This window comes from Sinorhizobium medicae (genome assembly GCF_007827695.1).
GTDB classification, from domain to species: Bacteria; Pseudomonadota; Alphaproteobacteria; order Rhizobiales; family Rhizobiaceae; genus Sinorhizobium; species Sinorhizobium medicae.
Window position 1 is genome coordinate 113,664 of sequence record NZ_VITA01000004.1, and the last position, 56,592, is coordinate 170,255.

At 62.0% G+C, this 56,592-nt stretch carries 54 protein-coding genes, 2 tRNA genes, 3 pseudogenes and 1 riboswitch (2 of these 60 running past the window's edge); of the genes and pseudogenes, 37 read left to right on the forward strand and 22 right to left on the reverse strand.

Annotated features, from left to right (window positions below):
* From FB009_RS08230 to FB009_RS08245, 3 genes and pseudogenes are all read left to right on the forward strand, one after another.
* On the forward strand, positions 1-1,598 hold the 3' portion of the coding sequence (locus FB009_RS08230) for a mechanosensitive ion channel family protein (RefSeq protein ID WP_018012758.1). Its footprint begins 484 nt before the window's first position; only the last 1,598 of its 2,082 coding nucleotides appear in the window; its start codon lies beyond the left edge, outside the window; the stop codon is at positions 1,596-1,598.
* Between the two features lie 307 nt (positions 1,599-1,905).
* Positions 1,906-3,162 (forward strand): threonine/serine exporter family protein, encoded by a 1,257-nt coding sequence (locus FB009_RS08235; protein WP_012067212.1) that lies wholly within the window; start codon positions 1,906-1,908, stop codon positions 3,160-3,162.
* A gap of 376 nt (positions 3,163-3,538) precedes the next feature.
* Positions 3,539-3,820: pseudogene (locus FB009_RS08245) on the forward strand (M48 metallopeptidase family protein); the annotation flags it as partial.
* Positions 3,821-4,124: 304 nt separating this feature from the next.
* Here the strand turns inward: FB009_RS08245 and FB009_RS08250 are convergent.
* Positions 4,125-4,214 (reverse strand) — tRNA-Ser (locus tag FB009_RS08250).
* A gap of 302 nt (positions 4,215-4,516) precedes the next feature.
* On the opposite strand from FB009_RS08250, the pseudogene rplU reads away from it, so the two are divergent.
* The 14 genes and pseudogenes from rplU to FB009_RS08330 form a co-directional block, all read left to right on the forward strand.
* Positions 4,517-4,828, forward strand: a pseudogene (gene rplU / locus FB009_RS08260) (50S ribosomal protein L21); the annotation flags it as partial.
* A gap of 96 nt (positions 4,829-4,924) precedes the next feature.
* On the forward strand, positions 4,925-5,194 hold the full coding sequence (gene rpmA / locus FB009_RS08265) for a 50S ribosomal protein L27 (protein ID WP_012067214.1): 270 nt from the start codon (positions 4,925-4,927) through the stop codon (positions 5,192-5,194).
* Between the two features lie 129 nt (positions 5,195-5,323).
* The gene (locus FB009_RS08270) at positions 5,324-5,971 is read left to right on the forward strand and encodes a GNAT family N-acetyltransferase (RefSeq protein ID WP_024310872.1); all 648 of its coding nucleotides are present in this window, start codon (positions 5,324-5,326) and stop codon (positions 5,969-5,971) included.
* A pseudogene (locus FB009_RS08275) lies at positions 5,968-6,562 on the forward strand (GNAT family N-acetyltransferase). Before FB009_RS08270 ends, FB009_RS08275 begins: the two are co-directional and overlap by 4 nt.
* Positions 6,563-6,679: 117 nt before the next feature.
* Positions 6,680-7,690: a GTPase ObgE gene (gene obgE, locus FB009_RS08280; protein ID WP_012067217.1), complete on the forward strand. Its 1,011-nt coding sequence runs from the start codon at positions 6,680-6,682 to the stop codon at positions 7,688-7,690.
* A gap of 2 nt (positions 7,691-7,692) precedes the next feature.
* The gene (gene proB, locus FB009_RS08285) at positions 7,693-8,874 is read left to right on the forward strand and encodes a glutamate 5-kinase (protein ID WP_012067218.1); all 1,182 of its coding nucleotides are present in this window, start codon (positions 7,693-7,695) and stop codon (positions 8,872-8,874) included.
* Complete coding sequence (locus tag FB009_RS08290; protein WP_012067219.1) at positions 8,867-10,150, forward strand: glutamate-5-semialdehyde dehydrogenase; 1,284 nt, start codon at positions 8,867-8,869, stop codon at positions 10,148-10,150. The genes proB and FB009_RS08290 overlap by 8 nt, the downstream gene beginning before the upstream one ends.
* Before the next feature lie 56 nt (positions 10,151-10,206).
* On the forward strand, positions 10,207-10,773 hold the full coding sequence (locus FB009_RS08295; RefSeq protein ID WP_234705084.1) for a nicotinate-nucleotide adenylyltransferase: 567 nt from the start codon (positions 10,207-10,209) through the stop codon (positions 10,771-10,773).
* 110 nt (positions 10,774-10,883) lie between these two features.
* Positions 10,884-11,375: a ribosome silencing factor gene (rsfS, locus tag FB009_RS08300; protein WP_186447663.1), complete on the forward strand. Its 492-nt coding sequence runs from the start codon at positions 10,884-10,886 to the stop codon at positions 11,373-11,375.
* Between the two features lie 158 nt (positions 11,376-11,533).
* Complete coding sequence (gene rlmH, locus FB009_RS08305; RefSeq protein ID WP_018012766.1) at positions 11,534-12,016, forward strand: 23S rRNA (pseudouridine(1915)-N(3))-methyltransferase RlmH; 483 nt, start codon at positions 11,534-11,536, stop codon at positions 12,014-12,016.
* Positions 12,017-12,242: 226 nt separating this feature from the next.
* Positions 12,243-13,679, forward strand: a complete 1,437-nt coding sequence (locus tag FB009_RS08310) for a murein hydrolase activator EnvC family protein (RefSeq protein ID WP_127580589.1) — start codon at positions 12,243-12,245, stop codon at positions 13,677-13,679.
* Positions 13,669-14,991 (forward strand): S41 family peptidase, encoded by a 1,323-nt coding sequence (locus FB009_RS08315; protein WP_012067224.1) that lies wholly within the window; start codon positions 13,669-13,671, stop codon positions 14,989-14,991. Before FB009_RS08310 ends, FB009_RS08315 begins: the two co-directional genes overlap by 11 nt.
* Positions 14,992-15,153: 162 nt before the next feature.
* Positions 15,154-16,353: a divergent polysaccharide deacetylase family protein gene (locus tag FB009_RS08320; RefSeq protein ID WP_102045038.1), complete on the forward strand. Its 1,200-nt coding sequence runs from the start codon at positions 15,154-15,156 to the stop codon at positions 16,351-16,353.
* A 342-nt stretch (positions 16,354-16,695) separates the two neighbouring features.
* Positions 16,696-17,223 (forward strand): RNA pyrophosphohydrolase, encoded by a 528-nt coding sequence (locus FB009_RS08330; RefSeq protein WP_012067226.1) that lies wholly within the window; start codon positions 16,696-16,698, stop codon positions 17,221-17,223.
* A 141-nt stretch (positions 17,224-17,364) separates the two neighbouring features.
* On the opposite strand, the gene bfr is transcribed toward FB009_RS08330, so the two are convergent.
* The 5 genes from bfr to FB009_RS32675 all read right to left on the reverse strand — a co-directional run bounded on the left by bfr (position 17,365) and on the right by FB009_RS32675 (position 24,131).
* Positions 17,365-17,850, reverse strand: coding sequence for a bacterioferritin (bfr, locus tag FB009_RS08335; RefSeq protein WP_012067227.1), 486 nt, complete (start codon positions 17,848-17,850; stop codon positions 17,365-17,367).
* Complete coding sequence (locus FB009_RS08340; RefSeq protein ID WP_012067228.1) at positions 17,816-18,127, reverse strand: (2Fe-2S)-binding protein; 312 nt, start codon at positions 18,125-18,127, stop codon at positions 17,816-17,818. Before FB009_RS08340 ends, bfr begins: the two co-directional genes overlap by 35 nt.
* 244 nt (positions 18,128-18,371) lie before the next feature.
* Complete coding sequence (locus FB009_RS08345) at positions 18,372-21,722, reverse strand: error-prone DNA polymerase (protein ID WP_102045037.1); 3,351 nt, start codon at positions 21,720-21,722, stop codon at positions 18,372-18,374.
* Positions 21,719-23,275, reverse strand: a complete 1,557-nt coding sequence (locus FB009_RS08350; RefSeq protein ID WP_018209278.1) for a Y-family DNA polymerase — start codon at positions 23,273-23,275, stop codon at positions 21,719-21,721. The genes FB009_RS08345 and FB009_RS08350 overlap by 4 nt, the downstream gene beginning before the upstream one ends.
* Positions 23,175-24,131 (reverse strand): ImuA family protein, encoded by a 957-nt coding sequence (locus tag FB009_RS32675; protein WP_012067231.1) that lies wholly within the window; start codon positions 24,129-24,131, stop codon positions 23,175-23,177. Before FB009_RS32675 ends, FB009_RS08350 begins: the two co-directional genes overlap by 101 nt.
* Positions 24,132-24,298: 167 nt before the next feature.
* Between FB009_RS32675 and FB009_RS08355 the strand changes: the two genes are divergently transcribed.
* A complete protein-coding gene (locus FB009_RS08355; RefSeq protein WP_012067232.1) occupies positions 24,299-24,733 on the forward strand; it encodes a metallopeptidase family protein in 435 nt (144 codons plus the stop codon).
* A gap of 188 nt (positions 24,734-24,921) precedes the next feature.
* Here FB009_RS08355 and FB009_RS08360 read toward each other — a convergent pair whose 3' ends face one another.
* Positions 24,922-25,128, reverse strand: coding sequence for a DUF1737 domain-containing protein (locus FB009_RS08360; protein WP_012067233.1), 207 nt, complete (start codon positions 25,126-25,128; stop codon positions 24,922-24,924).
* Entirely contained in the window at positions 25,125-26,045 is a 921-nt protein-coding gene (locus tag FB009_RS08365; protein ID WP_018209276.1) for an HpcH/HpaI aldolase/citrate lyase family protein, read from the reverse strand. Before FB009_RS08365 ends, FB009_RS08360 begins: the two co-directional genes overlap by 4 nt.
* A gap of 127 nt (positions 26,046-26,172) precedes the next feature.
* Here FB009_RS08365 and FB009_RS08370 point away from each other — a divergent pair, with 127 nt between their 5' ends.
* The 6 genes from FB009_RS08370 (at position 26,173) to FB009_RS08395 (ending at position 31,005) form a co-directional block, all read left to right on the forward strand.
* On the forward strand, positions 26,173-26,427 hold the full coding sequence (locus FB009_RS08370; protein ID WP_012067235.1) for a hypothetical protein: 255 nt from the start codon (positions 26,173-26,175) through the stop codon (positions 26,425-26,427).
* 150 nt (positions 26,428-26,577) lie between these two features.
* Positions 26,578-27,183 carry a 3-isopropylmalate dehydratase small subunit gene (gene leuD / locus FB009_RS08375; protein ID WP_012067236.1) on the forward strand — a complete coding sequence of 202 codons (606 nt, stop codon included), beginning with the start codon at positions 26,578-26,580 and terminating at the stop codon, positions 27,181-27,183.
* A gap of 8 nt (positions 27,184-27,191) precedes the next feature.
* Complete coding sequence (locus FB009_RS08380; RefSeq protein WP_012067237.1) at positions 27,192-27,572, forward strand: RidA family protein; 381 nt, start codon at positions 27,192-27,194, stop codon at positions 27,570-27,572.
* Positions 27,573-27,655: 83 nt separating this feature from the next.
* Positions 27,656-27,733, forward strand: a riboswitch (SAM riboswitch).
* A 64-nt stretch (positions 27,734-27,797) separates the two neighbouring features.
* Positions 27,798-28,724, forward strand: coding sequence for a homoserine O-acetyltransferase MetA (gene metA, locus FB009_RS08385; protein ID WP_024324237.1), 927 nt, complete (start codon positions 27,798-27,800; stop codon positions 28,722-28,724).
* An 82-nt stretch (positions 28,725-28,806) separates the two neighbouring features.
* Entirely contained in the window at positions 28,807-29,823 is a 1,017-nt protein-coding gene (locus FB009_RS08390) for an aldose epimerase family protein (RefSeq protein WP_012067239.1), read from the forward strand.
* A 192-nt stretch (positions 29,824-30,015) separates the two neighbouring features.
* Positions 30,016-31,005 (forward strand): CobW family GTP-binding protein, encoded by a 990-nt coding sequence (locus FB009_RS08395; RefSeq protein WP_024310876.1) that lies wholly within the window; start codon positions 30,016-30,018, stop codon positions 31,003-31,005.
* Between the two features lie 62 nt (positions 31,006-31,067).
* Here FB009_RS08395 and FB009_RS08400 read toward each other — a convergent pair whose 3' ends face one another.
* From FB009_RS08400 to FB009_RS08445, 10 genes are read right to left on the reverse strand one after another with little or no spacing between them, the layout of a single operon-like run.
* Positions 31,068-31,823: an SDR family NAD(P)-dependent oxidoreductase gene (locus FB009_RS08400; protein ID WP_012067240.1), complete on the reverse strand. Its 756-nt coding sequence runs from the start codon at positions 31,821-31,823 to the stop codon at positions 31,068-31,070.
* A 13-nt stretch (positions 31,824-31,836) separates the two neighbouring features.
* A complete protein-coding gene (locus FB009_RS08405) occupies positions 31,837-32,607 on the reverse strand; it encodes an SDR family NAD(P)-dependent oxidoreductase (RefSeq protein WP_012067241.1) in 771 nt (256 codons plus the stop codon).
* Positions 32,604-34,112, reverse strand: coding sequence for an FGGY-family carbohydrate kinase (locus tag FB009_RS08410; protein WP_012067242.1), 1,509 nt, complete (start codon positions 34,110-34,112; stop codon positions 32,604-32,606). Before FB009_RS08410 ends, FB009_RS08405 begins: the two co-directional genes overlap by 4 nt.
* A 35-nt stretch (positions 34,113-34,147) precedes the next feature.
* On the reverse strand, positions 34,148-34,483 hold the full coding sequence (locus FB009_RS08415; RefSeq protein WP_012067243.1) for a carboxymuconolactone decarboxylase family protein: 336 nt from the start codon (positions 34,481-34,483) through the stop codon (positions 34,148-34,150).
* The gene (locus FB009_RS08420; protein ID WP_012067244.1) at positions 34,480-35,793 is read right to left on the reverse strand and encodes an acetoin dehydrogenase dihydrolipoyllysine-residue acetyltransferase subunit; all 1,314 of its coding nucleotides are present in this window, start codon (positions 35,791-35,793) and stop codon (positions 34,480-34,482) included. Before FB009_RS08420 ends, FB009_RS08415 begins: the two co-directional genes overlap by 4 nt.
* A complete protein-coding gene (locus tag FB009_RS08425) occupies positions 35,790-36,755 on the reverse strand; it encodes an alpha-ketoacid dehydrogenase subunit beta (RefSeq protein WP_234705060.1) in 966 nt (321 codons plus the stop codon). The genes FB009_RS08420 and FB009_RS08425 overlap by 4 nt, the downstream gene beginning before the upstream one ends.
* An 8-nt stretch (positions 36,756-36,763) precedes the next feature.
* Entirely contained in the window at positions 36,764-37,792 is a 1,029-nt protein-coding gene (locus FB009_RS08430) for a thiamine pyrophosphate-dependent dehydrogenase E1 component subunit alpha (RefSeq protein WP_012067246.1), read from the reverse strand.
* A gap of 40 nt (positions 37,793-37,832) precedes the next feature.
* Positions 37,833-38,825, reverse strand: a complete 993-nt coding sequence (locus tag FB009_RS08435; protein WP_018010064.1) for an ABC transporter permease — start codon at positions 38,823-38,825, stop codon at positions 37,833-37,835.
* Entirely contained in the window at positions 38,822-40,393 is a 1,572-nt protein-coding gene (locus FB009_RS08440) for a sugar ABC transporter ATP-binding protein (RefSeq protein WP_018209268.1), read from the reverse strand. Before FB009_RS08440 ends, FB009_RS08435 begins: the two co-directional genes overlap by 4 nt.
* Before the next feature lie 42 nt (positions 40,394-40,435).
* Positions 40,436-41,383, reverse strand: coding sequence for a sugar ABC transporter substrate-binding protein (locus tag FB009_RS08445; protein WP_012067249.1), 948 nt, complete (start codon positions 41,381-41,383; stop codon positions 40,436-40,438).
* Between the two features lie 127 nt (positions 41,384-41,510).
* Here FB009_RS08445 and FB009_RS08450 point away from each other — a divergent pair, with 127 nt between their 5' ends.
* Positions 41,511-42,488, forward strand: a complete 978-nt coding sequence (locus tag FB009_RS08450) for a sugar-binding transcriptional regulator (protein ID WP_012067250.1) — start codon at positions 41,511-41,513, stop codon at positions 42,486-42,488.
* 25 nt (positions 42,489-42,513) lie between these two features.
* The gene (locus FB009_RS32680; RefSeq protein ID WP_018209266.1) at positions 42,514-42,654 is read left to right on the forward strand and encodes a hypothetical protein; all 141 of its coding nucleotides are present in this window, start codon (positions 42,514-42,516) and stop codon (positions 42,652-42,654) included.
* A 63-nt stretch (positions 42,655-42,717) separates the two neighbouring features.
* Here the strand turns inward: FB009_RS32680 and FB009_RS08455 are convergent.
* A tRNA-Gly gene (locus FB009_RS08455) sits at positions 42,718-42,792 on the reverse strand.
* Between the two features lie 250 nt (positions 42,793-43,042).
* Here FB009_RS08455 and FB009_RS08460 point away from each other — a divergent pair.
* The 4 genes from FB009_RS08460 (at position 43,043) to FB009_RS08475 (ending at position 45,623) form a co-directional block, all read left to right on the forward strand.
* Complete coding sequence (locus tag FB009_RS08460) at positions 43,043-43,552, forward strand: prolyl-tRNA synthetase associated domain-containing protein (protein WP_012067251.1); 510 nt, start codon at positions 43,043-43,045, stop codon at positions 43,550-43,552.
* A gap of 60 nt (positions 43,553-43,612) precedes the next feature.
* The gene (gene trxA, locus FB009_RS08465; protein WP_012067252.1) at positions 43,613-44,605 is read left to right on the forward strand and encodes a thioredoxin; all 993 of its coding nucleotides are present in this window, start codon (positions 43,613-43,615) and stop codon (positions 44,603-44,605) included.
* A 141-nt stretch (positions 44,606-44,746) separates the two neighbouring features.
* Complete coding sequence (locus FB009_RS08470) at positions 44,747-45,427, forward strand: LON peptidase substrate-binding domain-containing protein (protein ID WP_012067253.1); 681 nt, start codon at positions 44,747-44,749, stop codon at positions 45,425-45,427.
* Between the two features lie 7 nt (positions 45,428-45,434).
* Positions 45,435-45,623, forward strand: a complete 189-nt coding sequence (locus FB009_RS08475; protein WP_012067254.1) for a Trm112 family protein — start codon at positions 45,435-45,437, stop codon at positions 45,621-45,623.
* Between the two features lie 47 nt (positions 45,624-45,670).
* Here FB009_RS08475 and FB009_RS08480 read toward each other — a convergent pair whose 3' ends face one another.
* Positions 45,671-46,885, reverse strand: a complete 1,215-nt coding sequence (locus FB009_RS08480; protein ID WP_012067255.1) for a ubiquinone biosynthesis hydroxylase — start codon at positions 46,883-46,885, stop codon at positions 45,671-45,673.
* A gap of 84 nt (positions 46,886-46,969) precedes the next feature.
* Here FB009_RS08480 and tesB point away from each other — a divergent pair, with 84 nt between their 5' ends.
* The 6 genes from tesB to FB009_RS08510 all read left to right on the forward strand — a co-directional run bounded on the left by tesB (position 46,970) and on the right by FB009_RS08510 (position 54,607).
* Positions 46,970-47,854 (forward strand): acyl-CoA thioesterase II, encoded by an 885-nt coding sequence (gene tesB / locus FB009_RS08485; RefSeq protein ID WP_012067256.1) that lies wholly within the window; start codon positions 46,970-46,972, stop codon positions 47,852-47,854.
* A gap of 236 nt (positions 47,855-48,090) precedes the next feature.
* Positions 48,091-48,429 carry a P-II family nitrogen regulator gene (locus tag FB009_RS08490; RefSeq protein ID WP_012067257.1) on the forward strand — a complete coding sequence of 113 codons (339 nt, stop codon included), beginning with the start codon at positions 48,091-48,093 and terminating at the stop codon, positions 48,427-48,429.
* A 27-nt stretch (positions 48,430-48,456) separates the two neighbouring features.
* On the forward strand, positions 48,457-49,812 hold the full coding sequence (locus FB009_RS08495; protein ID WP_012067258.1) for an ammonium transporter: 1,356 nt from the start codon (positions 48,457-48,459) through the stop codon (positions 49,810-49,812).
* Between the two features lie 341 nt (positions 49,813-50,153).
* A complete protein-coding gene (locus FB009_RS08500) occupies positions 50,154-52,826 on the forward strand; it encodes a DNA translocase FtsK (RefSeq protein ID WP_012067259.1) in 2,673 nt (890 codons plus the stop codon).
* Between the two features lie 115 nt (positions 52,827-52,941).
* A complete protein-coding gene (locus tag FB009_RS08505; protein ID WP_012067260.1) occupies positions 52,942-53,604 on the forward strand; it encodes an outer membrane lipoprotein carrier protein LolA in 663 nt (220 codons plus the stop codon).
* 196 nt (positions 53,605-53,800) lie between these two features.
* Complete coding sequence (locus FB009_RS08510) at positions 53,801-54,607, forward strand: exodeoxyribonuclease III (RefSeq protein ID WP_012067261.1); 807 nt, start codon at positions 53,801-53,803, stop codon at positions 54,605-54,607.
* A gap of 32 nt (positions 54,608-54,639) precedes the next feature.
* Here the strand turns inward: FB009_RS08510 and FB009_RS08515 are convergent, their stop codons facing one another.
* Positions 54,640-55,095 (reverse strand): cyclic nucleotide-binding domain-containing protein, encoded by a 456-nt coding sequence (locus FB009_RS08515; protein ID WP_012067262.1) that lies wholly within the window; start codon positions 55,093-55,095, stop codon positions 54,640-54,642.
* A gap of 37 nt (positions 55,096-55,132) precedes the next feature.
* Positions 55,133-55,816 (reverse strand): response regulator transcription factor, encoded by a 684-nt coding sequence (locus FB009_RS08520; protein WP_024310886.1) that lies wholly within the window; start codon positions 55,814-55,816, stop codon positions 55,133-55,135.
* 245 nt (positions 55,817-56,061) lie between these two features.
* Between FB009_RS08520 and FB009_RS08525 the strand changes: the two genes are divergently transcribed.
* On the forward strand, positions 56,062-56,592 hold the 5' portion of the coding sequence (locus tag FB009_RS08525; RefSeq protein WP_012067264.1) for a L,D-transpeptidase family protein. The gene runs 18 nt beyond the window's last position; 531 of the gene's 549 nt are visible here — the first part of the coding sequence; its start codon is at positions 56,062-56,064; its stop codon lies beyond the right edge, outside the window.

Sequence of the window (56,592 nt, forward strand, 5' to 3'; positions counted from 1 at the left end):
CGGAGGTCGCTGCCTTGCTGACGTTTGCCTTGGCCAGCATCGGTTCGTTCCTGGTATTCGAATGGCCGCCCTTGCTGCGTAAGATCATCCTTACGCTGCTTGTAGCCTTAATCGTGTTTCGGGCCGTTCGGGCGATCAGCAAATTTCTGTTTGCCGTGAGCGGCTCCAACGGCATTGCCGATCAGCCGATGTCAGCTTTGGCAAGCGATGCGGCACCTCGTTTCTGGCTTTGGCGGATCAGCCTTGTTGCCGGCTTTCTGCTGTTCGGTTGGGCCATCGTCAGCCTCATGCCGGAGCTGGGTTTTTCCATCGAGGTGGTTCGGCTCACCGCGTTTCTGGTCGGGTTGGGCATTCTGGCAACCGCGGTCGAAGTCGTCTGGCGGCGCCCCGACAAGCCGGCTTCACTTGTCGTCAAGTCACTGCTTACCCTCTATCTCGTCGTGCTTTGGTCGGCTTGGGTCATGGGATTGCTGGGAGTGCTGTGGCTCGGGATCTATTCGCTGCTGTTGCCGGCTCTGGTGCGGGGCGTTGGCGATGTGGCGCAGGCCTTAGCAACCAGAGCACAGCGCACCGGGGCCCCCGGCATCGTACTGGGCGTGCTCATCGTCAGGGGTGCCAGGGCAGCGGTGATCGCCGCCGCGGTCGCATGGCTCGCCTACATCTGGCGCATCAGAGCTGCAGCCCTCGCCGGCAGCGAACCCGGCGCGATCGTGATACCTGGATTGCTCAACGGTATTATCGCCCTCTTGGTCGCCGACCTGCTTTGGCAGATGTCAAAGGCATTGATCGCCTATCGCATGGGACTTGGGCCGAAGGACGGTTCCAACGCCGATGAACTCGCCCGCAGTGGCCGCTTACGGACGCTCTTGCCGATATTCCGCAACGTGCTCGCTGTCTTCATCGGCGCCGTCACCGTGCTGACGATCCTGTCCGGGCTGGGCGTACAGATAGCACCCTTGATCGCGGGGGCGGGTATTTTCGGCGTTGCCATCGGATTCGGATCGCAGACGCTGGTCAAGGACGTACTCAGCGGCGTTTTCTACATGCTCGACGATGCCTTCCGTGTCGGTGAATACATCCAGAGCGGCAGCTACAAAGGCACGGTCGAATCGTTCAGCCTGAGGTCGGTCAGGCTTCGGCATCACCGCGGCCCGATCTTCACGGTGCCGTTCGGGGAGTTGGGAGCCGTTCAGAACATGAGCCGCGACTGGGTGATCGACAAGATGACGCTCAACGTCACTTACGATGCCGACGTAGACCTCGCACGGAAGCTCATCAAGAAGGTCGGTCAGGAGCTGGCTGCGGATCCGGAGTTCGCGGCAGACACGATTGAGCCCTTGAAAATGCAGGGTGTCGACAGCTTCGGCGACTTTGCGATCGTGCTCAGGATGAAGCTGATGACCAAACCGGGCGCGCAGTTCACTATGAAACGGCGGGCTTTCATGATGATCAAGAAGGCCTTCGATGAGAACGGCATCAGGATCGCGGTTCCAACCGTTCATGTTTCTGGAGGAAGCGACAACGCCGCCGCCGCGCAGCAAGCGCTGAACATGAGCAAGGCCGCCGAGCTGGCGGCCAAGGCACCTGTCGCCCCCTAAAGCGTAAAAACGGTGGACTCTCGTAAGTTCGGGAGGGGGCTGGTCCCGCGGCAGCAAGGATCGCGCCTGCGACTTGCGCGATGGCGTAGGCGACCACGCTTCGGCGACGTATACCAAGTGCAATATGGTATGCTCCGCCTGGATCCCGCGGCTTGAGAGCTCTTCCAGGTAAGACGGCGTCTTACCTCGTCGACCATCGACCATCACGCAAGGCCGGGAGGTGTCGGTTAACCGCAGAACAATGTGCAGATTTTCGAATATCGCATGGAATAAAATCTGGGCGTTTGGATAGCTGAAAGGGTGGGGTGTGACGCAGTCCGATAATAAAAGGCCCGAACCCGGCGTGCCGGACGACTCGATCGACATGCTGCTGCGGTTTGCCGCTATGATGTTTCGTTCCGGGGGCACCGCCACCCGTACCCGCGAACTTGTGGGGGCGATGGCGCACCGCCTCAACCTGGAAACGCCATCGGTGAGTCTCACGCTCGAATCCGTCACCCTCAGTGTTTATCGCGGCAGCGAACAGTTCGTAGCGATACGCGAGATCGGTCCGCCCGGAATCGACTTCAGGCGCCTCGGTGAGTTGGAGCGGCTTGCGAACGCGCCAGAGGCAACGGCACCGCCACACCGGATCGCGACAGAACTTGCTGAAATCGAATCGCGCGCGCCTCGATATTCCGGGTGGCAGATGGCGATCGCGATCGGCCTGGCCAGCGGAGGGTTTGCGTTCCTCAACGGAGCGGCCCTGCCGGAAATGGCCACCGCCGCGATCGGTGGCGGCACAGGTCAAGGATTGCGTTGGTGGTTGACCCGCCGCCAATTGACCGACTTCGGCACGGCGGCATTGGCTGCTGTAACCGCTGCCGGAACTTACGTTCTGGTGGCGGCGCTGGCGCACCGTGCAGGGATTGCGTTCTCGCACTATGCCGCGGGCTTCATCTCCACCATACTATTTCTCATCCCGGGCGTTTCGCTGATTGCAGGATTGTTCGACCTGTTGCAGCATCAGACGGTGGCTGCCTTAAGCCGGCTGGCACATGGCGCGTTGATCCTGTTCATCGTCGCTTCGGGGCTGAGCATCGTGATGACTGTTGCGAGCATCGAGCTGTTGCCGCGCTCTGCGCCGGCCGAGCTTGCCTATCCGTTGCGCCTTTCGCTTCGCGCCGTCGCGAGCTTCGTCGCTGGCTGCGGCTTCGCCATGCTGTTCAACAGCGCGCCATTTTTGGTGGTCGTCGCGGGCATCGTGGCGCTGGCGGCGAATAGCGTGCGCCTCGTCCTGATCGACATGGGAATGCTGCTGGCGCCGGCGGCGTTCATCGCCGCGTTTTCGATAGGAATCATCGCCGTTCTTGCGAGCCGGCGGTTGGACGCAGAGCTCATGGCCATTGTTACCCCGCCAGTCGTCATCATGATTCCGGGTCTCTACGCATTCGAGATGCTTGTTCTGTTCAACCGGGGGCAGATGCTCGAGGCCATGCAGGCCTCGGGGGCAGGCATCTTCGTGATCAGCGCGCTGGCGATGGGGTTGAGCGTGGCGCGCCTTGCAGTCCCGTGGGAACGATAGTCGATACTTGAAAGCTGTTCTACCGTGTAGTATCCGCCGTCAATGAAGAACGTATCACCGCGCGGCCTCTTGGCCGGAAGTAGCGCGGATGGAGAATACGTCTGTCTCGTTTTCCGGGCTGGCTCAAATGAGAGCAGGCATTGGCGGCCAGCGGCTGTAAGCCTCTCTCCATCGACCACGGCATGCCTGGATCCAACATTGATCGGCCTGGACTCGCCGATGCCCTCGAGGAGGTTCGACCAGGGGATATGCTTGGGTGGATCGAGGACTACAACGAAATCCATCCCCATTCCGCGCCCATGATGGCTTCCCCCAGGCATTTCATCAGGGCTAAATCAACCTAGCCGATCTGTCTGGTGAAACGGGGAGCACTCCACGCATGGTTGCGGAGATGCTTGGAATTCCGACGTCGACGGTCAATGTGGTTGACCAATCTAAGCGCTGGGGAAGTTGTGATGCTCGGGGACGCATCCGCTTAAACTGGCGCTTGATCATGGCACCTATGCCATTGGTCGATTACGTTATTGCCCATGAGGCTTGCCACGTCCTTAAGCACAATCATTCGGGGCGATTTTGGCGCTCGTTGGAAACGATCATGCCGGACGATGAGGATCGTTTAAGAAGGTTGGACAAGATGGGGCATTTATTCGTCTGGTGACGCGTGCAGCGAGAAATAGCGCAGGCAAAGCGCAGTGCATCACTGGTTACGATAAAAACAAAGCTTTACAACTATAGCCTTCCAATTCCGATGTCAGAAGTGGCCGGTCACTTTGCAGCGGGCTTTAAAGCTTTTTAGCAACCTCGCCTGACGCGGTGCGCTCGGGGCAGTTATGCCGAAGAGACGTTGTCCAGCCGTGTGCGAACGGAACCGATGAAATACGAACCAAAATGTGGGGCAAGGCGTGGGTATTCAGCCAACCTCGTCAAAAATCCAAGCAATTTCAGCTGGTTTTGAAGGCAACTGGCGGAGAGGGGGGGATTCGAACCCCCGATGGGCTTGCACCCATGCCGCATTTCGAGTGCGGTGCATTCAACCACTCTGCCACCTCTCCGCGGGGCCGGTTGGCGCTTTGAAGCGCGGCCGGTTCATAGCGGCAGTTTCTGCCGCTGGCAAGGGCTGCCGGGAAGAATATCTGCGATATGGTGGCTTTCGCCTTGACAAGCAAGGGGCGTTCCCGTAATCCGCGCCGTGAGGTGGTGTGGGCTCAGCCTGTGCCGCGCCGGGTAAGTGTTTGTGCCCGTTCACTGGCGAAGGTCAAGGATTTTCCAAGGCGCTTCGCTTCATTTAGCGACTGACAAAAAGACGGCCTTGCCTTTGAGGCGAAGAGCCGGAACGAACATGAAAGGACAAAATATGTTCGCAGTCATCAAGACCGGCGGTAAGCAGTACCGCGTGGCGGCCAATGACGTCATCACCATCGAAAAGCTGGATGGCGCTGCTGGCGACAAGATCGAATTCACCGAGATCCTGATGGTCGGCGCCGGGGCCGACGCCACCATCGGTGCTCCGTTCGTAGAAGGTGCCGTCGTCAGCGCCGAGGTTGTGGATCATGGCCGCGCCAAGAAGGTCATCGCCTTCAAGAAGCGCCGCCGCCAGAACTCCAAGCGCACGCGCGGCCATCGCCAGCATCACACGATCGTCCGTATTCTGGACATCGCTGCCGCTGGCGGCAAGGCGAAGAAGGCTTCGAAGAAGGCTGAAGCCGCCGCCGAAGAAGCTGCAAACTGAGTTCCGGGATCGAAGGTTTAAAGGAGAACACCAATGGCACACAAAAAAGCTGGCGGTTCGTCGCGTAACGGTCGCGATTCTGAGTCCAAGCGCCTTGGCGTGAAGAAGTTCGGTGGCGAGAACGTCATCGCGGGCAACATCATCGTGCGCCAGCGCGGCACGAAGTGGCATCCGGGCGCCAATGTCGGCCTCGGCAAGGACCATACGATTTTTGCGCTTACGGCAGGCAATGTGGACTTCCGCAAGAAGGCCAACGGTCGCGTGTACGTGTCTGTAATGCCGAAAGCGGAAGCAGCGGAATAAGCCGGTAGCGCTCTAAAACAGCCGGCGTCTCATCGACCCGGCTGACGCACCGCAAGGTTCAAAGCCAGACTTCAAAGGGGAGATGGGGCGATACCCAACTCCCCTTTTCGCATGTCTGGAGGAAGAACCATGCAAACCGAGCTCGCCAGGGAAGACCAATCACGGTCTCCCGAACAGAGGCTGAGGCCTCAGCGGTCAAGGACCGATTGCCCGATATTGTTATCGCCCAGGCTCGTTATGCGCGCGCCCCATGAAGACGATATCGACGCCCTTGCCCATCTTGCCAACAATGCCAACATTGCCACCATGGTCTCGCGCATGCCGCATCCCTACACCACGGCGGATGCGGCCGACTTCGTGCGACGCGCGAAAGCCGGCACGAACGGCCCCGGCACGATTGGCAAGTGCGTCTACGCGATCACGAAAGCGGACAATGGCGCATTTCTCGGTTGCTGCGGGGTGGAGCCGCATGCCGACGGCAAGACGGTCGAACTCGGCTACTGGCTGGGCGAGCCTTACTGGAATCAGGGCTATGCCACCGAGGCGGCACAGGCTTTGACCGACATGGCCTTCCGTACCCGCGACATCGACCAGATCGATGCGCGCTGCCGGGTCATGAACATCCCTTCCCGCCGGGTCATCCAGAAGTGCGGCTTTCAGTTCCAGGGTTCGGGCATGGTCGGGAGCCTGGCGCTTGGCGGCATGGTCCCCGTCGAATGGTACCGGCTCGACCGGAAGACCTGGGTCTCGTTGAGAAGCTGGGGAGGTGCCCGATGAACGCACTGGTCACAGCGCGGCCGGCAACGGTCGCCCGCCCCGGCCCCGGCCCGGCACCGGTCATCGAAACGGCGCGGCTGCGGCTCCGTCCGCACCGGCTTTCCGATGCGGCGGCAATCGCCGACTCGCTCAACGACTTCCAGGTAGCGCGGATGCTCTCTCGGGTGCCCGCGCCCTACGATCAGCAGGACGCGTTCGACTGGCTGAACCGGCAGACGGCCAACATGCTGACGGCCGATGTCATGCCGGATTGGACGCTCGCCATCACCACCCAGGGTGACGACGTCCATATCGGCTGCATCGGCATCGAGCTCAGAAACGGCCAATGGCATGTCGGCTACTGGCTGAACCGGTTCTATTGGGGCAAGGGGCTCATGAGCGAGGCGGTTCATGCCGCGATCGAACGGTTCTTCCGCCGCATGCCGGAAACGGTGCTGCATTCGGGCGTCTTCGCCGACAACCCGGCTTCGCTCAGGGTGCAGGAAAAGCTCGGTCACCGGCTGCAGCCAGATCTACGCGCTCGCGCGCAATGCGATGATGGCGCACATCGAGACCCGGCTTGCGGCTGAGGACCTGCGCCGGCCGGGCTGACTTGCAGAAAGAACCCCGCCGGGCACGACCTGGGCGGGGTTTGTCATACGATAATCTTTGACCTCTGCGGGAACGGCCTATATCGATGGCGACCTAAAGAAAACAGATGGCGATCCGATGAAATTCCTCGACGAAACGAAAGTCTATATCCGGTCCGGAGACGGCGGCGCGGGCGCCGTGTCCTTCCGCCGCGAGAAGTTCATCGAGTTCGGTGGCCCGGATGGCGGCGACGGCGGCCGTGGCGGCGATGTCTGGGTGGAGGCCGTCAATGGCCTCAATACCCTCATCGACTTCCGGTATCAGCAGCATTTCAAGGCCAAGACCGGCACGCACGGCATGGGCCGCAACCGCACCGGCGCCAAAGGCGCCGACGTGACCCTGAAAGTGCCGGTCGGCACGCAGATCTTCGAGGAGGACAGCGAAACGCTGATCGTCGACATGGTGGCGGAAGGGCAGCGCTACCGGCTTGCCGCCGGCGGCAATGGCGGCTTCGGAAACGCGCATTTCAAGTCCTCGACCAACCAGGCACCCAATTGGGCCAATCCCGGGCTCGAGGGCGAGGAGAAAACCATCTGGCTGCGGCTGAAGCTGATTGCCGATGCCGGCCTCGTCGGTCTGCCCAATGCCGGCAAATCGACTTTTCTCGCCGCCTGCACCCGCGCCCGGCCGAAAATCGCCAACTATCCTTTCACGACGCTGCACCCCAATCTCGGCGTCGCGACCGTCGACGAGAAGGAATTCATCATCGCCGACATTCCCGGGCTGATCGAAGGGGCGCATGAGGGCGTGGGTATCGGCGACCGCTTTCTCGGCCATGTCGAGCGCACCCGCGTGCTGCTGCACCTCGTCTCCGCGCAGGAGGAGGATGTCGCCAAGGCCTACAAGACGGTGAAGCACGAGCTCGAGGCCTATGGCGGGGGGCTCGAGGAAAAGCCGCAGATCGTGGCTCTGTCGCAGATCGACGTGCTCGACGAAGCCGAGTTGAAGGCGAAGAGCAAGGCGCTCGGCAAAGCCTGCGGCACGCCGCCGCTGCTTATCTCCGCCGTCACCAACAAGGGCATGACGGAAACACTGAGAGCATTGCGCAGCGTCATCGACGCGGCCAAGGCGGGCGAGGAGGACGCCTGAGCATGACCAAGGCCCGCAAAGCGCTCGATAAATACCGCCGGGTCGTGATCAAGATAGGCTCGGCGCTGCTCGTCGACCGCAAGACGGGTTTGAAGAAGAGCTGGCTCGACGCCATGTGCGCCGATATCGCGGCCCTCAGGGCCAAGGGCGTGGAGGTGCTCGTCGTCTCCTCCGGGGCGATCGCGCTCGGACGCACGGTGCTCGACCTTTCCGCGGGTGCCTTGAAGCTCGAAGAGAGCCAGGCGGCCGCCGCCGTCGGCCAGATCGTGCTGGCGCGTGCCTGGTCGGAGAGCCTCTCCACCCATGCGATCGTCGCCGGCCAGATCCTTCTGACGCTCGGCGACACCGAGGAGCGCCGGCGCTACCTCAATGCCCGCGCGACGATCGGCCAGCTTCTGAGGCTTGGCTCCGTGCCGATCATCAACGAGAATGACACGGTCGCCACGACCGAAATCCGCTATGGCGACAACGATCGGCTCGCAGCGCGGGTCGCGACCATGGTCGGCGCCGATCTTCTGGTCCTGCTTTCGGATATAGACGGGCTCTATACGGCACCGCCGCATCTCGATCCGAATGCCCGCCTTCTTGAAACCGTCGCCGAAATCACGCCCGACATAGAGGCAATGGCAGGCGGCGCAGCCTCGGAACTCTCGCGCGGCGGAATGCGCACCAAGATCGACGCCGGCAAGATCGCCACCACGGCCGGCTGCGCGATGATCATCGCCTCCGGCAAGCCAGAGCATCCGCTGGCAGCGGTGGAAGCAGGTGGGCGCTCCTCCTGGTTCGCCCCCGCCGGCTCTCCAGTAACGGCCCGAAAAACCTGGATCGCAGGGCAGCTTCTGCCGGCCGGTTCGCTCTCGATCGACGCCGGGGCGGAAACGGCGCTCAGATCCGGCAAGAGCCTGCTGCCGGCCGGTGTCCGGCAGGTGACGGGAAGCTTCGGCCGCGGCGATACCATTGCCATAATCGGCGCCTCAGGGCGCGAGATCGCCCGCGGGCTCGCCGGCTACGACGCCGAGGAGGCGCGCCAGATCGCCGGCAAAAAATCGGCTGAGATCGCCGTCATTCTCGGCTATGCCGGCCGCGCGGCCATGGTGCACCGCGACGATCTGGTCATGACGGCTCCATCGGGTGGGCGCCTGGCGGAGGAAAGCGACGAGGGAAAGGGCAAGCTCCATGCTTGAAACGGTCGAGAACGGCGATGACGTTAAGGCGATTATGCTGGAGATCGGGCGCCGCGCCAAAGCGGCCGCTCGGCCGCTCGCCGTTGCAAGCGCCGAGCGCAAGCATGCGGCACTTGTCGCCGTGGCGGGCGCTCTTGGCGCACGGGCGGCGGAAATTCTCGCCGCCAACGCGCTCGACCTCGAAAACGCGCGGGAAAGCGGCGTCGCAAACGCCTTCATCGACCGGCTTACGCTGACGGAAAGCCGTATCCGCGACATGGCGGACGGTATTCGCGCGATCGCCGAACTCAAGGATCCCGTCGGCGAGGTGATCGCCGAATGGGATCGCCCGAACGGGCTCCACATCGAGCGGGTGCGTACGCCGCTCGGCGTCATCGGCGTCATTTATGAGAGCCGGCCGAACGTTACGGCCGATGCGGGCGCGCTCTGCCTCAAAGCGGGAAATGCAGTGATCCTGCGTGGCGGGTCCGACAGTTTCCACTCGTCGCGGGCCATCCACGCCTGCCTTGTCGAGGGCCTGAAGGCCGCCGGCCTGCCGGCCGACGCTATCCAGATGGTGCCGGTCGCCGACCGCGCCGCCGTCGGCGCCATGCTCACCGGTTTGAATGGCGCGGTCGACGTGATCGTGCCGCGCGGCGGCAAGAGCCTGGTTGCGCGCGTCCAGAACGAGGCGCGGGTGCCGGTCTTCGCGCATCTCGAAGGCCTCTGCCACATCTATGTCGATGCGTCGGCCGATCTCGCCATGGCAACGCAGATCGTCGTCAATGCCAAGATGCGCCGTACCGGCATCTGCGGCGCCGCCGAAACGCTGCTGATCGACCGCAACGCCGCAGAAAAGCTCGCAAGGCCACTGATCGAAGCGCTCGTTGAGGCGGGCTGCGAGGTGCGCGCCGAGAGTAGCCTCTCAAGCGTCATGCCTGGCCTGAAATCCGCCACCGACGAAGACTGGGCGACCGAATATCTGGACGCGATCATTTCGGTGAAACTGGTCGACGGCATCTCCGGCGCGATCGAGCACATCAATATCTGGTCCTCGGCCCATACGGAGGCCATAATCGCGGAAGAGCCGAGGGTGGTGGAGCGCTTCTTCTCCGAGATCGACTCGGCGATCCTCCTGCACAATGCTTCGACGCAGTTCGCCGATGGCGGCGAGTTCGGCATGGGCGGCGAGATCGGCATCGCCACCGGCAAGATGCATGCGCGCGGACCCGTCGGCGTGGAGCAGCTCACCTCGTTCAAGTATCGTGTGCGCGGCACGGGACAGGTGCGGCCCTGACGACACCGAGCCAAGTGAATGCGCGCTATCTGAAGATGCCGCATGTCGAGTCCGGAATGACGGTCGGCCTGTTCGGCGGGTCCTTCAATCCGCCGCATGAGGGGCATGCGCTGGTAGCCGAGACCGCCTTGCGGAGACTGGGGCTCGATCAGCTCTGGTGGATGGTGACGCCGGGCAATCCGCTGAAGGACCGCAACAATCTGGCGCCGCTTGGCGAGCGTATCGCCAGGAGCGAGAAGATCGCTCGCAATCCACGCATCAAGGTGACCGCTTTCGAGCAGGCGCTTGGCCAAAGCTATACGGCCCGTACGCTCGAGGTGATCCAGGCCCGCAATCGCGATGTGCGTTTCGTCTGGGTCATGGGCGCGGACAATCTCAAGAATTTCCACCGCTGGCAGGACTGGCGCAGGATCGTCGCCACCTTCCCGATCGCCGTCATCGACCGGCCGGGGTCGACCCTTGCCTATCTCTCCTCGCCGATGGCGAGGGCTTTCAGCCAGGCTCGCGTCGACGAAGATCGCGCGGGCAGCCTGGCGTTGCGCCGCGCGCCCGCCTGGACTTTCATTCACGGACCCCGTTCGGGCCTGAGCTCGACGGCACTTCGTTCCGCTAATTCCGGGTGAATTTCCGTTCCAGAAAGGCTCTAACCCATTGGAATCGGCCAGATTCATAATATCGGGGAGAGCCGACCTGAAATGATCGTTATCTCATGTCTTGAAACCGTATGGGTTTGATGCCTACATTTAGGTACGGTTCGAAGAAATATTTCGAATCGAACGTGCCTGTTCTGTTCACTTGGAAAGGAAAAACCCTGACAACAGCACACGCCAAGGGATATGCGGTCTCCGCGATCCCGCGCAGCACGGAATCGAGCGACGAAGCCGCTGTCCGTGCGCTTCAACTGGTCCTCGAAAGCCTAGAGGACTCGAAGGCAGAAAATATCGTCACCATCGACATTGCCGGGAAATCGGCGCTGGGAGACTTCATGGTCGTTGTCTCCGGGCGATCGAACAGGCATGTGATAGCCATTGCCGATCACCTGATCACGGACCTGAAGGACGACGGCCTCGGCAGGGCTCGCGTCGAGGGACTTGAGAGCGGTGACTGGGTACTGATCGACGCCGGCGACGTGATCGTTCATATCTTCCGGCCGGAGATCCGGGAGTTCTACAACATCGAAAAGATGTGGGCGGCTCCCGACGTCGAAGACGGTACCCTGCACTGAGAAGCACCGCCCGATCCTGACCATCGTCTCAGGACGGAGCGACCGCCGGTGCCAATCGTGAAATAAGGCTGCCACCGCCGATGAGGCGGATGGCGGCAAGAGTTGTTTTTGCCGGTTGAATTTGGCGTCGGCCGGCGCCGGCTGGGACGGATCGGGTCATGCGCATCGGACTTTTCGCAGTGGGCCGCCTCAAGGCGGGCCCGGAGAAGGATCTTGCCGTCCGCTATCTCGACCGGTTCGCCAAGACGGGGCCGGCGGTCGGCCTCGAGCTGGCCCGCGTCGCCGAGACGGTTGAGAGCCGCGCTGCCAACGCCGAGACGCGCAAACGCGAGGAGGCCGTTCAGCTCGAAAAGGCACTCGTCGACGGCAGCCTTCTCGTGTTGCTCGACGAGCGCGGCAAAGCGCTCGACTCGGAAGCCTTCGCGAACCTGCTCGCTACTTTCAGGGACAGCGGCAAACGCGATCTCATGATCGCGATCGGCGGCGCAGACGGCCTCGACCCGGCGCTCCACGCACGGGCGGACGCCGTGCTGTGCCTCGGCAAGATGACCTGGCCGCACCAGCTCGTTCGGATCCTTATCGCCGAGCAGCTCTACCGGGCCGTGACGATCCTCTCGGGGCACCCCTATCATCGGGCGTGATCAAGCGGAGAGCTTGCCACTCATCCCGCTGCCGCGACCGTTCTCCCCGTTTTGACGGGAAGAAGGGCAAGCCGAGAGCGCCCGCTTCAAAACGGAGCAAGACAGCGGCCGCGGGTCCTGATCTCTACGAACACCGACATCACCTCACCCCCCAATAACGCGATTATGTATTGGTGTGCCCGGCAAATCAGAATAGGGTCCCCTGACTTTGGACTTACGTGACTGGATGAGACCTCCAACGAATAGAGCCGATCTGATATCCTATGCGCGCCGGATCGGCCGCGGCATTGCGGTCGCGTCGCTTTTGCTGTCGATGATCGGCCCGGCTGCGGCTCAAAACGCGCCAGCCGATGTGTTTGCCGATGCGCCCGCGGGCAGGAATGCCGCCGGGCAGACGCCGCCGGACCCGGCAGCCGATCTTGCGGTTCGTCGCGACAGTACCGCTAGCGAACTCGAGGCGTTGTCCAGGACGATCACGCTTTCGCGGGAGCGCTCCCAATCGCTCGAAAAGACGATCGCCGAGATCGACAAGAACAACGAGGCCCTTCGTGACGCCCTCGTCTCTTCGGCAGCCAAGCGGCAGGAACTGGAACGCAAGATCGTCGACGGGGAGAAGAAGCTTGGTGATTTGCGCGTCAAGGAGGATGTGGTGCGGCGTTCGTTGCGCGCCCGTCGCGGTCTTCTTGCCGAAGTACTCGCCGCCCTTCAACGCATGGGCCGCAATCCGCCCCCGGCAATCCTCGTGACGCCGGAGGATGCACTCGGCTCGGTGCGCAGCGCCATCCTGCTCGGCGCCGTCGTACCTGAAATCCGCGAACAGACCGAAAGCCTCATCGCCGACCTGAAGGCGCTCGCGGACATCCGCGTCGGCATCGCCAGGGAACGCGAGGAACTGACCGCGGCAATGACCGCCAGGCTCGAGGAAGAGCGGCGTATGTCGATGCTCGTCGCCGAGAAGGAGAAGCTGAGGCAACGGAATGCGGCAGACCTGGCGGCCGAACAGCGCAAGGCCGAGGAACTCGCTTTGCAGGCAACCAACCTCGAAGGACTGATCGCATCGATCGAAAACGAGATCTCCTCCGTACGCGAGGCGGCTGCCGCCGCCCGTGCCGAGGAGGAGGAACGCCGCCGCATGAGCGAGGCTGAACGCGAGGCTGCGCGGGAGCTCGCGAGGAGTGCGGTGCCCGACAAAAACCGCATTGCCCCGGCATATGTCTTTTCCGAGTTGCGGGAGCGGCTGGTTTATCCCGTCGCGGGTTCGCTTGTGCGCCGTTTTGGCGACGCGGACGGAACAGGGCATTCGCTGCAGGGGATCATGCTTGAGACCAATGCAGACGCGCTGGTGACCACGCCGGCGGACGGGTGGATTGTCTATGCCGGGAGTTTCCGCAGCTACGGGCAGATGATCATTCTCAACGCCGGTGACGGGTATCACATCGTGCTCGCCGGCATGGAGAACGTCACTGTCCGGCCTGGGCAGTTCGTGGTGGCCGGAGAGCCGGTGGGGACGATGGGTGCAAAAAGAGTGGCGAGTGCGGCAGCCTTGGCGCTGGAAACCGACAGGCCAACGCTTTACATTGAGTTCAGAAAAGACGGGAAACCGGTTGATTCCCGACCGTGGTGGACCGCAGCAGAGGTTGGAAGGGCGCGAAATGATACGTAGAGCTTCACTTGTCCTGGTCGGGGCGCTGATGGGCGCGACGGCGATGGGCGTCGTCTATTCGGCAACGATGCCGGCCGTGGCCGCGAATTCGTCGACATACCGCGAACTCGCCATCTTCGGCGACGTCTTCGAGCGCGTGCGTGCGCAGTATGTGACGCCGCCCCAGGACGACAAGCTGATCGAGAACGCGATCAATGGCATGCTCACCTCGCTCGACCCGCATTCGAGCTACATGAACTCGGCCGATGCCGAAGACATGCGCACCCAGACGCGCGGCGAGTTCGGCGGCCTCGGCATCGAGGTCACCATGGAGGAAGACCTCGTCAAGGTAACGAGCCCGATCGACGACACGCCCGCCGCCCGCGCCGGCGTGCTGGCAGGCGATTTCATTTCGAAGATCGACGGCCAGGACGTCCGCGGCCTGAAACTCGAAGAGGCGGTCGACAAGATGCGCGGCGCCGTCGGCACGCCGATCAAGCTGACGATCCTTCGCAAGGGAGCCGAAAAACCGATCGAGCTGACGATCGTACGCGACGTGATCGCCGTACGCGCGGTGAAGGTGCGTGTCGAAGGCGATGTCGGCTATCTCAGGGTTATCTCGTTTACGGAAAAGACCTTCGAAGACCTGAAGAAGGGCATTGAAAAGATTCAGGCGGAAGTTCCGGTGGACAAGCTCAAGGGCTATGTTCTCGATCTGCGCCTCAACCCGGGCGGCCTGCTCGATCAGGCGATCAATGTTTCGGACGCGTTTCTGGAGCGTGGCGAGGTCGTTTCGACCCGCGGCCGCAATCCGGACGAAACCCGCCGTTTCAATGCGACCCCCGGCGATCTCGCCGACGGCAAGCCCGTCGTCGTGCTCGTCAACGGCGGCTCGGCATCCGCTTCGGAAATCGTGGCCGGAGCGCTGCAGGACCTGAAGCGGGCGACCGTTCTCGGCACGCGCTCCTTCGGCAAGGGCTCGGTGCAGACGATCATCCCGCTCGGCGAGGCCGGCGCACTGCGCCTGACGACGGCGCTCTATTACACGCCGTCCGGCAAGTCGATCCAGGGCACCGGCATCACGCCGGACATCAAGGTCGAGCAGCCGCTGCCCCCCGAACTTCTGGGCAAGGTGGAAGCGCAGGGCGAATCCGATCTCAGAGGCCACATTCCGGGCCAGGAAGAGACCGAAGAAGGCTCCGGTTCCGTTGCCTACGTGCCACCGGAGACCAAGGACGACATTCAGCTCAACTATGCGTTCGACCTCTTGCGCGGCAAGAAGACGGATCCGTCCTTCCCGGCCAATCCGCAGCAGGCGCAGCTGAAAGAATAGGGCCTCGACAGGGCCGACAAAGAGGCGCCGGGCTGTTCAACCCGGCGCCTTTATATTATCCGTCGCATGTAGTCGGATGTGCGGTGATTCTGATCCCCTTCGAATTCATCGTCATGCCGGCCGCGATATGAGCCCAGGATCGAAGCTCTGCCGAGGCCCCGTTTGGCAACTGATCTCAACGCCCCCCTTGGACAGAACCGCAAGGAGAGACGCGCGCATAAGCGCGATCTTCGTCGCCTCCTGCGCTATTCGGGCCTCAGTCTTGCAGCCGTCGCCATCATGGGGCTTTCGGCGAGGAGCGCCCTTTTTCCCGTTCCCCTGACGCGCTCCCCGGCAGCACCGACCGTGGCCGAAGCGAACCCTGTTGCCGAGGCATCGTCCTCCGGCGCGCCCGTAACATCGCCCTCGCCGCTGAAGCGCAGCGGCGCTCTCTCCGGCGCCGATGTCGAGGAGGTTCTGACCGACCACGGTGCGACGGTCCGGAAATACACGCCCCGTCCACGCGAAACCGGCGGTCCCGCCTTTATCGATGTCGGGTCGACGCGCGGCCAGGACCCTCGCATGGCAGCGCTTCCGAATGAAAGCCTGCTGGAGGATCGTCCCGAAGGCAGGCTGCCGATCATCGGCCCGGACGGCCTGAGACCTATGGAGCAATATGCGCGTCCCTGGTCCGGCGCGCGCGGAACGCGGATCGCCATCGTCGTCGGCGGCCTCGGCCTCAGTCAGACGGGAACTCAGCGCGCCATCCGCGATCTGCCGCCGGAAGTGACGCTCGCCTTCGCGGCGGCCGGTAACAGCCTCCAGCGCTGGATGCAGGAGGCGAGGCGCGACGGCCACGAAATCCTGCTGCAGGTACCGATGGAACCATTCGACGCCCCCGACAACGATCCGGGGCCACCTGCGCTCAGGGTTTCCGCGGATGCGCGGGAGAATCTTGCGCAATTGCATAGGAGCATGGGGCAGATCACCAACTATACCGGGGTCATGAACTATCTCGGCGGGCGGTTCCTTTCCAATGCGGATGCGCTCGAGCCGGTCATGCGCGATCTCGGCAAGAGGGGTCTTCTCTTCCTGGACGATGGCACGTCGGCACAATCCCTGTCCGGCACACTCGCCGGCGCCTTCGACGTGCCGCACGGCTTCGCCGATGTCGTTCTCGACAGCGAACTCAGCCGCAGTACCATTCTGCGCAGGCTTGACGATTTGGAGCGCATCGCGCGCAAGGGCGGTACGGCAATCGGCGTGGCCTCCGCCTTCGACGAAAGCGTCACGTCCATTGCGGAATGGATCGAGGAAGCCGGCGGACGGGGCATCGAGGTTGTCGGCGTTGCCGCGCTCGTCAAAGATCCGAAACACAATTGATTTAGAGCCTTTCCTGCTAAATGGAACCATTCTGGCGGAGCAGGTTTTCGTCAGGGCAGCGGCGATTGGCGAAGGTCGTACCCCAAGGTACGGCCGAGACGATCGCCGCTGTTCCTGGCGGAAAGATTCCCGGCCCTTCGGGTTGGCTGAAGCGGGCGGCCTGTTTGCTCGGCTGGCTTGGCCGTATGCTTGGGCTACGACGCGCGCCAGCCGAGCAAGCATTCCACTCCGCTCGAGCCAACAGAATCGTTTCCATTTAACCAGGAAAGGCTCTAAGCAGCGGCCTTGCGCGCCTGATGAGGCGCCGCAGCAGACGAACATGCAAAGGAAGGATGACACGACATGGGCAACGAAAAGGGGCGCGTCATGAAGGCAGAGGACCTGCCCTACCGGCCATGCGTGGGCGCCATGGTTCTCAACCAGCAGGGACTGGTCTGGGTCGGGCATCGGCTCGCCGTCGGCAATTCGGAATATGACGGGTCGCCGCAGCTCTGGCAGATGCCGCAAGGGGGCATCGACGAGGGAGAGGACCCGCTCGAGGCCGCCTACCGCGAACTTTACGAAGAGACCGGCATCCGCTCGGTTTCGCTCATCGCCGAGGCGCCGGACTGGATCAATTACGACCTTCCTTCGCACCTGATCGGGATCGGACTCAAGGGCAAGTATCGCGGGCAGAGGCAGCGCTGGTACGCCTTCCGCTTCGAGGGCGACGAAAGCGAGATCGCCATCAACCCGCCGCCCGGCGGTCATGAGCCGGAATTCGACGCCTGGGAATGGAAGCCCATGCATGCGCTGCCAGGTTTGATCGTTCCCTTCAAACGCAAAGCCTATGAAGAGATCGTCGCGACGTTCTCGCATCTGGTGCGTTGAGAAGAAAAGGGCGGCACGGGCCCCTCATCCGGCCACCGGCCACCTTCTTCCCTCAAGGCGGTTCCTTCTCCCCGTATAACGGGGGAGAAGGTGGCGGCAGCCGGATGAGGGGCCGCCCTTGAGATTTGATGATACCGGAGCTTACTCGGCTTCGTCGGCGGAAGCGGCGTTGAGCTGGCCGTATTTCTCATCACCGATCTTGTCGAGCAGGTCGAGCTGGGTTTCCAGGAAGTCGATATGGCCTTCCTCGTCTGCGAGGAGTTCCTCGAAGAGCTTCATCGATACGTAATCGCCGGCCGCGTGACAGATGTCGCGGGAGTTCTTGTAGGCGGTGCGGGCATCGTATTCGCCGGCAAGGTCGGCCTTCAGCACTTCCCTGACGTTCTGCCCGATGCGCAACGGTGCAACCGTCTGCAGGTTCGGATGACCTTCAAGGAAGAGGATTCGCGCAACGAGCTTGTCGGCGTGATGCATTTCCTCGATCGATTCGGCCCGCTCCTTCTTGGCAAGCAGCGTGTAGCCCCAATCTTCGAGAAGGCGGTAATGCAGCCAGTACTGGTTTACGGCACCTAGTTCGAGATAGAGCGCTTCGTTAAGCTGCTCGATGACCTTTGCGTCGCCTTTCAAGATCCGCCCTCCGGTTTTCTTCATGGAATTGTCTGAGGCGGGTCATGAAATCAAATATATCGCCGTCCGTCGAGTCGCGGCGGGCGTGATATTGTTCGGTGGTGCGGATGATGATGTCGATGACGTTGGGAAAACAGCCGCAGCAACGGCCGCGTTTTTCCATCGCATGATAGACTTTCGCCGGCACGATCAGCTGCCAACAGTCCTCATCGAGGAGGCTGACGATCGTGTCCTCGATCTCTTTCTCGGTGATGAAATTGCAACTGCAAACCAGCATTTCGTCTTGCCTGCCATACGCAACGCTCTGATTTTGCGATAAAGCAAAAGAGGATATTTGCCGTCAAGTAAAAACTCCTCTCCATAAGGTTGAAGGATTAATTAGAGCGATTCTAAACTTGACGGAAATCATCGTATTATCATCACATTAGTCGATTCTAAGGGGCAGATTTTTCTTCCTTAACTTGCAATTTCGGCAGAGCGGCCTGCGACATTTTTACACAGGCCGATCTCGCTTGGGGTGTCTAATGAAAATTGCGCCCTTTCGGCATGGCCTCGGCCACCTGAGCGGCTGCCTCGCCCTCGGGCTCTGCCCCGCCGGGCAGGCCGAGGCGCAATTGCCGGAGCTTTCTCTTTTCGCGAGCGTCCCCGCTCGGCCGCAAGGCTCCATCCGCGCGGTCGTTGGCGCCGAAACGCCGCGCCTCACGGCGCAGGAGGCCGAGCATCGGCGTTATATCCTCCAGATGATCGGCGACCACGTGAATGACGCCGCTCTGGTTCTGCAAGCGTCCACGTATTTTCACGAGCCGCGATCCCATGACCTGAGGCCGGTATTTCCGGAACGTCTTTTCCCAGACGATGATATTGGCGATTCCGGTTTCGTCCTCGATCGTCATGAAGATGACTCCATTGGCGGAGCCCGGCCTCTGCCTGACCAGCACCAGACCCGCCACAGTTACCCATTTCCCCGTTGCAGTTGCCGCCAGATCCCGGCTGCGCAGGATCCCCGTTCGCGAGAAATCCTCCCGCATGAAAGAAACCGGGTGTGCCTTCAGGGAGAGCGTCAGGGTGCGATAATCATGAATGACCTGTTCGCCTGCCGGCATTTCGGGAAGAGCAACCTTGGGCTCGGCCCGCAGATCGAGAGAACCCGCCCCCTCGAAAAGCGGCAACCGCTCCACCGCCGATTGCTCGTCGAGGGCTTTCACCGCCCAGAGGGCCGCGCGCCGGTCGAGACCTAGCGATCGGAAAGCATCGGCATCCGCAAGGCGCTCCAGAACGGAGCGGGAAAGGCCGGAGCGAAACCATAGGTCATGAACGGAGCGATACCCCTCTCCCCGGCACGCGACGAGCGCCCCCATATCCGCTTGCTTAAGGCCCTTGACCAGCCGAAAGCCCAGCCGCACGGCCTTCCGGGTTTTGATCACCTCCCGCATATCGGCATGGCGCGGGTCGACAGACTCCTTTCGGAACTGGCCTTCGCCTTCGAGCAAGGCATCCCAATCCGAGTGGTTGATGTCGACCGGCAGCACTTTCACTCCGTGTTCCCGGGCATCGCGCACCAATTGCGCCGGCGCATAGAAACCCATGGGCTGCGCGTTCAGGAGCGCGGCGCAGAAAATGTCCGGATAATAGGTCTTGAGCCAGGCCGAGGCATAGACGAGAGAGGCGAAGGAGGCGGCATGGCTTTCGGGGAAGCCATATTCGCCGAATCCCTTGATCTGGTTGAAGCAGCGCTCGGCAAATTCCCTCTCGTAACCATTCGCGACCATGCCCTCGACCATCTTCCGCTCGAAGGTGTGGATCGTGCCGGTCCGCTTGAAGGTTGCCATGGCACGGCGCAGGCGGTCAGCCTCGCTGGGCGAGAAACCGGCGGCGGTGATCGCGATCTGCATCGCCTGTTCCTGGAACAGCGGCACGCCCAGCGTCCTTTCCAGGACCGCCTTCAATTCGGGGCTCGGATATTTGACCTTTTCGCCCTTGCGCTGTCCCTCGCGGCGTTTGAGATAGGGATGCACCATATTGCCCTGGATGGGTCCGGGCCGGACGATCGCAACCTCGATCACCAGATCGTACATCTCACGTGGCTGCAGGCGCGGCAGCATGCTCATCTGCGCCCGGCTTTCGATCTGGAAGACGCCGACCGTATCGGCACGGCAGATCATGTCGTAAACGGCCGGCTGGTGATCCTGATAGATTTCGGCCAGCGTTATCGGCTCGCCGTAATGCGCCTCCAGCAGCTTGAAGCCCTTGGCAAGGCAGGTCAGCATGCCGAGCGCCAGCACATCGACCTTGAGGATCTTCAACTCGTCGAGATCGTCCTTGTCCCACTCGATCATGTAGCGGTCCGGCATGGCCGTATTCATGATCGGCACGACTTCGTCGAGCCTGTCGCGGGTAATCACGAAACCGCCCACATGCTGCGAGAGATGGCGCGGATAGTTCATGAGCAGGCTGGCATAGGCAAGGACGCGCCGCGTCGACGGGTCCGCCGCGTCGAGTCCCGCTCCCCTGGCCTGTTCCTCTGTGAAGGGCGAGTTCCCCCAGCCCCAGATGGAGCTGACGAGGGCCGACTGTACATCCTCGGAAAACCCGAAGGCCTTGGCGACTTCGCGCCCGGCGGACCGTGAGCGATAGCTGATCACCGCAGCCGCAAGGCCCGCATGCTCCTTGCCGTAGGTCCTGTAGATATACTGGATCACCTCTTCGCGCCGCTCATGCTCGAAATCGACGTCGATATCGGGCGGCTCGTCGCGATCCTTCGACAGGAAGCGGTCGAACAGCAGCGTGAATTTCTGCGGATCGACATCGGTGATGCCGAGACAGAAACAGACCGAGGAATTGGCCGCCGACCCCCGCCCCTGGCAGAGAATCTTCTCGCTTCGGGCAAATTTCACAAGCTTGTGGACGGTCAGGAAGTAAGGCTCGTATTTCTTGTCGTTGATAAGCTCGAGTTCGTACTCGATCTGACGCTGCACCTTTTCCGGCACGCCTTCGGGATAGCGCTCGGCGGCACCTTCCGAGACGAGCCTCCGCAAGCTTTCGGCCGGCGTCTCACCCCCGGCGTTTTCATCCGGATATTGATGCCTGAGCTCGTCGAGGCTGAAGGCGAGATGCCTGAAAAATTTCTGCGTATTGGCAATCGCCTCGGGATAGTCGCTGAAAAGCCGCGCCATTTCCCTCGGACTCTTCAGATGCCTTTCGGCATTCTTCTGCAGCAGGAAGCCGGCGCCGGCGACCGGCACATGTTCCCGTATCGCGGTCACGACATCTGCAAGCGGTCTGTAATCCGGATCGTGATAAAGCGCGTCATTGGTGGCGAGTAACCCGATGCCGGCTTTTCGGGCGACCGTGGCCAGCACGGCGAAATCATGCCGGTCGAAACCGTCATAGCGCGGCGCCAGGCCGAGATAGAGCCGATTGCCGGCATGTTCCTGCAGCTTCCCGAGCAGTGGCTTGAGGCTCTCCGGTTCCGGCCGTACCCTATCCGGCATGACGATCAGGAGAAGCTCCTCCTGCCATTCGAGAAGATCGGCGAGATGGAGCGTGCAATCGCCCGTCTTCGAACGCAGGTTACCGGCGCTGAGCAGGCGGCAGAGATGCCCCCACCCCCGCCGGTTCCTCGGATAGGCGAGCACGTCCGGAGTACCGTCGGCAAAAACCAGACGGGCGCCCGGCTGGAAAGGATAGTTCTCCATTTTCGCCTTGGCATGGGCTCTCACCACACCGGCAACGCTGTTGCGGTCGGCAATACCGAGACCGGCAAGCCTCGCCTTCTTGGCGAAGACGACCATTTCCTCGGCCGGCGCCGCCCCTTCGAGAAAAGAGAAATTCGTGCACGCACCGAGTTCGTAGAAGGCAGTATCCCCGCTCATGCGAAAACTCCATGCATGAACCAGCGGGGCGAGGCGGTCTCTCTTCCATAAAGGCCTTCGCGAAACAGCCAGAAGCGGCGGCCCTCCTGGTCCTCGATCCGAAAATAATCGCGCGTCGGATGGCCCTCCCCATCGATCCACCATTCGGCGGCGACGCGCTCCGGTCCCTCGGCACGGGCAACGCGATACCGGGTCTTGCGCCAGTTGAAGCTGCGCGGCGCGCCCTCGGGTACTTCGGCCGTCGCCTCCACCGGTTCGGGATGCGCGAAAATCCGAAGCGGGCGGTTTTCGGGGAAAGCCCTCTCTCCAAGGGGAGGTGATCCCAGGATCGCGGCCACGTCCGTTACGGCGGCAAATCCCCCGGCCCGTTCCGGTAGGTGGCTTTCCATAAGGGTCGCCTGCATCAGACAATCCGGCCCGAAGCGGGCGGAGACCTTGTCGACGAAAGCCGCCAGCGGCTGGCTTTCGTCGGGAACGCCGGAAAAATCCTGTTGCGCAGGATCGAGCCTCTCGCTTCTGAGAACCGAGAGCCTGACGATCTCGAAACCATACCCGGCATCCAGATCGTCATGAACCGCCTGCAGCCGTTCGCGAAAGAGGGCGGCGATACGGATGGCATCGTTCAAGGGCACGGCTGCGTGCGCTCGGACGCGAAATACCCGGCCATCGACGCGGAACAGGAGAAGCTCGAAGAGCCGCCCGCCTTCGCCATGCCGCTCCAGCGAGGAACGGACATCCCTGGCGAGATGCCGGGTCAGTTCGAGAATGTATTCCTCGTCCTGCAGCGGTTCGGCGAGCCGGCGCTCGGCCGAGAAACTCGGCACGGGCAGCCGGGGCGAAAGCGGCTCCTCCTCCAAGCCCCTTGCCTGATCGAGCCTCAGAAGAAGGATGGAGCCGAAGCGGCGCGCGAGCGGCGCCCGCGGCGCTTCGAGAAGATCGCCGATTTGCTTCAGCCCGACCCGTTCGAGGGCGGCAGCAGTTTCCGCCGGCAGCCGCAACGCGGCGACCGGCAAGGGCGCAAGGAGCGGATCTCCATCTCCCGGCGCGATGACATCTGCATCGCCGTAACGGGTGGCCGCCCAGGAGAGGCCGGCTGCGGAGGAAACGGTTGCCCGCGCTTCGACGCCGAGAGAGAAAAGGCGCGACAGAACATCGCTGACGAGCGCCTTCTCGCCGCCATGAAGATGGGCGCAGCCGGTGATGTCGAGGAACAGGCCGTCCTTGCCGTCGAGTGCCACGAGCGGCGTATAGCGGTCGCACCAGTCGGCAAGCGCCTCCAGAAAGGCCTGATCGGCGGCCGGATCGAAGGCGATCACGTCGAGAGAGGGACACATGGCGCGGGCTTCCGCCGCCCCCTGGCCACGCTTCAGGCCGACACGCTCCGCAACAGTATCGAGCGCGACGAGCCGCATAGCATTGTCGAGCTTGGCGGCGAAGACGACGGGCGGATGGTCAGGACGCCCGCGGGAAAGCCAGGAGGCGCCCCAACGAATGCGCGCGATGCGATCGGCCGGCAGATGCGGAAAGTGGATCGACAGGATCCGTTGGCTCATCATTTGTCTGAAGAGCGGCGTTCCAGCGCTCGTCGAGTGCGTAGAAGCGGCGGTCATGGGCGTTCCATTCAAGAAAGATGTCGTCGGAGGCTTGAAGCCTGCTTTTTTCGACAAGGAGGTGAAAGACGGGATGGCCGATGCTGCCGCAAAGCACCGAGCCGTCGGGAAGAGGACGTTCGCCGGCCGGCGCCGGCTTGACCTGAAAACGGAAAAAGGCGCTGCTCGCCTCCTCCTCGCCCGCCTGGCGGAAGACGAGGAGAGGCACGCCGCCCGCCCGGGCCCTCACATGCAGCCGCCGGCTCTCGCTCAGGGCCAGGGAGGCAGGATTGCCGCGGATTTCCAGAACGACCGCGGCGAAGACCGGCACCGAAAGAGCCGTTTCGGCGATCCAGAGCGCATCCTTGACCGTGCGTGCCGAAACGAAGAGGAAGCGTTGGACGTCGAGCCCATAGGCCTTGAGGCCAGGCGCATATGGCTGACCCGCCTCACGGGCGGCAAGCGTCTGGCTGATCCAAAGGACCGGAGCCAGACAGCCACTCTCCTTTTTCTGCCGCTGATAGAGCGCCGCAAGGGCCGCCACGAAACCGACGGCGGCCCCCGCATCGCGGGTTTCCGCATTGCGAATCTCCATCATGCCCCCGAACGGCAATCCGCCGTTCAGGACCTCATCGAGCTTCGGGACGCCCAGTGGCAGAACCTCGGGGCGGGAAGCCTCTTCCTTTCCCCGGCGAAAACCGGCGGGATCGGCCGCCTTGGCCACCGCCCGGGCGCATCCCTGCAGCCCGCGATCTTCGATCCGCGCAATGGTTTCGCGAAGGGAAAGAACAGTTTGCCGTTGCACGGCGTTTCCGGCCATGACGGTCAACTCCAATCTATGTTCCTGTTATGTTCTTATGGATTCCAGAGCTGCCCTCAGGAGTCAACAACCAATCTTGGGAATATATTCCCGCCTCCTGACGAGCGAGAATTCATCACTCGAAAAACCGGGGCAAAATCGCTATATGAGGGCAACAAGGAGTGCCCATGGCCCGCATTGACCAGACCGATGATTGGCGGGAACGCCACGCACCGACGCTTACCGTATTCGAACAGCTCGCGTTTGAAGCCTACAGCCATCTGCCTGAGGAATTCCGCAAGCTGACGACGGATCTCACGATCGAAGTCGCCGAATTTCCAAGCGACGATGTCTTCGAAGACATGGCGCTCGAAACGCCGTTCGACCTCCTCGGCCTGTTCGAGGGCCGCGGCCTCGGCGAACGCTTCACCATGGAAACCGGGGAGTTCCCGAACCGGATCACCCTCTATCGCCGTCCGATCATCGACTACTGGGCCGAAAACGAGGAAACGCTCGGCGACATCATCACCCATGTACTCATCCACGAGATCGGCCATCATTTCGGCCTGTCGGATGACGACATGGAACGGATCGAGGCTAGCGTGGAGCACGTGGGCGGCTGAGGCCTGTTGAGATTCGGGATACCCGCCGCGGCCTGTTTGATTTCCTCATCCCTGTGCTCGCAACAAGCACAGGGATGAAGGGAGAGGAGAGGCTTCAGTCTCCAATACCTTAATAGTCTTAGTCTAGTGCGCTCAGGCGCTCACACCTCTTTACCCGCTTGAGGCGTAAACTCACCCGAAAACGATCCCTACTGTTCCGACAGTTTCATATCCGGATGGTAATCCTTGCCCTCCACGTCCTTCACCACCGCCTGGCCGCATTGCATATGCTGGGTGTCGGCATTGAAGGCGTAGGTCGTCGGGCCATGCAGCGTCCACCCCTGGTTCAATGCCGCCGTCACCTTGTGACAGAAGGAGGCATCGTCGGGGCCGGTTAGAAAGCGGTAGAGTTTCAAGATCTTGCCTTTCGCTTTTCGATGATCTCCGCCTTGGCGGCGATTTTCATCGCCTGCTCGAGGTGGAGGCGCTCGACCATGCGGCCATGAAGATTGATGACGCCCTTTCCGGCATTTTCCGGCAGGCTGAAGGCCTCGATGATCGAAAGCGCCTCCTCGATCGCCGCCTCTTCCAGGCCGAAATACCGATTGGCCGCATCGATCTGGGCCGGATGAATCAGCATCTTGCCGTCATAGCCCATATCGCGTCCCTGCCGGCACTCCGTGTCAAAGCCTTCCGGATCGCGGAAATCATTGAAGACGGCATCGATCACGTCGAGCCCGCTGCCGCGCGCGGCAAGAAGAATCTGCATCAGCCAGGGGACGAGATAGTTACGGCCGGGAAGGGCGGGTACGCCCGTCTCCTTGCGGAGATCGTTCAGCCCGACGACGAAGCAATCCAGCCGTCCGCCGAAGGTGCGGCCGGTCTCGGCGATGGCCGGTCCGTTTACGACCCCGCGCGGCGTCTCGATCATCGCCCAGAGCCTCAGTTCTTCCGGGGCATCCCTTTCCGAAAGCCAGTCGAGAACGCGCTGGATATCGGCAGGGCTTTCGACCTTTGGCAGGAGGATAGCATCGGGCCGCGCGGCAAGCGCCGCTGCGAGATCGGCCTCGCCGAAGTCCGAACCCGCCGCATTGACGCGGATGATCGTTTCGGCCTGCGGCCGGTTGCCGGCAAGATGACGGACGAGCGCATCGCGTGCCTCGCCCTTCCGGTCCGGCGAGACGGCGTCCTCGAGGTCGAAGATCACGGCGTCCGCCGCCAGATCGCGGACCTTGGCGAGCGCGCGCTGATTGTCGGCCGGAACCGAGAGCACCGAACGGCGCAGCCGCACGGGGTGATGGTCGATCGCTCTCGTCATGCCGTTCCCTGTCATGGCATTCGTTGTGCCTGCCTTTCAACCTTTGCGCAAGACGAGACAAGCTATGCGCAAGACGCGATAGGCGGACCCTCTTGCAAGCCGCATCGCCAACACCCACATGGCCGATAGAAAGGTGACGCACATGCAAAGCATTCGCTCTGTTCTCTTCACGGCCGCCGCCATCACCATCACGCTCGTGGCCTTCGTCTTTACCGCCTCGCTCGCCCTGGCGCTGGCAGGGATTGCGGCCGTCGTCGCGATCGGCAGCGCCATCGCCGCAAAGCTCAACCCGCGGCCGATCCACGCCAGCACGCGCGCCGAGGCAAGGCCGGCAGGCGTCCCCCCGCGCGAGATGCGGATCTGGAACGACGGTCGGGGCACGATCATCGATCTCTAGATTAGAATTGGCTGCCGGAGCGGGATTGAAGAGAAGCGTGAAGCGGTTTTCCGCCCTGCTCCCTCTCGAAGAGAGCAGATTCTCCTTCATTTCGGCGCAAAACTGATCTAAACGCTTACCAACATTTCCGCTGAAATCGAAGGCCAAGTCATGGACAAGTTCGTCAAGCTCACCGGCGTTGCCGCTCCCCTGCCCGTCGTCAACATCGACACGGACATGATCATTCCGAAGGACTACCTGAAGACGATCAAACGCACCGGTCTTGGCACGGGTCTTTTCGCGGAAGCGCGCTACAACGAGGACGGCAGCCCCAACCCGGATTTCGTGCTCAACAAGCCCGCCTACCAGAATGCAAAGATTCTCGTCGCCGGCGACAATTTCGGCTGTGGCTCCTCGCGCGAGCATGCTCCCTGGGCTCTTCTCGATTTCGGCATCCGCTGCGTCATCTCGACCTCCTTCGCCGACATCTTCTACAACAACTGTTTCAAGAACGGCATCTTGCCCATCGTCGTCAGCCAGGAAGACCTCGACAAGCTGATGGACGACGCGAGCCGCGGCTCCAACGCCGTCTTGACGATCGATCTGGAAGCGCTGGAAATCACCGGGCCGGACGGCGGCTCGATCAAGTTCGAGGTCGATGCCTTCAAGCGCCATTGCCTGCTGAACGGCCTCGACGATATCGGCCTCACGCTCGAAAAGGGTCGCTCCATCGACAATTTCGAGAAGGCGACCGCCGCCTCGCGCCCTTGGGCCTGAACTGCCGGATGACGCGCAAGCTCATCTCGTCCGGTTCTCCCTTCGAAAGGACGGCAGGCTATTCGCGTGCCGTCGTGAAAGGCGACTGGTGCTTCGTCTCCGGCACGACCGGCTACGACTACGCCACCATGACCATGCCGGAAACGGTGGAGGAACAGGCACGCAACTGCCTGAAGACGATCGAAGACGCCCTGGAACAAGCCGGTTTCTCGCTGTCGGACGTCGTGCGCAACCATTACTACGTCACCGATGCGAGCTTTGCCGACCGCGTCTTCCCAATCTTCGGCGAGACCTTCGGCGACATCCGCCCGGCCGCAACGATGATCGTCTGCGACCTCATCCGATCGGAAATGCTGATCGAGATCGAGGTCACGGCGTTTCGCGGCTAAGCCGCTTCGCGTCGTTCGACCGAAGGCCGCATCCAAGCGGTGCGAATCGTTTTTCATTGACCGCGATCCCCGCCTCGCGCTATCAAACAATCCGTGGTGATTTGGCCGGCCGGCTTGCAGCCACGTTAAAGAAGTCGCTAAAGGGCCGAGGGAACGATAGATTTCCGAGGACCGGTCGCGATGGTTTCGCCGCCGGTTTTTTTGTATTTGATCGAGTGGACACCCATGCCCATCAAGATACCCGATACGCTGCCCGCCTTCGAAACCCTCGTACACGAGGGCGTGCGGCTGATGACCGAAACAGAGGCGATCCGCCAGGACATCCGGCCGCTGCAGATCGGGCTCTTGAACCTCATGCCGAACAAGATCAAGACCGAGGTCCAGATGGCGCGGCTGATCGGCGCCACGCCGCTGCAGGTCGAACTGACGCTGGTGCGTGTCAACGGCCACCGGCCGAAAAATACGCCCGAAGAACATCTGCTCGCCTTCTACGAGACCTTTGAAGAAGTCGAGGCCCGCAAGTTCGACGGCTTCATCATCACCGGCGCGCCCGTCGAGACGCTCGAATATGAAGAGGTCACCTACTGGAAGGAACTGCAGCGGATCTTCGACTGGACGACGACCAACGTGCATTCGACGCTGAACGTCTGCTGGGGCGCGATGGCTGCCATTTACCATTTTCACGGCATTCCGAAATATCCGCTGAAGGAGAAGGCATTCGGCGTCTACCGCCACCAGAACCTCAAGCCCTCCTCGGTCTATCTGAACGGCTTCTCCGACGATTTCGCCGTGCCCGTTTCGCGCTGGACCGAAGTGCGCCGCGCCGATATAGATCGGGTGCCGGATCTCGAAATCCTGATGGAATCCAAGGAGATGGGCGTCTGCCTCGTGCACGAGAAGAAAGGCAACCGGCTTTATATGTTCAACCACGTCGAATATGATTCAACGTCGCTGTCAGAGGAATATTTCCGCGACGTCGATGCCGGCGTGCCGATCAAGCTGCCGCACGACTATTTCCCGCACAACGACTCCGCCCTTCCCCCGCAGAACCGCTGGCGCAGCCACGCACATCTCTTCTTCGGCAATTGGATCAACGAGATCTACCAGACGACGCCCTACGAACCGGCGAAAATCGGAGCCGGAGCGTATTGAAGCGGAAAAGTATGACTTTATAGTTGCCGCACCGCCGGAAATGCCGCAGGTTGGCGCCCGATTGCGGAAATGGGGAGACAAAATGACGACCGACATGGAAATCTTCGGCCATCTGGCCTCAGGCGAGCCCGTCCACCGGGTGACCCTCAAGGGCGGCGGTCTGACGGCGTCGGTAATCACCTGGGGCTCGGTCATCCAGGATCTGCGGCTCGACGGACATGCGCCGCCGCTGGTGCTCGGCTTCGAGGATTTCCCAAGCTATCCAGCCCATTCCTCCTATTTCGGCGCCACGCCCGGCCGCAACGCCAACCGCATCGGCGACGGCCGTTTCTCGCTCGACGGCAGGGCCTATCAGCTCGAACGCAACGAGAAGGGCGTCACGCATCTACATGGGGGCAGTGACAATATCGCCAGGCGCAACTGGACGATCGTCGGACGGGACGAAGACAGTGTGACGCTCAAAATCACCGATCCGGACGGCCGTGCCGGCTATCCCGGCAATTGCACGATCACCTGCACATATCGGCTGAAGCCCGGCGGTACGCTCAACGTCGTCTACGAAACCGAGACCGACGCGCCGACGCTCGCCAATGTCTGCCAGCACAGCTATTTCAACCTCGATGGCGGATCGGACGCGTTCGGCCACGATATCATGATCGCGGCGGACCACTTCCTGCCTACCGACGAGCGGCAGATTCCAACGGGAGAGATCCGCCCCGTCGACGGCACCGCCTTCGACCTGCGCGAAATGACCTCGCTCAAGCGACAACTGGACGGCGACAGGATAGGCTACGATCACAATTTCTGCCTCTCCCCGGAACGGATGCAGAAGCGATCCGTCGCGCTGGTACGCAGCATCAATTCGGGCGTGTCGCTGGAAGTTCTGACGACGGAGTCCGGCGTCCAGCTCTATACCGGAGAAAAACTCGACGTAGCCGTTCCCGGCCTCGAAGGCCGCCGCTACGGCGCCTTTGCAGGCTTCTGTCTCGAAACACAGATCTGGCCCGATGCGGTCAATCACGAAGGTTTTCCTAACGCAATTCTGCGGCCGGGCGAAACGCTTCGGCAGGAGACGGACTACGTCTTCACCAGGAATTGAGGGCTGAGTAAGGGCAGGGACGAGCGCGCGCCCTGCCGCCGACTTTCGTTTTTGGCCGCTGACGAGGCCCGCATACGAGCTTCGGGGTTGACAAGCATCGGGTGTGTTACGTTATTACATTGCAAGGTTACGTAATAACATTATGGCCGGCCGGCGTATCCATCCGGCGACCATGCAGCCTCGAGGTTCGCCTTGCCAGACCAGATCGCCCCCACCCCCGTTACAGTTCTCACCGGCTATCTCGGAGCTGGAAAGACAACACTCCTCAACCGCATCCTTTCTGAGCCGCATGGCAGGAAATTCGCCGTGATCGTCAACGAATTCGGCGAGGTCGGCATCGACAACGACCTGATCGTCGATGCCGACGAGGAAGTGTTCGAAATGAACAATGGCTGCATCTGCTGCACGGTGCGCGGCGACCTGATCCGCATCATCGAGGCGCTGATGAGCAGACGCGATCGTTTCGACGGCATCCTGATCGAGACCACGGGTCTCGCCGATCCGGCTCCGGTCGCCCAGACTTTCTTCGTCGACGAGGACGTTCGCTCCAAGACACGGCTCGATTCCATCGTCACCGTCGTCGATGCGAAGCATCTTCTCGGCGAAATCGACCGCGCGCACGAGGCGCAGGAGCAATTGGCTTTCGCAGACACGGTCATCCTCAACAAGACCGATCTCGTATCGGCCGAGGGCGTCAAGGCCGTGGAGGATCGCATCCGCCGGATCAATCCCACGGCCGGCATTCTCAGGACTGAACGCTGCGATCTCGATATTACCAGTCTGCTGGATCGCAAGGCCTTCGACCTCGACCGCATTCTCGAAATCGAGCCCGACTTCCTGGAAGAAGAGCACGCTCACGAGCATGACGATCATGTCACCAGCTTTTCACTGGTCGAACGTCGACCCGTCGACCCTGACAAGTTCTTCCGCTGGATCCAGACAACCGCTCGGACCTTCGGCATGGACATGCTGCGGATGAAGGGCATCATCGCCCTTGCCGGCGATCCCCACCGCTATGTCGTCCAAGGCGTGCATATGCTGGTGGAAGGCGATCACCAGCGTCCCTGGACAGATGGGGAGGAGCGTGTCTCGCGCCTTGTCTTCATCGGCCGCAACCTCCCAAGGGACGTAATCTCCGGAGGCTTCGCTTCATGCTGCGCAACCCCGCCTGCCGGCGGATAGTGGAGAGTTCCCGGGCAGTGCGATGGCCGAAACCGTGCAGCGGTTCGGGCCACGCGACTTGATCAGCTCAGCACGATGCCGCCGTCCACATTCAGCGTCTGGCCGGTCACGAAAGCCGCATCATCGGAAGCAAAGAAGGCAACCGCACCGACGACATCCTCGGGATCGCCGATGCGACGCATGGCGGTTTTGTCCTGCCAGCTCTTCTTCACAGCCGGATCGTCGAGATTGACGCGCCCCATATCCGTGAGAATGATCCCGGGGCACACGCAGTTGGCAGTGATCCCGTCAACGCCCACTTCCTGTGCCAGAACGCGCGTGAAACCCATCACTGCAGCCTTCGACGCGGAATAATGGGCCTGTTCGGGTGCACCATGCTTGCCGCCGATCGAGGCGATGTTGACGATGCGTCCATATCTGCGCGCTTTCATCATCGGCAGAACGGCCTGGACGACCAGGAAGGTTCCCTTGGCGTTCACATCCATGACACTGTCCCAGTGTTCTTCGTCGAGGCCTTCGACATCACCTGAAATCAGTATTCCGGCATTGTTGACCACCGCATCGAGATGGCCGAAGGCATCACCGACGGCTTTTGCCATTGCCCTCACCTCGGCCTTGCTGCTGACATCGGCGCAAACGGTTATGACGCGCCGCCCGAGCTCTTCTATCTCCGTCGCCACACCGGCGAGAACATCCTTCTGCCGCTCAATATCGTTGATGGCGACGTCATAGCCGCGCTCGGCGAGACCGATGGCGATAGCACGGCCGATGCCGCGGCTTGCGCCGGTTACGAGCGCGGTACGGTTGGAAGCAGTCATTGGGTCCTCCATTCTAAAGAGCGGTATAGCCGCCATCGATCGTCAACACCGTACCGGTGATATAGCTCGAAGCGTCGGCGGCAAGAAAAAGGACGGCATTGGCGATCTCGCGCGGCTCGCCCAGACGTCCCATAGGTGTCATTTGCATCCAGGTGCCAAACCATTCGGGATTGCTGCGGCCGCGCAACGTCAGTTCGGTACCGACATAGCCGGGAGCGACGGCGTTTACGCGGACACCACTCTTCGCCCATTCTACGGCAAGCGATTTCGTCAGCAGGTTCACGCCGGCCTTGGCGGCATTGTAGGAAACCTGGGGCTGCGGATAGACGGTCACTTCGCCGCAGATGGATGAAATATTGACCATCGAGCCACGCCCGGCTGCGACCATGCGCCTGCCGAAAGCCTGCGCACAATGGAAAATGCCCCCGAGATCGATGTCGATCACCGTTTTCCAGTCATCCAGGCTCATCTCCAAAGCAGGCGCGTTACGAACGATGCCGGCATTGTTGACCAGAACGTCAACAGGGCCATACTCGTCATAGATGGTGTCCACGGCCCGAGCGACAGCTCCCGGATCGGTGACGTCCAGAGAAATGAAAGCGCCTTTACCTCCGGCCGCCTCGATGGACGCTACCGCCATATTACCCTCCGCTTCTTCGCGGTCGGCGACGACCACATGCGCACCGGCCACAGCCAGCCGTTCGGCGATCGCCCGGCCGATGCCCCGGGCAGCGCCCGTTACGACCGCACGCCTGCCGTCCAGCCTGAAGTCAGCGTCACTCATCTTGGTTCACCTCCCCGATCCCGAAGCGACTTCAGTGCAGGATAGAGCGCGCGGTACTGCTGATAGATCCCGTCGTAGAGCGCTGCCTCACGCGGGCGGGGCTCGATACGCTTACCCGGCCGCACCATCGCTGAAATGCCCTCGTCGATGCTGGCGAAATAGCCGGCGCCATGCGCGGCAAGAACCGCGGCACCTACGGACGGCGCATCGCGGGAGGCCGGCACGCACACCGGAAGACCGGCGGTATCGGCATGAATCTGAAGCCAGAGCTCGGATGCGCCAGCACCTCCGCCAACTGTGATTTCGCTGCCGCGATAGCCTGCTTCCGCCATGGCATCGAGAATTGCGCGCGTCCCGAAGCCTATGCCCTCCATGATGGCGCGAAAGATATGATGCGGCTCGTGGGCCAGTGTCAGACCGACGATCGCGCCGCGCGAGAGCGCATCGGTGTAGGGAGTTCGGTTCCCCTGGAAATGGTCCTGTACCAGAAGCCCGTCGCAACCGGGCTCGAGCGCGGCCGCCTTGCGGTTCAGTTCGTCGAGATCCATCGTCCCGTTCATCAGCCGGCCGAGCCAGGCGATGATCGATCCGGTGGAAGTCTGGCCCCCTTCGACGATGTAGCGGTTCGGATAAACGCAGTCACGATAAGTGCCCCAAACACCCGGTGCATGAACGGCGGATTCCGTGACGCCGAACTGAAGATGCGACGAGCCGGTGATCAACGCGAGCTGCCCGGGTTTGGCGACGCCCAGCCCGATCATGCCGATCAGGGCATCCGCGCCGCCTTGGACCAGCTTGACCCTGGTGGAGAGACCGAGTTCCTGTGCGGCAGCCGGCGATAGGGTACCTACGACTTCACCTGGGGCGACGACTCGCTGGGGCCATTTGTCGAGCAGCGCCGAAAGTCCGAGCTTCTCTACGAGCGTCCTGGCCCAGCCGCCGCGATCGGTCTGGTAGTGCCATCGTAGCGTCACGTTGTTGAGGCTCGCCGCACGCTCCCCGGTGAGCCTCAAGGTCATGAAGTCCTGGTATTCGCAGATCGTGTGTGCTTCTTCGAATATCTCGGGTTCGTTGCGGGCGATCCACAATGCCTTCGGGATCATCCATTCCGCTGACACCGGTCCACGACCGGCCCCGTTTGAAATGAGGGCTTCGTCGCCGGTTGCGAGAACCGCGTCCGCTTCATCGCTGGCGCGCACATCCATCCAGATGATCGCCGGCCTGAGCGCCTTGCCCTCACGGTCGAGCGCGACCACTGTGCAACTCGTCGTCGCAAGCGTGATCGCCTCGATTGCAGCCGGTTCCACGTCTGCCTCCGAGATCGTCCGGCGCGATGCTTCGACGAAGGCTCTCCACCAATCCTCCGGGTTCTGTTCGGCGCGCGCGCCGGCCGAAAACCTCGTCTCGTAAGGGACGGCAGCGCTCCCGAGGCAGTTGCCGGTGAGATCGTAAAGGCGTGCCCGAAGACTTTCGGTGCCGCCATCCGCGGTCAGAAAATAGCCCATTCCATCCTCCTCCTCCGCCCCTGCGGGATGGCTCCCTATTGCAGTGCGCGCATGATTTCCAATGCCTTTGCGCCATACATGACCGCCGGACCGCCGCTCATCTCCACCGCGACCTCGAGGGCCTCGACCAGTTCCGCCTCCTTGGCACCGTGCTTAAGTGCGGCATCCACATGGTAAAGAATGCAATCTTCGCATCCTTTCGATACGGCGATTGCTACCGCCATCAACTCTTTCTGCGTCGAAGTGAAGCTGCCTGACGCGGCCGCGACCTTGCTGACCCGTGCAAAGCCACCGAAGAGCTCTGGGCTGGCTTTGGCCAGCGCAGCGATCCGGCGTTGCGCATCCTTCAGTTTTTCCGAAACTTCGCTCACGGCTGTTCTCCCTTGGAAAGCAGGATTTCGAGGACGTCCTTCGTCTGGTCCCATTGCGGCATATGGCCGGACCTGGACAGGAGATGGATCGCCACCTGCGGCGGCAAAGCAAGGACCTGCCGCCACGGAATGATCCTGTCTTCGAGACCGAAGAGCACCCGCACCGGCATCGATGCGACGAGCCTCTGAAGCGCCATAAGGCTGTCCACTCTCTGGCCGGACGGACCCGCCACGGCATCGGCAAGCGCCCTAAGCCTTCCTCTCGCGAGATCAGCCGCAATCGCTTCCAATGCAGCTTCTGAAAGCTCGATGCCGTTGACGGACAAGCGGCGCAGGAGATGGGCTATTTCCCCGCTCGTGCGAGCACCAGCCATGCCATGAACGAAGCCGGTGTCGATTTCGGAACCGATGCCGGCAGGGGCGATCAACGAAAGCGACCCGATCCGGCGCGGTTCCGAAGCGGCAAGCCCGAGGGCAGCTACCGCCCCAAGCGAATGCGCGACGACGTCCACCTTTTCGATGGCGAGCGCGTCAAGAAATTCGACAAGGTCGGCGGATAGGTCGGAAGGCGAGCTAGCTTCAATCTCCGTCAGTCCATGACCGGGAAGATCCGGAGCGATGACGCGCTTGCCGGCGCGTCTGAGGCCCGCGAGGACTGCCGTCCAGGTGGTCCGGTCACCCGAAAAGCCATGAAGGAGCAGCACTGTGCCCCCGAATGCCTTGCCGCTGTCGAGGTAAGCCATGCGGCCGCGCCGAAGCGCTGCGTAGCTGGTTGCCGCAGCAGCGGGCATCCTGGATGGCACCGATTGACCGTCTGCGGCGGCCAGCACATCATGCTTCTCGATGCGGCCGCGCCGGCCAGTGCCGGCTACGGAGTTGATGTCGATGCCGCTGCGGCGCGCAAATCGGCGTGCAAGGGGCGTCGCACGGACGCGATCACCCGGGCGCTTGGGATTATCGTCTAAAGGCGGTTCTTTCGCCGTATCTGCCGTCGCCTCGGCCTTTGTCACTGCGGCTTCGGTCTCCGGTTCCGCCGCGGAGCCATCCTCGGCGGTCCAGTCGGGACCGGAGACGATATCGACGCGCGCAAGCGGCTTGCCGACCTCGATCATGTCGCCGATCTCGACGAGAACCTCCTCTAGCCTTCCGTCCCCGAGCGCCGGGAACTCGGCGATCGTCTTGTCGGTTTCGATCTCGATGATCGGATCGCCGCGGCGGAAACTGTCGCCCGGCTTGATCAGCCAGCCGACAATCTTGCCTTCTTCCATCGTCTCGCCGAGGCGAGGCATTTTGAGGATGCGTTCGCTCATGCCATCATTCTCGCGGCAACATCGGCAATCATCCTTGCGGAAGGCACGCTGCCGGACTCGAGTTCCTGCGAAACCGAGATCGGGATGTCTTCACCGGCCACGCGCAGGACGGGCTGTTCCAGAAAATCGAAACACTCCTCGGAGATGCGGGCGGCAAGCTCGGCGGCAACGCCCGAGGTCATCACCCCTTCGCTCACCACCATCGCCTTGCCTACGCGCTCGACATGCTCGCGCACCGTATCGAAATCCAGGGGATTCAGCGTCCGGAGATCAATGACGGTCGCTTCGATCCCCTTCCTGGCAAGCGCGTCGGCCGCTTCCAATGCGTAAAACACCTGTCGGGAATAGGTGACGATGACGAGATCGTCGCCTTGGCGGCGAACGGCAGCCTTGCCCCAGGGCAAAGGATCTGCGTCGAGGTCGATTTCCTCCTTGCGGGTATAAAGTGCCTTGTGCTCGATGAAGACCACCGGATCCGGTTTGGTCAGGCTCTGGCGCAGCAGATGATAGGCATCGGCGACCGTTGCCGGCATGGCGAGCCGAAGACCTGGCGTATGCATCACCCAGGCTTCGAGGCTCTGCGAATGCTGTGCGCCAGCGGAACGGCCCGTACCGCCCTGGGTTCTGAGCACCATAGGTACGCCGATCTGGCCGCCGAACATGTACCGTATCTTGGCCGCCTGGTTGGCGAGCTGATCCATGGTCATGCCCAGAAAGTCGATATACATCAGTTCTGCGACCGGGCGCAGGCCCGTCATCGCCGCACCGACAGCGGTGCCGACGATGGCCGGCTCGGAGATCGGCGTATCGATCAGTCGGTCGGCCCCATGTATCTTGATGAGATCCTTGGTGACCCCGTATGCGCCGCCATAGCGGCCCACTTCCTCGCCGATCACGACGATGGAGCTGTCATCCGTCATCGCGTCGTCCAGCGCCTTGCGGAGCGCGTCTCTGTACGTCATCGAAGTCATCATGCGTCATCCCTGGCAAGAACACGGTCGATACGGGCCCTGACGGATTCAGGCTCGGGCTCGCCGGCGGCGTAGACATCCTTGAACATCGAGCCCAGCGGCGGTGCCTTGGATTCGACGGCAAAATCGATGGTCGCATCCATTTCCGCGGCGATCGCTTTGTCCAGTTCGTCGAGTATCCGCTCCTCCTCGATACCGGTGTCGATCAGCTTGTTGCGCGCGAAAAGCACCGGATCCTTTTTGCGGCCTTCCAGTTCCTCCGCCTCCTCGCGATAGGGACTTTTGTCCATGCGTGCATGGCCGAAGAAACGATAGACCTCGACGGACAGGAATCCGGGCTTGCCGGCGCGCGCCTCGTCAACGAGCCAGCGCGCCGCGGCTTGAACTTCCTCGACGTCGAGGCCGTCGACCACCGCGCCGTTCAGCCCAAAGGCCTTGGCCCGCTGGTCGAATGCCGTGTTGCGGGTCGCCTGGTCGATGCGCGTGCCCATGCCGTACTGATTGTTGATGCAGACGAAGAGCACCGGCAGGTTCCAGAGCGAAGCCATGTTCATGCTCTCGTACAGGATGCCCTGCTGCATGGCCCCGTCCCCAAAGAAGGCGATCGAGACCGAATCCTGCTTGAGATGCCTGCTCGACAGACCGGCACCGATCACGGCGGGTATGCCGCCGCCGACAATGGCATTGGCACCAAGATGACCGAGCGCCATGTCCGCGATGTGCATCGAACCGCCCTTTCCGCGGCAGTAACCGGTTTCCTTGCCGCCGATTTCAGCCATCATCCGCTTAGGATCGGCACCGCGTGCGAGGAAGATGCCATGGCCGCGATGGTGGGTCGTGAAGGTGTCCTGGGGCTTCATTGCCGCGCAGACGCCCGCAGCGCTCGACTCCTCGCCTATGGAAAGATGCAGCATCGAACCTGCGGATTGTCCGCGCACGAAGAGTTCGCCGACCCGTTCCTCGAAGGTGCGGATGCGCCGCATCGTCCGATAGAGCTCGAGCAGGTTGGTATTCACAGGAGCGTCCACGCGTCCCTCCTTTTATGGTTCATGATTCGGGATTCCGCGATCAGAGAAGCTTGAGCTTCGTCGTCCGGGAGACGATCGCTACGGCGACCAGGATGATCAGTCCCTTGACGATGCTCTGGATGTAGGTGTCCATGCCGACAAGGTTCAGTCCGTTGTTGATGACGCCGATGAACAGTGCCCCGAAGAAGGTGCCGGTGACGGTCGCCGTGCCGGGACGGATCATCGTCATGCCGATGAACACGGTTGCCAGGCCATCGAGCAGGTAGCGCTCGCCGGCATTCGGCTGACCGGAGCCGAGACGCGCGGCCAGCAATGCGCCGGCGACAGCAGCAAAGAGGCTGCAGACGACGAGCGCCGCGGCACGGTAGAAGCGGCCGTTGACGCCCGAGAGCTCCGCCGCCCTGAGATTGCCGCCGGCCGCGTAGATGTAGCGGCCGAAAATCGTCCGCTCCATCAGGAACCATGCCAGCAGCACGAAGAGCACCATTGCATAGGCGAGCACGGGAATCCCGAGCAACCGCCCCTGCCCCATCCACAGATAGGCATCCGGCAGGCCGCCATAGATGGCGCGGCCGCCAGTCGTGAGAAAGTTGATGCCGTAAAGGATCGAACCTGTTGCCAGGGTCGCTATCAGCGAGGGCACGCCGACAAGCGTCACCAATGCGGAATTGACTGCGCCGACCGCGAAGCCGGCGCCGACTCCAGCGAGAAGCGCAAGCGGCAGCGGCACACCCGAAATCAGCAGCAACGGCACGAGGATACCGGAAAGACCAACCATATAGCCGACCGACAAATCCATTTCACGCGCGGCAAAGCCGAAGGTCAATCCGGCACCGACGATCGTCAGCATCGAAATCTGCTGGATGATGTTGAGCAGGTTGGACGCCGTGAGGAATCGATCGACGGTGATGGCGAAGCCAAGGAACAGAACGATAAGCGCGAAGAGCGTGCTGTATCTGAGGAGCCAGTCCTTGCGGCCTCGGCTCGCCGTCACGCCTTTGGCACCTGCCAGGGTTTGTGAGGTTGCATTCATTGAATTACTCCTGCCATGGCAGAGATGAATCGGATCTCGGAAAAATCGGCTCGCTCGATGATGGGGTGAGCCCGTCCGCCGACAAACGGAATGACCCGGTCGGAGATGTCGGCGATCTCCATGAGATCCGACGACGTGACGATGATGGCCGCACCCTGCGCCGCCAGCCGCTTCAGGTGACCGTGGATTTCGCGCTTGGCGCCGATGTCGACGCCTTCGGTTGGCTCGATGAAGATCATCAGGCTGTAGCGCTCGCCGGCACCGTAGAGCCACTTGCCGATCGAGACCTTCTGCTTGTTGCCCCCGCTGAGATCCTTGATCATCTGCGCCGAGGAATGCGCCTTGATGTTGAGGAGCGACATGATCTCGTTGGCTTCATGCACTTCCTTGCGCGGTGAGAGCACGCCGGTGGACCCGAAGGTCGCGTGCTGCGGATGCACCATGGCGAGGTTCTCACGCACATCCCAATCCGCGACGAGCGCGTTTTCCATGCGCTGATCGGGGATGAAGGCGACGCCGCGCTTCTGCATGTCGCGGGCGTTGACGCTCCTCAGTGACTGACCTTTGTACCGCGTCTCGCCGCGGACCACGCCTTCCCCGGTGTAGATCGACCGGGCAAAACCGAAATGGCCGGCGCCGGTAAGACCGATCAGGCCGACAATTTCCCCTGACCGGATCGCGAAGCGGTCGACTTCGACAGCGCCCGCCTTCCACTCTTCGAGTTCGAGCACCGCGTCGCCGATCGTGCGGGTCACTTGTGCCGCGGCGGTCCCCGTCCCCGCCCCGCCGGCGCGCTGCAGCATGAGATCGACGAGTTGCGCTTCGCTGGCCTCCACCGATGCGAGGGTGGAGACGTGGCGGCCGTCGCGAAGCACCGTAATCCTGTCGCTCAGCGCCTTCACCTCCGATAGAAAGTGGCTGATCAGAACGATGCCGACGCCGCGGGCCGGCAATGTCTTGATGATGCGCCAGAGATTTTCCTTTTCGCGCGCCGGCAACGTTGCCGTCGGCTCGTCGAGGATGAGCAGCCGGATATCGCCGCGCAATGCGCGCACGATTTCGATGACCTTCTGGTCGGCCATCGGCAAGCTGTCGATGGTCATGTCGAGGTCGATGGAGACCTCAGGAAACCACTTCTCGAGCAGAGCTGCCGCGCGGCTGCTGAGTTCACGCTTGTTGATGATGCCGAGCGCATTTCTCGGCTCGTCTCCGAGCAGGATATTCTGGGCGGCGCTGAGCCCGGGAACCAGGCACCCCTCCTGCGAGACATGGGCAATGCCCTTGCGCAGCGCGTCACCGGCACTGTGCAGTACCGCTTGCCTGCCGTCGATCGTGATCTTGCCGGCAGTCGGCAGTTTGCTGCCGGCCAGAACGCTGACAAGCGTGGTCTTGCCCGCCCCGTTTTCGCCAATAAGGCCGTGGACCTCGTCGAAGCGAAAGTCGACGCTTACGTCGTCGAGCGCGCGCGTGCCCGGATATTGCATGACGATGCCGGAAAGACTGACGGCCATCTGGTCCTCGCTTCCATTGCCTTTTCCCCGCATCGCGAGCGACGCTGCGGAATCCAAGTCGAGTCCGGGCCGGCTCCTCAGACGGAGCCGGCCCTTCGGTCACTTCGGGAGGAAGTCCTTGCAGTTCTGCTTGGTGACCAACGGGGCGTCCATATAGACCGTCTTCGCCGGTATGACCTTGGCTGGGTCTTCTTTCCTGACGACGATCTCCTCGATCCACGCGCCGGCCTGTGCACCCATCTTCTCGAAGGGCTGACTGACTGTGGCGATCATCAGACCGTCCGGCTTGCAGACCTCGGTGACGGCATTGGGATGGCCGTCGATGCCGATAACCTTCACGTTCTTGAGGCCGGCAGCCTGCAGCACGTTGATCGCCGCTTGCGCAGGCTCGTCCCAGGGAGCCCAGACGGCGTCGATCTCGTCTCCGAACCGGGATGCATAATCCTGCATCGTCGATGTCGTATCCTCGAAGAAGGCGGTGTAGTCGATGTTGTGCTCGGCCAGAACCTTCACGTCCGGGTATTCCCTGAGGATGGTCTCCATCACGTCGCCGCGCTTGCGGGTGCCGTGATGTTCGGCCATGCGAAGGAATATGATGCGGCCCTTCCCACCCAGTTCGTTCAGCAGATAGGGCGAAACATCCGAAGACATGGCCCAGTTATTTGTGGTGACGTCGACCAGAACGCCCGGAATGTAACCGCTGTCGACGGTGATGATCGGGATTTTTGCGTCGACCGCGGCATCGATTGCGGCGCGGGACGCGCGCAGATCCGCCATGGTGATGATGATCGCATCGACGCCGCGGGAAGCCGCGTCCTGAAGGTTGGATGCGGTGCGTTCGCCGGAGCCGCCGCTGTCGAGCAGGCTCACATTCCAGTCCTTGCCGGTTTCCTTCAGCCAGGCATCGAAGCCGGCCTTGACCCGCTGCTCGGATTGGGCGGCGGCATTTGCGTGCACCCAGGCGAGATTCAGCGCATTCGCGCCGGTTGCATTCAATAGAAATCCTACGACGGCGGCGGCCGCCGCCTTCCTCCAATTAGCTGACATTTGATCTCCTCCACGGCGGGCCACATTGACCCACTTCCCCATTCGCGCTCACTAGGCGAATGCAGTCATGTAAATTGACAGCGTTACATTTGTCAACTTAAAATACATTTGTAAGGAAAGGGATGGAATGTCGGAAGATGATGACGCGCTGATGGTGCGGGCGGCCTGGTTTTACTATGTCGGCGGCCTCAACCAGGAAATGACCGCCGCCCGGCTGGGCCTCACCCGTGCCAGGGTCAATAAAATGCTGGCCGAGGCGCGCGAGAGCGGGCTTGTCAGCATTTCGATCGACCATCGGCGGGTCGGTGTCCTGCCGCTCGAGGACAGGCTGCGCACGCGCTTCGGGCTTGATTTCTGCATCTCCACACCGGCCTTCGGGTTTCACGATACGTCCAAGCAAGACAGCGAAGTGCGCAAGCAGATCGCCTTCCGAGCCGTGGGCGTGGCTGCCGCCAATCACTTGAAAACATTGCTTTCCGAGAACGATTCCCTGACGGTCGGGACCGGTTGGGGCCGAACGATCGAACAGATGACCTTGCATCTGGCCGGCGTTCGGGCGCCGCATGCGCGCTTCATCTCGATCATGGGGTCGTTGACGGCAAACAATGCCTATAACCCGTTCGAAGTCGTGCACAGCCTCGCGAGACGCACCGGCGGCGAAGGTTATTTTCTTCCGGTGCCCTTCATCGCCGACTCGGTAGATGACAAAAAGGTCCTCATCTCACAACGTTCCGTGGTCAAGGCATTGGAAATCGCCCGCAGTGCTTCCGTCTGCTTCATCAGCGCGGGTGAATTGACGGAGGAATCGCTTTTACGGCGCCAGGGCATGATCAGCGGCACCGAACTCGAAAGCCTGCGGCAGGCCGGCGCCGTCGGCGACACCAACGGCATTTTCTTCGACAGCGAAGGGAGGCAGGTCGACCATGAGCTCAACGAACGGACCATCGCACTGGGTTTCGAAGAGCTGAAGGCTCTGCCGGTGCTCCTGCTGATCGCCGGCCTGGAGAAAATCCAGGCGGCCCGGGCCCTGCTTCGCAGCGGCGTCGTCAACGGTCTGATCATAGACGGCGATGCGGCCGAGGCGTTGGCAGCGTTGGGCGAATAGCTCGATCAGGATCCCTGCTACCAGCATGGCAATGCCAGTGTTGGAAACGGCCGCGATCGTGCGTCAGGCGCTTGTGCGCGTCGAGATCGGGAAGCGCCTCATTGCCCTCGGGGGCACGATACACGACGCCGAGGCTGCGCATCGCCGGAACGAGGCTGCGAAGTGATCCTTGCGGACACTTCGATCGCCTTTCGGCGGCTTCATTACATATCGCTATTTCTTGGAAAACTGGAGCGGGTGAGGCGATTCGAACGCCCGACCCCAACCTTGGCAAGGTTGTGCTCTACCCCTGAGCTACACCCGCTCATAAGACCCAGGTCCGGGGGTAGTCTATGGACCAGGGCGTCACCCCGTCTTGCGGCGACGGGCGCTATATGGCCCAAGCCCTTTTCAAATGCAACAGGGAAATGACGCGAACGCGAAGAATTTTTTTGTGAGCGTATGCGAAGACCGGGGATGCCGTTGTTGCGGCGGCGCAATGCCGCGCATGAGATTGCGAAATCTTCCGCCCATCCTTAAACCATGCGGGATATCGCACGGCAGAAAGGGTGACCATGAGCAAGGCAGAGCCGAAGACGGCGGAGGACCTGTTCCGTTTTCTGGACGAACTCGGAATCGAACACAGGACGACGCGGCACGCGCCGGTCTTTACCGTCGCCGAGTCGGTGGCGCTGCGCGATGAAATCCCCGGCGGACATACAAAAAACCTGTTCCTGAAGGACAAAAAGGACAATTATTTCCTTCTAACCGTCGAGGAGCACGCAACGGTGGACCTGAAGGCCGTTCACCAGATCATCGGCGCGGCAAGCAAGGTTTCCTTCGGCAGATCGGAGAAGCTGATGGAGTATCTGGGCGTGATACCGGGCGCCGTCACCGCCTTCGGGGCGATCAACGACACCGAAGGCAAGGTGAAGATCATTCTCGACGAGACCCTGATGGCTTTCGACACGATCAACTGCCATCCGCTCTCGAACGACCAGACGACCTCGATCGCGTCGAAGGACATGCTGCGCTTCATGGAAGCGACAGGACACGAGCCGCTTGTCTTGAAAGTAACGGCCTGACATACGATCTTTGGCGCGAATGCATGAAAACCGGACGCCCGAGTCCGCGAGGAGAGAAGAATGAGCGGTAGCGACAATCCCTATCAAGGTTCCTTCGGCAGCCAGATGACGGGCTCGGCTTCCTTCGGTGTACGGCCGGAAAGCGCCGCGGGCGGTCCGAACGGCTTGATCCCGGACGACCTGATCAGGGAGACGACGACCGCCGCCTTCAGTCGCGACGTGCTCGAGGCATCCCGCCAGCAGCCGGTTCTCGTCGATTTCTGGGCGCCTTGGTGTGGTCCATGCAAGCAACTGACCCCGGTCATCGAAAAGGTGGTGAAGGAAGCCGCCGGCCGGGTGAAGCTCGTCAAGATGAACATCGACGATCATCCCTCGATTGCGGGCCAGCTCGGTATTCAGTCCATTCCCGCAGTGATCGCCTTCGTCGACGGCCGACCGGTTGATGGTTTCATGGGGGCCGTGCCCGAAAGCCAGATCAAGGAGTTCATCGACCGCATCGCCGGCCCGGGCACAGACGACGCAACGGCCGAGATCGAGAATGTGCTTGGGGAAGCCAGGGCGCTGCTCGATGCAGGCGACGCGCAGAACGCCGCCGGCCTCTACGGTGCGGTCCTGCAGGCGGATCCGGAGAATGCCACGGCAGTAGCCGGGATGATCGAATGCATGATCGCGCTCGGGCAGCTCGCCGAGGCACGCCAGGCGCTTTCCGGCTTGCCGGAGGCGCTCGCCAATGAAGCGTCCGTCGCTGCCGTCTCGAAAAAGCTCGACCAGATCGAGGAGGCCCGCAAGCTCGGTGACCCGACGGCGCTCGAGCGTCAGCTCGCGCTCGATCCGGATGACCACGGCGCACGGCTCAAGCTTGCCAAGATCCGCAATGTGGAGGGCGACCGGGCCGCCGCCGCCGAACACCTCCTGACCATCATGAAGCGCGACCGCAGCTTCGAGGACGACGGCGCCCGGCGCGAACTGCTGTCGTTCTTCGAGGTATGGGGGCCGAAGGATCCGGCAACGATCGCGGCACGGCGCAAGCTGTCGTCGATTCTCTTTTCGTAACGGCTGCGCGGCAATTTTTTCAGCCGCAGCCGATCGATTCCGGTGCACTCCTTCTTGAGAATTCGGAGTACCGCACCATTTTTTGGTCCTACAGCGCCGCGTGTCGACGAGGCGCGGCCGCCATCTGCAGGGTCTGTCGGAATGCATGTCGGAAATGCGCGCTATCTCGGTCCGAAGGACTTGCCGGAGATTCTTCCGGTGTTTCCCTTGACGGGCGCGCTGCTGCTTCCCGCCGCGCAGCTGCCGCTCAACATTTTCGAGCCCCGCTATCTCGCAATGCTCGATGACGCGCTCGCCGGCAATCGTCTGATCGGCATCGTCCAGCCCTCCTTCGCGGAAGGCCGCAACGACATCGATTCCTCGCCGGTCCCGGCCCTTTGCCAGGTGGGCTGCATCGGCCGCATCACCTCTTTCGCCGAAACCGGCGACGGCCGATACATCACTTCGCTAACCGGCGTCTGCCGTTTCCGGCTCTTCTCCGAGGTCGCCGGCGCCCGCGGCTATCGGCGCTTCCGCATCGGCCCCTTTGCCAGCGATCTCGAAAACGCGGACGATGAGAGCCTTGTCGACCGGGGCGCCCTTCTGGCGGCCTTCCGTGCCTATCTCGACGCCAACAAGCTCGAGGCCGACTGGGAAAGCGTGGAACGGGCAAGCAACCGTACCCTCGTCAATTCCATGGCGATGATGTCGCCCTATGGGCCGGCGGAAAAACAGGCCCTGCTGGAGGCACCCGACCTCAAGACGCGCGCCGAAACGCTGATCGCCATCACCGAGATCGTGCTCGCCAGGGATTTCGGCGATCTCGACAACATCCTGCAGTGAAAAGAGCATGGACGTCAACGCAAGCAAGGTCGACCCGAAACTCCTGGAACTGCTCGTCTGCCCCCTGACCAAGGGCCGCCTCAGCTACGATCCGGAAGCCAACGAACTGGTCTCCGAAAAGGCCCGCCTCGCCTATCCGATCCGCGACGGCGTGCCGATCATGCTGATCTCGGAGGCACGCAAGATCGAAGAATAATGTTCGGAGCGGACGCTGCCGCAGACCGAGAAAGAATTCAAATTATCTCAAATCGGCTCGCCGGCGAGCAACCGCGGATCGTTTCTGCCGGGCGCACCCGCCGCCTGGCGGATGAAGAATTTCTTGAGCGACGGCATGCGGTCCACGACGCCGAGTCCGAAATCGCGCGCGACCCGCACCGGCATGATGTCGTTGGAGAAGAGCCTGTTGAGGACGTCCGTCGTAACGCCCATCCGGAAGGTATCGAAACGCCTCCACGTCTGATAACGCTCGAGAACGGCGAGTGAGCCGATATCGAGGCCGAGGCGGTCCGCTTCGACGATCGTTTCGGCAAGAGCCGCGACGTCCTTGAAGCCGAGGTTGAGCCCCTGTCCGGAAATCGGGTGTATCCCATGTGCGGCATCCCCGGCGAGCGCGAAACGCGACGCGACGAAATCCCGCGCAAGCGTGAGGCCGAGCGGGAAGGCGCGCCGTCCGCCCACCACCTTGAGGCGGCCAAGCTTATGGCCGAAGCGACGCTCCAACTCCTCCTCGAAGATGAAATCATCTTCCTTGACCAGGCGCTCTGCATCATAGGTGCTCTCCGTCCAGACGAGCGAGGAGCGATTATCCTTGAGCGGCAGCGTCGCGAAAGGGCCGGCCGGCAGGAAATGCTCCTCCGCCGTTCCGCCGTGCGGCCGCTCGTGCTCGACGGTCGTGACGATGCCCGACTGGCCGTAATCGAATTCAACGACCTTGATGCCCGCCGCCTCGCGCAGCCTGGAGCGAACGCCGTCGCAGGCGACCAGCAGCCGCGACTCGACCGCCTCCCCTCCAGCGAGCGTAACGGCAACGGAATGATCTCCGGTCTTGAAACTCTCCACCAGGGTCGACTGCCGGACCGAAACGCCGAGTTCGTCACAGGCGCGGCGAAGCGCACCGACGAGGGCCGTGTTCGGTACCATGTGGGCGAAGGGCCGGCCGTCACCGCCATCGCCCTCGAATGTGAGGAAGACCGGGCGCACGGGATCCGCCGTCTTCGAATCGGTGATCACCATCCTCAGGATCGGCTCCGCTTCCGGCGCGATCGCCTGCCACACGCCGAGGATCTCGAGCATCCGCTCGGCGGCCGACGCGATGGCCGACGCCCGCTCGTCCTTCTTCCAGGCGCCTTCCGGCGCGGCATCGACAACCATGACATCGAGATGGGGTGCCGCCTTTTTCAGCGATACCGCAAGCGAGAGGCCGACATAACCGCCCCCGGCAATCAATACATCGATCATCCGCCTCGTCTCCCGCACTTGAGCATCATCTCGTGCCTATATAGATCAATGCCATCGCCGTTCCTACCATAGGAGACCGCCAAGATGTCGCGCCTCACCGAGACTGCCACGCCAATGGACGCGCTGCTTGCGATACTCGACCTCGAAAAGCTCGAAGAGAACCTCTTCAGGGGCTTAAGCCCGCAGGTCGGCTGGCAGCGGGTCTTCGGCGGCCAGGTGATCGGCCAGGCGCTGGTCGCCGCCCAGCGCACGGTCGAAGGAGGCCGTTACGTCCATTCACTGCACGCCTATTTCATGCGGCCGGGCGATCCGTCGGTCCCTATCGTCTACGAAGTTGACCGGATCCGCGACGGCTCGAGCTTCGCCACGCGGCGCGTGGCGGCGATCCAGCACGGCAAGGCCATCTTCGCCATGTCGGCCTCCTTCCAATACGACGAGGATGGATTCGAACACCAGTTCGACATGCCGGACGTGCCTATGCCGGAGACGCTGCCGGGCGAGCAGGAACTCAAGGAGAAGTTCCTCGTCCACGCGCCGGAGGCGATCCGCCGTTATTGGGAGCGGCCGCGGCCGATCGAAATCCGCCCCGTCTCGCTCGAGCATTATTTCTCACGAGCCAAGGCATCGCCGAAGCAGGACGTCTGGGTGAAAGCGGTCGGCGCGGTGCCTGACGAGCGCCATCTGCAGGCCGCCGTCCTTGCCTATCTTTCCGACATGACGCTTCTCGACACATCGCTTTACGCGCACGGCACGTCGGTGTTCGACCGCAGCCTCCAGGTCGCGAGCCTCGACCACGCAATGTGGTTCCACCGGCCCTCGAAGATGGACGATTGGCTGCTCTACACCCAGGACAGCCCGAGTGCGCACGGCGCGCGCGGCATGACCCGTGGCAGCCTTTTCGATCGCTCCGGCGTTCTGATTGCCTCTGTGGCGCAGGAAGGATTGATCCGCAAAAAGGCAACTGCATAAAATTAGTTCAATTTTTCGATTCTGCCCGAATAATAATCATTCCACGTGGCTTTTTTTTAGCTCCCTCGGGCAGATGCCGCTCCAATCAAATTTTTTCCATTAGTTTTCAGTGGTTTGTTCTGCTTCATCGAATCTGGCACGCCCCTTGAATGTAGCTTTCCGGTTGCCAGCGCGTCAGGCGCTCAAGCAGCAAGGAGAGATGGCCTCCGCTGGAGGCGGACAAGGATGGGAACTCGATGAAAATTGTGATGGCCATTATCAAGCCGTTCAAGCTCGATGAGGTTCGCGAAGCCCTCACTGCCGTTGGCATCCAGGGTTTGACCGTGACCGAAGTGAAGGGCTACGGCCGCCAAAAGGGGCACACCGAGATTTACCGCGGCACCGAATATGCCGTGAGCTTTCTGCCGAAGCTGAAGATCGAGATCGCAGTTCCGACAGAGATCGTCGACAGGGCCGTCGAAGCCATCGCCGCGGCCGCAAAGACCGGCCAGATCGGCGACGGCAAGATTTTCGTCTACTCGATTGACCACGCCGTGCGCATCCGCACCGGCGAGACCGACGCGGAAGCGTTGTAAACCACGCCGTTCAGGGAGCTATTACCGATGTCGTCATTCATTCCTTCCACCTCTCTTCGGCGCGTGGCCGCGACGGCTTCCGCCATGCTCGCGCCCGTCGTTGCATTTGCTCAGGAAGCGGCACCCGCCGCGGCCGCAACACCGGTGCCGGACAAGGCCGATACCGCGTTCATGTTCCTTTCGACGCTGCTCGTCCTGTTCATGCTGATTCCGGGCCTTGCCCTCTTTTACGGCGGCCTCGTACGAGCCAAGAACATGCTGTCGGTGCTGATGCAGTGCACGGTCATCGGCGCCGCCATGATGATCGTCTGGGTCGTTTACGGTTATTCATTTGCATTCGGCGGCTCGACCAGCGCCTATTTCGGCGGCTTCGCCAAGCTTTTCCTCGCGGGCGTGACCGTCGATAGCACGGCTGCGACCTTCACCGACGGTGTCGTCATCCCGGAATATCTCTTCATGCTGTTCCAGATGACCTTCGCCGCGATCACCCCGGCACTCATCGTCGGTGCCTTTGCCGAGCGTATCAAGTTCTCGGCCGCAATCCTCTTCTCCATTCTCTGGGCGACATTCGTCTATTTTCCAATCGCGCATATGGTCTGGGACGCCAACGGGCTGCTCTTCGGCATGGGCGCGCTTGATTTTGCCGGCGGCACCGTCGTCCATATCAATGCCGGCGTCGCAGGCCTCGTGGGTGCATTCATGGTGGGCAAGCGCATCGGCTATGGCAGGGATATGATGGCCCCGCATTCGATGACCCTGACGCTTGTCGGAGCGGCCATGCTGTGGTTCGGCTGGTTCGGCTTCAATGCCGGCTCCAACCTCGAAGCATCCGGCGGTGCGGTTCTGGCTACCGTCAACACCTTCCTCGCAACGGCTGCCGCAGTTCTTTCGTGGTCGCTCGTCGAAACGCTGACGCGTGGCAAGGCGTCGATGCTCGGCGCCGCCTCGGGCATGATTGCCGGCCTCGTCGCCGTCACCCCGGCTGCCGGTATCGCCGGCCCGATGGGTGCCATCATTATGGGCCTGATCGTCTCGCCGCTCTGCTACTTCTTCGTCTCGGTCATCAAGAACAAGTTCCACTATGACGACACAGCAGACGTCTTCGGCGTTCATGGCGTCGGCGGTTTCTTCGGCGCGATCGCTACCGGCATCTTCGCCTCCTCGTCGCTCGGCGGCATCGGCTATGCCGACGGCGTGACCATGGCCGGCCAGCTCATGACCCAGCTCACGGCAGTCGCCATCACGATCGTCTGGTGCGGCGTCGTTTCCGTCATCCTTTACAAGGTGGTCGATGCGCTTGTCGGCCTGCGCGTCAGCGTGGAAGCGGAGCGGGAAGGCCTCGACCTCTCCTCGCATGGCGAAGCCGCTTATCACGCGAGCTGAGCCGCGTCGGCAAACGACGCCGCCAACAGTCCCGTCGCGGTCCGCATCCTGCGGATCGCCCTTCGCCCGGATCGCAGGATCCGGGCACTTTTTTGCGCGGTTCAGCTAGGGAACATGCGGCAGACAGGCTAATTTGCCGCTGCACGCGCATGGTTAATGTCGCATTAACCCTGCTTCGCTTAGGTTGATTCCATGGGCACGCAATGTGCCCGGAGCATCCTGATTTTCGCCCGGATCCAGGCGGAGAGGCTGCTCCCGCACTGAAAAGGGCTGGAATTTCATGAGCGGTCTCTTTCCGGCCGCTCTCGTTCCGGCGGATCGAAACGGGCAAAGCAGGCAACATGAGCAGAAGCAATCCCGCAACGCTTGACAGCCGTTCCAACCGGTTCGTGCTGACCCACTTCGTCTGGCGGCAGATCGCCTCGCTGGCGGGGTTTGTTCTCCTCGGTGGGCTGGCGCTCGCCATTGCCGCCCTTTCGACCTGGAACGTCGCGGATCCGAGCTTTTCCTATGCGACCTCGAACGAGCCGACGAACCTGCTCGGCTATGGCGGCGCCGTTTTCGCGGATATTTTCATGCAGTTCTTCGGCCTTGCGAGTGTCGTGGCGCTGCTTCCGGCCGTCGCCTGGGCCATTGTCCTCATCCGCGGCACGCATTTTGACAAGATCCTCAAGCGGCTCGGCCTGTGGTTCGCGGGCTCGGTCCTTGCCAGCGCGGCCCTGAGCTGCGTACCGGCGCCGATCACCTGGCCGCTTCCGAACGGCCTCGGAGGCGTCTTCGGCGATATGATCCTGCGTTTTCCCGCGCTCTTTACCGGAACCTTCCCGACGGGCACCCTTGCGACCGTCCTCGCCTGCCTTTTCGCCGCGCCCGCCGCCTGGTGCCTCATCTACAGCGCCGGCCTTATCGGGGTCAGCGAGGAGGATGAAGTTGACTCCGCGCCGGAGCCCGCACCCAGCAAGGCCCGCACCATACGCGACGAACTCGAGGAAGACGACGAAGGGGGGCCGCTTACCGTGCTGATGGGCTCGCTGGCCCATATTCGCTACACGGCGCAGGCCAGGCTTCGCCGCGCCTTCGGCATGAAAGGCAAGCCGGCGAAGCGTCACTACGACGAACCCTACGACTTCAACAATGACGAATTCGGCACGCTGAACGAGCCGGTCCGGCCGAAGGCTCAGACGGGTGGCGGGCGAATCGAACCCTCGCTCGATCGATCCGAGCGCCGCATCGTCACACCGCCGCCGATGATGAGCGACGATAACGAACCGCCCTTCGATATCGACGAGCGCCGTGCCGCCGGCATCCTGCCCGCCGGCATCCTGCCGGACGACGAGGAAGACGATGGAGCCGCCGACTGGGCTCCAAGACCCGCACCGCCGAGACCCGCTCCGGCCATTGCAGGTTCGCGTGTTGCCCCGCCGCCGGTGCGGCCGAAAAGCGGCCAGCGCATCGAGCGCGAGGCACAGCGCTCCTTCGTCGATGACGACGGCGATTTCACGCTCCCACCGATCCATTTCCTGGCCGAACCGAAGAATATCGCGCGCGACGCCTCGCTTTCGGCCGACGCGCTCGAGCAGAACGCCCGTATGCTCGAAGGCGTTCTCGAGGATTTCGGCGTAAAAGGCGAGATCATCCATGTTCGCCCCGGCCCCGTCGTAACCCTCTACGAGCTGGAACCCGCGCCCGGGATCAAATCGTCGCGCGTCATCGGGCTCGCCGACGACATCGCCCGTTCGATGAGCGCTATCGCCGCACGCGTCGCCGTCGTGCCCGGCCGCAATGCGATCGGTATCGAACTGCCAAACCAGCGGCGCGAGATGGTCTATCTTCGCGAGCTCATCGGCTCCCGTGACTTCGAGACGACCAAAACCAAGCTGGCAATGGCGCTCGGCAAGACGATCGGCGGCGAATCCGTGGTCGCCGATCTCGCGAAGATGCCGCATCTTCTCGTCGCAGGCACCACCGGCTCGGGCAAATCCGTGGCGATCAACACCATGATCCTGTCGCTGCTCTATCGCCTGAGGCCCGATCAGTGCCGTCTCATCATGATCGACCCCAAGATGCTCGAGCTTTCCGTCTATGACGGCATTCCGCATCTCCTCTCGCCGGTCGTGACCGACCCGAAGAAAGCGGTCGTGGCGCTGAAATGGACCGTGCGCGAGATGGAAGAGCGCTACAAGAAGATGTCGAAGATCGGCGTGCGCAACATCGACGGCTTCAACAGCCGAGTCGAACAGGCGCTGGCCAAGGGTGAGGCGATCACCCGCACCGTTCAGACCGGCTTCGACCGCCAGACCGGCGAAGCGATCTACGAAACGGAGGAATTCGACCTCTCGCCCATGCCCTATATCGTCGTCATCATCGACGAGATGGCCGATCTGATGATGGTCGCCGGCAAGGACATCGAAGGTGCCGTCCAGCGCCTCGCTCAGATGGCGCGTGCCGCCGGCATCCACGTGATCATGGCGACGCAGCGGCCATCGGTCGACGTCATAACCGGCACGATCAAGGCAAACTTCCCGACCCGGATCTCTTTCCAGGTGACCTCGAAAATCGACAGCCGCACCATCCTGGGCGAACAGGGTGCGGAGCAACTGCTCGGCATGGGCGACATGCTCTATATGGCCGGCGGCGGCCGTATCCAGCGCGTGCATGGGCCCTTCGTCTCCGACACTGAGGTAGAAGAGGTCGTCGCCTATCTGAAGACGCAAGGCGTGCCGCAATATCTCGACGCAATCACAGAGGACGATGACGACGAGAACGAGGGCGGCGGACCGGCCGGCACTTCCAACCTCGCCGACTCCGAGGATCCTTACGACCAGGCGGTCGCGATCGTGCTGCGCGACGGCAAGGCTTCGACCTCCTATGTGCAGCGACGCCTCGGAATCGGCTATAATAGGGCCGCCTCGCTGATTGAACGCATGGAACAGGAGGGCATAATCAGCCCTGCCAACCACGCCGGCAAACGCGAAATACTGGTGCCGACCGAGGCTGAAATCACCGGCCGATGAAGCACCCCTCGGCGGCGGGTAACGGTCATTTGAAGGCGGCGCGTTTCTGGGATTTCGCAACGCCTTGAAGGCGCCCCACTTGCCCTTCAAATGATCCCGAATGAAGGAGACTGCGATGATGGAGACCAAAACCGACGGCAGCAACGGGGCAATCTCGCGGCGCGTCTTCATTGGCGGCCTGGCGGCCCTTGCCGGCTTCGGCCCCACGATGTTCGGCTCGAAGCATGCTTCGGCTCAGGCGTCTGCCGTTGCCCAGAGGATCGCCGATCATTTCTCGTCCGTGAAGACAATGGCCGGCGAATTCGTCCAGTTCGGCCCGCGCGGCGAACAGACCGGTGGCAAGTTCTATATCCGACGGCCGGGACGCATTCGCTTCAATTACGAAGCGCCCTCGCCGATGCGGGTCATCGCCGACGGCAAATCGGTCGTCATCGGCAATATGAAGCTCAAGACCTGGGACATCTACCCGCTCTCCAAGACCCCGCTCAACCTGCTGCTCAGTGAGAGGATCGACTTGAGCAGCAAAATGGTGCGTGACGTGAAGGTGGAAGCGGACCTCATCACCATCGTGCTGGGCGACCGCTCGATCTTCGGCGATTCGACCATCACGATGATGTTCGACCCGAAGAGCTACAATCTCCGGCAGTGGACGATCACCGACGCGCAGAGGAAGGATACCTCGGTGATGATCTTCAACGTCCGGACAGGTATCGCACTCGACGACAAGGTCTTCCGCATCCCCTATGACGAGGTTCGCAACAAGCGGCGCGGCGGCTGATTCAGAGCGGATCGAGGACGTGCTGCAGTGACTTTGTGCGTCTGACAACACGAACGGCGCCGGAAAAGCCGGCATCAGAGAAACGGCCGCTTTCGGGCGGCCTTTTTCATGCTTGTCGATCCGGGTTGAACCTGTTTTAAACGCTCCGCTTTGCCGGACGCTTCCTTTGCCGGTAATTTCCCCGGGAGAATGAGGAATGCCTCTTTCCATTGCCACATGGAACATCAACTCCGTTCGCCTGCGGATGCCGCTGGTCGAACATTTCCTGAAGACATGGCAGCCGGACATCCTCTGCCTGCAGGAAATCAAATGCATCAACGACCAGTTTCCCTCCGCGCCGCTGCGCAAGCTCGGCTACGAATATATCGAGATGCACGGCCAGAAGGGCTATCACGGCGTCGCCACTATCTCGCGCCTGCCGCTTCACCAGCTGAGCGATCGTCGCGATTATTGCGGTATCGGCGATGCACGGCATCTCTCGGTCGTTTTCGCAGCCGGGGGAAAGACGATCCGCCTGCACAACTTCTATGTCCCGGCCGGCGGCGACGAGCCGGACCGCACTGTCAACCCGAAGTTCGGACACAAACTCGACTTCGTCGATGAGATGAAGCTCCTGCACGCGGAGGCCGAAGAAGGTATCTCTTCGATCCTCGTCGGCGATCTCAACATCGCGCCGCTCGAGCACGACGTCTGGTCGCACAAGCAGCTCCTTAAGATCGTCAGCCATACGCCGATCGAGACCGAAGGCCTTATTTCGGTCATGACCGGCGGCGCCTGGGTCGACCTGATGCGCCGCCACACGCCACCGCCGGAAAAGCTCTACACCTGGTGGAGTTACAGGGCCAAGGACTGGGCCGCAGCCGACCGCGGACGCCGCCTCGACCACATCTGGTCCTCCGCCGATCTCGCAAACCAGCTCGTCCGCGTCGAAATCATCAAGGAAGCGCGCGGCTGGGAGCGCCCATCCGACCACGTCCCGGTGATCGCCCATTTCGAGCTTTGACGGATGGGCGCGTGCCGCCTGGCCGTGCCCCGTCAGGCAAACCGCCCGGCAAGCGCCTCGACGCGCCGGATCATCGCCTGGATGTTTTCCCGGATGCGGGCTTCGACCATGGCGGTCACTTCGGGATATTCCTCCAGCATCCGACGGAAGAGCGGGCGGTTGATGCGGATCACTTCGCTGTCTTCCTGCGCCGTGGCGGTGAACTTGCGCTCGACCATCGAGATGAGTGCCAGTTCCGACAGCAGCGCACCATGGCCGACCGTCATCACCTGCTGCTGCCGTCCCTGTGCGCCCGCCTTCGAGAGGACAAAGCTGCCGGCTGCGACGGCATAGGCGCAATCGGCCGGCGCGCCCTCGCGGAAAAGCTCCTGGCCCTTTGCCACCCGGCGGCGCTCGGCGCCGAAGGCGATCAGCCTCAGCTTGTCCTCGCCGATGTCAGCGAAGAGCGAAACATTGGACAGGAGCGCAATGTCGTCATTGAGCGCCAAGCGGCAAATCTCCCCCGGTCACGCAGCGATCTCCCATTTACGGAACGATCTTGTAGCCGCCGTTTTCTGTCACCAAAATCTCGGCATTGGAAGGGTCGCGCTCGATTTTCTGGCGGAGCCGGTAGACATGCGTCTCAAGAGTATGGGTGGTGACGCCGGAATTGTAACCCCAGACCTCTTCCAGGAGCACGTCGCGGGTAACCACCTTCTGGTCGGCACGATAGAGATAGCGGATGATCGCGGCTTCCTTTTCCGTCAGCCTGATCTTCTGCCCGTTCTCCATGGTAAGCAGCTTCTGGCTCGGCTTGAAGGTATAGGGGCCGACATTGAAGGTCGCGTCTTCGCTCTGCTCGTGCTGGCGAAGCTGGGCGCGGATGCGGGCCAGCAGAACCGCGAAGCGGAAGGGCTTCGTCACATAGTCGTTGGCGCCGGCCTCGAGGCCGAGAATCGTATCGGAGTCCGTGTCATGGCCGGTGAGCATGATGATCGGGGCCTTGAAGCCGCCTTTGCGCAAAAGCTTCACCGCCTCGCGCCCATCCATGTCCGGCAGACCGACATCCATGATCAGGAGATCGACCTGGCGGGCACGAGCGGTCTGAATGCCTTTACCGGCGGTCGCTTCCTGCAAAAGATCGAACTCTTCGTAAAGGGAGAGCTGCTCTATCAAGGTCTCACGCAGATCATCGTCGTCGTCGACAAGGAGGATGGTGCGAGTCGCCATGGGACAATTCCTGTTTGCTTCCTGATCCAAAACTATCTCAAATGCCACGCTTGGCAAGCGCGGCGGTCGCTGCCGCATGTTTCGCTAAATCCTGGCCGATGTAGGATAGAAGCATGTGGTAACTGAGACTGGCTAAAGCGACCTTCGCGCTTCCGGTGAAACGCAGGCGCGTTAGCCATCGTCATATATGAAAACCCGCTTAAGGTCGCCGCGAGATCGCGGCAAAACAAGAATTCGTGAGAACGATGCGCAAGAAGGCGTCCGCAAGGAGATCGAGACCATCAACCGTCGTCGTGAAAACCGCCCCGCGCGACCGCCGGCGCGCGCTCGTGCTTTTCGACGGACACGCGGAACAGGCCGCGATCGGACGAAACGGCATTACGGCGTTCAAGCGCGAAGGCGACGGGGCGACCCCGCGCGCGGCAATGCGGCTCATCGGCGGCTACATACGGCGCGACCGCGTATCCTTACCCCCGACGCGCCTGCCGATGCGGAGCGTCCGGCGTGACATGCTCTGGTGCGACGCTCCGCAACACGCGTGCTACAATCGCCCGGTCAGGGCGCCTTTTCAGGCGGGACATGAAAGCATGATGCGCGAGGATGGGCTCTATGACATCTGCCTCGTCATGGACTGGAACGTCTCCTGCCGCAGGCGCAATGCGGGCTCGGCCATTTTCTTCCACCTCATCCGCCCCGGTTACGAGCCGACCGAAGGCTGTGTCGCGATCAGTCTGACGGCGATGCGGCGACTGATCCGGAACATGCACCGCCGCACG

Coding starts and splice junctions, on each gene's coding strand:
- rpmA (WP_012067214.1), top strand. CDS start 4,925: ATGGCACACAAAAAAGCTGGCGGTTCGTCGCGTAACGGTCGCGATTCT.
- FB009_RS08270 (WP_024310872.1), top strand. CDS start 5,324: ATGCAAACCGAGCTCGCCAGGGAAGACCAATCACGGTCTCCCGAACAG.
- obgE (WP_012067217.1), top strand. CDS start 6,680: ATGAAATTCCTCGACGAAACGAAAGTCTATATCCGGTCCGGAGACGGC.
- proB (WP_012067218.1), top strand. CDS start 7,693: ATGACCAAGGCCCGCAAAGCGCTCGATAAATACCGCCGGGTCGTGATC.
- FB009_RS08290 (WP_012067219.1), top strand. CDS start 8,867: ATGCTTGAAACGGTCGAGAACGGCGATGACGTTAAGGCGATTATGCTG.
- FB009_RS08295 (WP_234705084.1), top strand. CDS start 10,207: ATGACGGTCGGCCTGTTCGGCGGGTCCTTCAATCCGCCGCATGAGGGG.
- rsfS (WP_186447663.1), top strand. CDS start 10,884: ATGCCTACATTTAGGTACGGTTCGAAGAAATATTTCGAATCGAACGTG.
- rlmH (WP_018012766.1), top strand. CDS start 11,534: ATGCGCATCGGACTTTTCGCAGTGGGCCGCCTCAAGGCGGGCCCGGAG.
- FB009_RS08310 (WP_127580589.1), top strand. CDS start 12,243: ATGAGACCTCCAACGAATAGAGCCGATCTGATATCCTATGCGCGCCGG.
- FB009_RS08315 (WP_012067224.1), top strand. CDS start 13,669: ATGATACGTAGAGCTTCACTTGTCCTGGTCGGGGCGCTGATGGGCGCG.
- FB009_RS08330 (WP_012067226.1), top strand. CDS start 16,696: ATGGGCAACGAAAAGGGGCGCGTCATGAAGGCAGAGGACCTGCCCTAC.
- FB009_RS08340 (WP_012067228.1), bottom strand. CDS start 18,127: ATGCTGGTTTGCAGTTGCAATTTCATCACCGAGAAAGAGATCGAGGAC.
- FB009_RS08345 (WP_102045037.1), bottom strand. CDS start 21,722: ATGAGCGGGGATACTGCCTTCTACGAACTCGGTGCGTGCACGAATTTC.
- FB009_RS08350 (WP_018209278.1), bottom strand. CDS start 23,275: ATGAGCCAACGGATCCTGTCGATCCACTTTCCGCATCTGCCGGCCGAT.
- FB009_RS32675 (WP_012067231.1), bottom strand. CDS start 24,131: ATGGCCGGAAACGCCGTGCAACGGCAAACTGTTCTTTCCCTTCGCGAA.
- FB009_RS08355 (WP_012067232.1), top strand. CDS start 24,299: ATGGCCCGCATTGACCAGACCGATGATTGGCGGGAACGCCACGCACCG.
- FB009_RS08365 (WP_018209276.1), bottom strand. CDS start 26,045: ATGACAGGGAACGGCATGACGAGAGCGATCGACCATCACCCCGTGCGG.
- FB009_RS08370 (WP_012067235.1), top strand. CDS start 26,173: ATGCAAAGCATTCGCTCTGTTCTCTTCACGGCCGCCGCCATCACCATC.
- leuD (WP_012067236.1), top strand. CDS start 26,578: ATGGACAAGTTCGTCAAGCTCACCGGCGTTGCCGCTCCCCTGCCCGTC.
- FB009_RS08380 (WP_012067237.1), top strand. CDS start 27,192: ATGACGCGCAAGCTCATCTCGTCCGGTTCTCCCTTCGAAAGGACGGCA.
- metA (WP_024324237.1), top strand. CDS start 27,798: ATGCCCATCAAGATACCCGATACGCTGCCCGCCTTCGAAACCCTCGTA.
- FB009_RS08390 (WP_012067239.1), top strand. CDS start 28,807: ATGACGACCGACATGGAAATCTTCGGCCATCTGGCCTCAGGCGAGCCC.
- FB009_RS08400 (WP_012067240.1), bottom strand. CDS start 31,823: ATGACTGCTTCCAACCGTACCGCGCTCGTAACCGGCGCAAGCCGCGGC.
- FB009_RS08405 (WP_012067241.1), bottom strand. CDS start 32,607: ATGAGTGACGCTGACTTCAGGCTGGACGGCAGGCGTGCGGTCGTAACG.
- FB009_RS08410 (WP_012067242.1), bottom strand. CDS start 34,112: ATGGGCTATTTTCTGACCGCGGATGGCGGCACCGAAAGTCTTCGGGCA.
- FB009_RS08420 (WP_012067244.1), bottom strand. CDS start 35,793: ATGAGCGAACGCATCCTCAAAATGCCTCGCCTCGGCGAGACGATGGAA.
- FB009_RS08425 (WP_234705060.1), bottom strand. CDS start 36,755: ATGACGTACAGAGACGCGCTCCGCAAGGCGCTGGACGACGCGATGACG.
- FB009_RS08435 (WP_018010064.1), bottom strand. CDS start 38,825: ATGAATGCAACCTCACAAACCCTGGCAGGTGCCAAAGGCGTGACGGCG.
- FB009_RS08445 (WP_012067249.1), bottom strand. CDS start 41,383: ATGTCAGCTAATTGGAGGAAGGCGGCGGCCGCCGCCGTCGTAGGATTT.
- FB009_RS08450 (WP_012067250.1), top strand. CDS start 41,511: ATGTCGGAAGATGATGACGCGCTGATGGTGCGGGCGGCCTGGTTTTAC.
- FB009_RS32680 (WP_018209266.1), top strand. CDS start 42,514: ATGGCAATGCCAGTGTTGGAAACGGCCGCGATCGTGCGTCAGGCGCTT.
- FB009_RS08460 (WP_012067251.1), top strand. CDS start 43,043: ATGAGCAAGGCAGAGCCGAAGACGGCGGAGGACCTGTTCCGTTTTCTG.
- trxA (WP_012067252.1), top strand. CDS start 43,613: ATGAGCGGTAGCGACAATCCCTATCAAGGTTCCTTCGGCAGCCAGATG.
- FB009_RS08470 (WP_012067253.1), top strand. CDS start 44,747: ATGCATGTCGGAAATGCGCGCTATCTCGGTCCGAAGGACTTGCCGGAG.
- FB009_RS08475 (WP_012067254.1), top strand. CDS start 45,435: ATGGACGTCAACGCAAGCAAGGTCGACCCGAAACTCCTGGAACTGCTC.
- FB009_RS08480 (WP_012067255.1), bottom strand. CDS start 46,885: ATGATCGATGTATTGATTGCCGGGGGCGGTTATGTCGGCCTCTCGCTT.
- tesB (WP_012067256.1), top strand. CDS start 46,970: ATGTCGCGCCTCACCGAGACTGCCACGCCAATGGACGCGCTGCTTGCG.
- FB009_RS08490 (WP_012067257.1), top strand. CDS start 48,091: ATGAAAATTGTGATGGCCATTATCAAGCCGTTCAAGCTCGATGAGGTT.
- FB009_RS08495 (WP_012067258.1), top strand. CDS start 48,457: ATGTCGTCATTCATTCCTTCCACCTCTCTTCGGCGCGTGGCCGCGACG.
- FB009_RS08500 (WP_012067259.1), top strand. CDS start 50,154: ATGAGCAGAAGCAATCCCGCAACGCTTGACAGCCGTTCCAACCGGTTC.
- FB009_RS08505 (WP_012067260.1), top strand. CDS start 52,942: ATGATGGAGACCAAAACCGACGGCAGCAACGGGGCAATCTCGCGGCGC.
- FB009_RS08510 (WP_012067261.1), top strand. CDS start 53,801: ATGCCTCTTTCCATTGCCACATGGAACATCAACTCCGTTCGCCTGCGG.
- FB009_RS08520 (WP_024310886.1), bottom strand. CDS start 55,816: ATGGCGACTCGCACCATCCTCCTTGTCGACGACGACGATGATCTGCGT.